We start from the raw sequence: 51,907 nt of genomic DNA, 5'->3' as shown, positions 1-51,907 counted from the left end.
GATTTCTTGGGCATCGATTCATTTCGCTAAGCAATTCTAAGCTTTTCTTTGTTTGAAAAAGTCCTACCCTCGCGATGCCATCGTCCTGATGGCCGCTCGGCTCGGCACTTCCTGTGCCAAATTACGGCCTTTTTCAAAGTCAAAAAGCAATAATTGCTAAAGCTCATGAAAGAGCCAAATAAAATCCTTTCATGGGGCTTTTTCATATTTTAGCTAACAAACATGTTTGTCAACAATCTGAGCCTTACAAAAGGCTGTTTTTATGTTTATGTATATAAGTAAATATTATTATTTGATGTTGAAGTAACAAAAGGGATTAGAATAAGATAAATGCAATGTGTAACAGCCTTTTAAAATAAGTATCTTATAGAAAAATGAGCAAAATAGGTAAAACATCTTGAGATGTGAAAAATGCTTGTTATATGAGTAGATGAAATAGATATACTAACTGTAATTAATATTAGGAAAAATAATTTAAAAAGGGAAATATGATAAAATGTAGAATATATAAATTATGAAAAATACATATAGAAAGGAATTAAAGATGCCACAGTTTATATACAATGGAGAAGTATATGAATATAAGATGATAAAAAAGAAGAAAAAGACAATAACAATTAGAATAACAAGAGAGGGGGAGGTAGTTGTAACCTCCCCTATATATGCAGATGATAGATACATCTTCAATCTTGTACAAGACAAAGCAGAATGGATTGTACAAAAACTGAAGGAAATAGAAAGGATAAAAAATGAGGTAGGGAGTATAGAATATAAAAAAGGAGGTCAGATAGATTATCTTGGAACAAAACTTATCCTATTTATCTCTGAGGATAATGTGGATAAGTTAAAGATTTATAAGGAAGATAATAAACTATATATTAAATTACCAAAGGCAAAAGCGAGTTTTTTCACAGAACAAATGTTAAGAAAAGAGATTATAAAATGGTTAACGGAAGAGGCTAAAGTAGTGCTTAAACAAAGGGTTAAGTTTTTTAGCCAAAAATATAACCTTATTCCTAATAGAGTAGTAATAAAAGAGCAAAAAACTATATGGGGAAGCTGCTCAAGCAAGGGTAATATAAACCTTAACTGGAGGCTTATAATGGTACCACTTGATGTACTTGATTATGTTGTAGTACACGAACTTTGCCACCTTAAGCACCATAACCATTCTAAAAAGTTTTGGGAGTTGGTTAAAGAAATTATGCCTGATTTTGAGGAGAAAAAGAACTGGCTTAAGGAGAATGGGGGTAGGCTTTTTAGTTATTAACCTGAAATCCATTAAAAATACTAAAGTTTAAATAAATCTAAACGGAATTGGATGAGTTATTAATATATAACTATGATATATAAAATGTAAGGTGTAATATTTAATATTTTTTTTCTTATATACAAAAATAAATTTTGTAGCCGTTGCTACAGAATTTATTTTTTATTTATGCTATTTTCAAAATAATAAAAAAATTATAAGGGGGTTTGTTTATGGTTAAACTTATTGGTATTTTAATTATCATCATTGGTTTTATTCTAAAATTAGACACTATTGCTGTAGTTGTCTTTGCAGGAATTATAACTGGACTTGTTGCAGGAATGTCATTTAATGAAATTATGAAGACTTTAGGTAGTGCCTTTGTTACAAATCGTTATATGTCAATATTTATAATTACTCTACCTGTAATAGGTTTATTAGAAAGATATGGATTGAGGGAGAGGGCAGCATATTTGATAAGTAAGATAAAGTCAGCTACAGTAGGAAGATTAACATCACTTTACTTAATTATTAGAACATTATCAGCTATGTTTGGATTAAGAATAGGAGGGCACGTTCAATTTATTAGACCTTTAATACTTCCAATGGCACAGGGTGCAGGTGAAAGTCGTTATGGTGAAATGCAGGACGAAGATAAAGAAACAATAAAAGGTCTTGCTGGAGCTGTTGAAAACTATGGTAATTTCTTTGGACAAAACTTTTTTGTTGCATCTGGTGGTGTACTTTTGGTAGTTGGGGTTATGAAGGAATTAGGTTACAAGATAGAAGCAATTGATGCAGCAAAGGCAGCATTACCTATTGCATTAATAATAATGGTAGTAGGTACTCTTCAATTTTTATATTATGATAAGAAGTTCGATATGAAATATAGTTCAAAAATGAGAATAAAAAATGATATAACTAAAAATGTATAAATTGGGGGGATGAATATGTTAAAAGATACTTTAACTGAATTACTATATGTATTTTGTGGTATCATAGCATTTTATTCAGTTTATGTAACACTGAAGGATAAAAGCCATCCATCAAGAGTTCCAACAGCACTATTTTGGGGTATTTTAGGAGTAATATTTTCATTTAGTAGAATAGGAATGTTGTGGGGAAATAAAAATATTAAGATTGACGATACAGTGGTAGGATATTTGATAGTTTTACTTGCTGTTTTATCAGCTCTAAAATTAGTTAAGTATAATAAATTTAATGAATCAAGTAAAGAATTTAAGGCTGAAATGGCAAATAAAATTGGAAACAAGATTTTTATACCTGCCTTAGCTTTAGCAATAATAGCATTTATAGTTGCTCAATATTGGACAAAACAATTAGGATCATTAGTTGCATTAGGTATTGCAGCATTGGTAGCACTCATAATGGCTATGATTATAACAAAAGGTAGTACTAAAGAAGTGGCAGAGGATTCAAGAAGATTATTAGAACTTGTTGGACCAGTTAGTATGTTACCACAAATATTAGCAGCTCTTGGATCAGTGTTTACAGCAGCTGGAGTTGGAACTGTAATTGCAGATGGTATTAAAGGATTTGTACCACAAGGAAATATTTTAGTTGGAGTTATTGCATATTGTGTAGGAATGGCTTTATTTACAATGATAATGGGAAATGCTTTTGCAGCTTTTGCAGTTATAACTGCTGGTATAGGTGTACCTTTCGTAATTGCTCAAGGTGCAAATCCAGTTATTGCTTCAATGTTAGGACTTACAGCAGGATATTGTGGAACATTAATGACGCCAATGGCAGCAAACTTTAACATTGTTCCAACAGCAATTCTTGAGATTAAAGATAAAAAGTATGGTGTTATTAAGTATCAAGTACCGGTTGCAATTACTATGCTAATAATTCATATTATATTAATGTATGTATGGGCATTTTAATATTAATTTCGATATGAGGTGATTATATGAAAGTTCTTATTACAGGATTTGAACCTTTTGGAGGAGATGTTATTAATCCATCCTATGAAGCAGTTAAGATGTTAGAAGATAACATTGATGGTGCTGAAGTAATAAAAGCAGCTATTCCTGTAGTTTTTAAAAAATCAATTATTGAACTGGAAAAACTTATTGAACTACATCAACCAGATATAGTGATATGTGTTGGGCAGGCAGGAGGAAGATATGATATAAGTATCGAAAGAGTTGCTATAAATGTAGATGATGCAAGGATACCAGATAATGAGGGGAATAAACCTATTGATGAAAAAATATTTGAGGACGGAGAAAATGCTTATTTTTCAAATCTCCCTATAAAAGCAATGGTTGAAGAAATAAGGAGAGCAAATATACCCGCATCTATTTCAAATACAGCTGGAACCTATGTGTGTAACCATATAATGTATGGTCTAATGTATATAATAAATAAAAAATATCCTCATATAAGAGGAGGATTTATACACGTTCCATTTTTGCCAGAACAGGTTATAACAAGAGCTAATACACCTTATATGAATTTAGATATGATTTCTAAGGCATTAATGTTAGCTATAAAGGCTGCCATAAATAATAAAGATGATAAAAAGAATTCTGAGGGGACAATATGTTAACAGAATATGGTCATATAACAAAATTATTTGTATATGGCAGCCTAATGGAGGGCATGTATAATTACAAAAAATATTTAGAAGGAAAAGTGATAAGTAAAAAGAATGCAAAAACAAAGGGTAAGTTATATCATCTTAAAAATAAGGGTTATCCTGCAATGATAGATGGGGATGATTATGTTTATGGTGAACTAATTGAAATAAATGATTTTGATAATGTATTAAAAGAATTAGATTTGTTGGAACAATATTTTGGTGAAGGCAATATAAATAATGAATATATAAGAAAGGTAATAGTTGTTGAAAATTTTGAAGAAAATAAAATAGATTATGCTTTTGCTTATATTTATAACGTAGATAATGATATTGATTTTTTAAAAAATGCCATTTATATCGAATATGGAAGTTGGAAAAATTTTTTAAAAGAGCTTAAATAGCTCTTTTTTTATATATAAATTTTTCTTTTAATTTAATATAATTAAATTAAATAATTTGTTGGGGTGGTGAATATGTATTTTGATTGGTTCGAACAAAAAAGACAAGATAAGATGAGGCAACTCTTTTTGAAATTAAGTAAAGAAGGAATCATAAAGAGTTATAATAAAAACGAAATTATAGATATAGAAAGTGGAGAATATGTAGTTATAGTAGTTGAGGGAATTTTATCGGTTGAAATTATAAGTTCAATGGGAAATGAAAAATTACTATATGTCTTAAGACCAGGAGAAATATATGGGGAAATGTCTTATTTTTGTGGAGGTAGATGCGTTACAATATTAAAAGCTAAAGAGAAGTCTAAAATTGCATTAGTAAAAAGAGATATTTTAGAGACAGTATTAGAAAATGAACCCGAAATTTATAGATATTTTATACATAGCATAACCAGAAAATTTCGTATTGTAATGCTCCAATTAACATCTGCTATTTTTAATGATTCAATTGGAAAAATTGCTGACACATTATTAAGGTTAGCTTCTTGTTCAGAAAAAAATCCCGATGAAGAAGTTTTTATTAGTGTGTCCTATACACATCAAGAGTTAGCAAATAATGTTGGATGTTCAAGAATAACTATTACAAGATGTCTTAATAGATTTATAAGTGAAGGAATAATTGATATTAAAAATAAGAGAATTATAATAAAAGATATTGATAAACTACAAAGTTACGTAGATAAAATAATTTAAAAGAACCCCAGTATGAAATTTATTACTGGGGCTCTTAAAATTTTTATACCCTAAACTTTCCTACAAGTTCATTCATATTTTGGCTCATATTGTTTAGAAGTTGAACAGATTCTGCAAGTGTCTCTGAAGATCTGCTCATTTCTTGAGTTGAAGCTGCAATTTCTTCAGAAGATGCTGAAACTTCTTCGGCAACAGCTGAGGCAGATTCAATCTTATTTATTATGCTGTCCTTACTCTTGTTTAATTCTTCGATTGAATTAGTTGTTGTAACTATTTTAGGTGCTATTTCATCAACAGAAGTTGTAATTGATTTAAATGACTGTAGTGCGGTATATATCTTATCCATTTGATTTTCAAGTTCCTTCTTCATCACATCTGTTGTATTAACCATAGCATTTGTTTCATTATATACATCATAAACAAGGCTTGCAATATTTGAAGAGGAGTTTTTACTCTGTTCGGCAAGCTTTCTTATTTCATCTGCAACAACAGAGAAACCACGACCTGCTTCTCCAGCACGAGCAGCTTCGATTGCAGCATTTAAGGCAAGTAGGTTAGTCTGTTCAGCTATGTTGTTTATTAAAGTTGTAATTTCATTTATCTTTGAAACATTAGCCCCAACTTTCTGTATCTTTTCAGTTAGTTTATTAAAGGATTCATTTACGCCTTCAATAGATTGAATAGCATATTCCATATCGCTGTTACTACTATCTGCCATTTGTTTTACATTGTTTGTGCTAATATATACATCCTTTATTAATTCTACTATTCCTTCAAGTTGAGTACTAAACTCAAAGATTATATTAGTAATATCTGATAAATCTTGAGCTTGGTTTATTGTACCCTGTGCAACATCGTTTGTTGCAGCCTCGATGTTTTGGCTTGAGGCGTGTAGCTCTTCAGAAATTGATGAAAGATAATCTGTTTGGCTACCTATGCTATCTGCACTTTCCTTTATATCTTTTACAATATTAAGAAGTGTATTTCTCATATGTTCAATTGATTTTGCTATTTTACCTATTTCATCGGATCTTTCTAAAAGAACGCTTGGAGTTTCTTCGGTTAAGTTTCCTTGTGAAATTACCTCAAGCTTTTCAACAGCAGTTTCTATTGGTTTAGTAATTGATTTTGCAAGAAGTATAACAAGGAAAGAACCAAGTATTATAAACACAACTGTTGTTACTGCGATTCCTAATTGAAGTGTTGTAAGTTCCTTTAATATTTCCTTTTTTTCAATCATAATACCAACAGACCAATTTGTTGATTTTATTGGGGCGTATCCTACATATTTACGAACACCTTGATATATATACTCTCCAGCCCCTTTTTCTCCAGCTATCATCTTTCTAAATATATCTGCAAGTTCTTTAAGGCTCTTATCTTGTTTTGCTTTTTCAATGGCATTAAATTTATCAAGTACAAGTTGTCTATTATTGTGGGCAATTATATTACCAGTTCTATCAAGAATAAATGCTTGTCCAGACTTTCCAAACTTTATATCATTTGAATAATTACTTATCTCATTTCCATCTCTTGCTGCACTAATACAGCCTATAACTTGTCCCTTATCATTTTTTACAGGAACAGTATATAAAACAAGAATACTTCCATCAACTTTACTAATTATAGGGTCAGATATGTTGCTTATTCCCTTCATTGCCTTTTCAAAACTTTCTTGTCCAGCAATGCTGAAGGAATTACCATCTGTATCGGTTAAATTTCCCTTTGCGTCAACATAACTTACACCAATGTAGTTGTATTGTAGCTTAGCCTTTGCAAGTATATTTAGTTTTTCATTTAGTGGTACCATCTCGTTAGTAAATGTTTTATCACTTGCAATTGTTTCAAGGGATATTAGGTTTGCTTTAATTGCATTTTCCACAGATTCAGCAGCCTGCTGTGCAACCTCAGGAAGAGTCATATTTACTGTTTTAATTAGTGAATTTTTTGATACAAACATTGAAACCAATGAAACACCTATAGATATTGTTACAATAAGTGCTGTGGATGTAAGTAGTAGTTTTTGCTTCAAACTTTTGAAATTTAATTTCTTCAAGTACGTTCCCTCCTTATACAGTATGCAAACGATATTTTAGCATAAATTTTTTAAATAAACTATATTTTTTATTAAATTTGTATTAAGTAAATTTAATAAAATGAATTTTAAAAAACAACATTCAATAGTAGGTGTATTTTTTCATATTATAAAACTGAAGTAATTTTTGAGGTAGAGGTATGAATAATTTTATATGCCCTTTTGTATCTCTTGAGGAATTTGAGAGACATAAAAATCAATTTAGAGTCTTTACAAGAGATGAAGATAAAAAGGTATTTAATGCACAGATAATAGATTTTAAAAAGGGAGATGTTAATGGAGACGGTATAAAGGACAATGTATTTTTAATAGGAAATAAACCCTATGGAGATGAAAGTCCTTTTGTAGATAACATTACTTTAATTATTCAATGTGGAAAAACACAGAGATTTACAAAGGTTAGGTTAGAAAACAATGCAGGATACAACCCAACTCTTTTTCTTGGTAGCTTTACGAAGGATAAGGCAGAAGAGATATTGATTACAATAGATACAGGGGGAAGCGGAGGAACAATATACAGCTATGTTTATTCCTTTTTAAATAGTGATTTAAAAAAGATATTTGATTCAGATAGGTTTAATGCTGAATATGAGTACAGTGTAATGTATAGGGATAATTATAGGGTAGATGTTATTAGCAAAACTTTAGGTTATAAGTACACATTAGATATACAGTATAAGGGGAAAGAATATTTATCTGAAATATATGATAAGAATGGTAAACTTAAGGAGCCGATTGAGGGTTTTGTAAGACCACTTGGAGGACTTTATCCTATTGATTTTGAAAGAGATGGTATTTTAGAGCTTTACGCATTTCAAGGCGTATCAGGAAGGTATGGGGCAGATGGATTGGGCTTTATTGAGACAGTGTTGAAGTGGGATGGAAAAGCATTTAAAGTTGATAGGCAATATGTGGCGATATTTGGGCAAGAATATTGAAGTTAGTTATGTTTTTGTAATTTATGTTGAACTTAAGATATTCCCGAAGTAAAATATATTAATGAAGAAATGACCTTGAGCTTTTCAAGGTCTTATTTACTTTTGAGGTGAAGTTAAATATATAACAAAGGAAAAGGAGATGAAAAAATGAATTTAGTCCAAATTATTTCTTTAACCGTATTTGTAGCAACATTTGCTCTAATAGTTAGTGAAAAAATAAATAGGACAGTTGCTGCGATGTTAGGTGCAATGATATTGCTTGTAATTAAAATAATTACACAGGAAAATGCAGTTGAATTTATTGATTATACAACCGTTGGGGTATTGGTTGGGATGATGATTATTGTATCTATTATTAAAAGAACAGGTTTATTTGAATATCTTGCTATAAAAATGGCAAAACTTTCAAAGGGCGATCCGATGAAGATAATAATTGTGTTTGGCATTATGACTGCAGTATTATCTGCATTTTTAGATAATGTTACGACAATATTATTAATGATTCCTGTAACTCTTGTAATATCAAGGCTTTTAAAAATAAATCCAATTCCATTCATAATGGTTGAAGTATTATCATCGAATATTGGCGGTACAGCAACTTTAATAGGTGACCCACCAAATATTATGATAGGTTCTGAAGCAGGAATTGGCTTTTTAGATTTTATAGTTAATTTAGCTCCTGTGATATTAGTTATATTAATTACGACTGTTTATACTATGAGGTTTATTTATAAAAATGAATTGAAGGTAGAACAAAATTTAAAAAATGGAATTATGAAATTAGATGAGTTTAGTGCCATAACAGATAAATTATTATTGATTAAGAGCTTATTTGTGCTTGGATTAGTTATTTTAGGATTTTTTATGCACGAACAATTAGGATATGAATCTTCAATTGTTGCTTTAACTGGTGCAACATTACTGTTATTAATTAGTGGCGTTGAACTTGATGAAATTTTAGTTGAAATAGAGTGGCCAACTATATTCTTCTTTATAGCTTTATTTACAATAGTAGGAACTTTAGAAGAAGTTGGTGTTATTTCAATTATGGCTAAAGCAATAGTAGGTTTAACGAAAGGTAATTTATTATTAACCGGACTAATTATACTATGGGCATCAGCTATTTTATCAGCCTTCTTGGATAATATTCCTTTTTGTTGCAACTATGATACCTCTTATAAAGGGAATGGGAGCAATATCTGGTATGAATATAATGCCTCTTTGGTGGGCATTATCACTTGGTGCTTGCTTAGGAGGAAATGGAACACTAATTGGGGCTTCCGTAAATGTAGTGACTGTTAGTATAATGGAGAAGGAAGGATATAAAATTACTTTTAAGGATTTCTTAAAGATAGGTTTTCCTATGATGTTATTATCAATAGTTATATCTACAATATATCTTGTCTTATTTAAGTTACAATAGAATGGGGGTTAGGGTATGAAGGAGATTAATGTAAAAGAAACAATGCACGAAATGATATTAAAACAAATGGGAGGAAAGGTTACTTGTTTTTTAGGTAAACAATGTTTTGTAAAATTTGATGTAGAAGGATATGAGATAAGCTATGCATACAATATAAATGCAAAGAATAAGTATTTTCTTCAAAGGGTAAAGCCATATCCAATGATTGCTGGTGTTTTTGATGACATTAAGGACGTTGTAAATATGATTGAAATAGACCTTGAACAATTTAAAAATGTTATTAGTAGTGGTAAATTTGAAAAGTTTTTAGAGTTAAATAAAAAGATTTTAGATACAGCAAGAAATTTAGAAGATTTATTTTTCTATTATATTGTAGACCAAGAAATGTTTGAACAAATGGATAAGATAATTGAGGAAGTAAAGGAAAATATAAAAGATAATGCAAAGGAAGATAGGAGAGTTTACTTTAAAAAAGATCCAGAGACATTATAAAAATGGAGAGCATATGCTCTCCATTTATTTATCTTGAAAATCTTCTATTATTATTCATTCTTTCAGACTTTCTTGCTCTTCTACAATCTGGGCATCTTTGTGGTTCGTTTTCAAATCCCTTTTCTTTGTAGAAATTTTGTTCTCCTTCTGTGAAAATAAAATTCTTTCCACAATCTTTACATACTAAATTCTTATCCATTACCTATTCCTCCTAAGGAAAATATATTTTTAATTCAAAGAGTTCAAGATACTTTCCTTAGAGGAAATTATATTGACTTTTGAATATACATTAACTATAACACACTATTTAATATAACACAAGCATTATTTAATTATTTATAAAATATTTTTAAATTTGTACACCTCAAAAGAACTAAATGTTATAATCTATTGCATAGAATATTTAAAAAAAGGTTTGGGAGATGGAAAGATGGAGTTGAAACTTACATTAAAAAGATTTTTTTTTATAGCATTAGGATGTTTAATATCAGCAGTAGCAATTAATGCCTTTATTATTCCCCACAAACTTTTAAGTGGTGGAGTATCAGGTATAGCAATATTACTACAATATATAACAAAGGTTCCTTCTGGAGTTTTTGTACTTCTTCTTAATATTCCAATTTTTCTTTATGGCAAAAAGGAAGTAGACAAGGAGTTTGCAGTATTAAGTATCTTAGGAGTGGCATTTTTATCTTTATTCTTAACGCTAACAAAAGGAATAAGAGAATATATACACATTAACGATATTTTGTTATCCTGTATTTATGGAGGGGTATTAAATGGACTTGGTGTAGGAATTGCACTAAAAAACAAAGGTTCAATGGGAGGCACAGATATAATTGCTGTTGCCACAAAGAAAAGATTAGGTATAAATATATCAACTCTATCCTTTGGAATAAATATTTTTGTGGTTATGCTTGGAAGTTTATTAAGCTCAATTCAAACTGCCCTCTACACCTTAATATCTATGTATGTTTCATCAAAGATGCTTGATAAAACATTAAAGGGAATAAATAACGAAAAAATGCTTTTGATAGTAACAGACAGAGTAAAAGAGGTTTCAGATTATATAATAAACGATATCCACAGAGGTATAACATATCTTTATGGAGAAGGTGCATATACAAACAACGAAAAAAAGGTTATATACTGTATAGTAACCTTAAATCAGCTTGAAAAGGTAAAGGGAAAAATACTTGAAATAGATAACAGAGCCTTTATAACAATCTTAGATGCAGCAGAAGTTAGGGGCAAAGGCTTTAAAGTGCCACCCATGTGAAACGTGACATTATCCATTTAATGTAATTGACTTATAGGGGAGGAGAGCTATGGACATAAAGGGGAGAAATATGGAGAGTATAAAAATTATAAATAGGGGTGAAATCCTAAAGATTTTATACAATAACGGGCAAATGTCAAGGAAAAGAATTGCAGAACTTATTGGATTAACATCAGCCGCAATTACTGTTAATGTAAAGGAAATGATAGAAGAGGGTTTAATTGTGGAAATTGGTGAGGTTGAGGATACAAAAAGAGCAGGCAGAAAGGAGATAAATATAGATATAAACTATAAATACAAATATGTAATAGGAGTTTGTATTGAGCAACCAGATATAATAATAACATTAGGAAGACTTAATTTGGATATAGTTGATGTATATAGAGTTCCTGTTCAAAAAGGTGTTGGATACAGAAAAGCAATAGAAATTATAAAGGATGGCATAAGTATAATCTTAAATAGAAATTCAATAGAAAGAAAAGATATATTAGGTGTAGGTGTTGGAGTCATTGGAGAAGTTGATTCTACTTTAGGAGTTAGTAAAAATTCCTTTGGAATAATAGAAAAAAACGTACCTATAAAGGAAGAATTAGAAAAGAGCCTTAATATGAAGGTGTATATTGATAATAATGTAAGGACACTTGCTTTGGGTGAAATACTATCTTCAAGGGATAACAGCAATAATGAGAGTCTACTATTTATAAAATATGGATTTGGAGTGGGTTCGGCCATAATAATAGATAATAAGATATATTCTGGTAACAATAACAAAGCTGGAGAAATAGGGCATACAATAGTTTATCCTGATGGTTTAGAGTGTAGATGTGGAAAACAAGGTTGTCTTGAAACAATAGCCTCAATGTGGGTAGTAGTTGATAGACTACAAAAGATATACAGTAAAGATAAGACACCAATATTGTATGAAATAACGTCAGGAAATATATACGATATAAACAAAGATACTGTATTGGTGGCATATGAATTAAAGGATGATTTAGTCGTAGGAGTAGTTGATGAAGCCCTATATTATTTCTGCTTATCCCTTGAAAATTATATAAGTTTATTTGATCCAAGTAGAATAATTCTTTATGGTTCTATGTTTGAAAAGGACATAATAATTGAAAAGATAAAAAATATTTTTGTAGAGAAGATAAAGGATGATGCAGTAATAGAAAAATTGCAGAGAAGTAAAAATAATGGACAATTAGAAAAAATAGGGCCAATATCAATAGTTGTAGATAGATTTATATCTAATGGTGGGTATCTATAAAGTACCTACTTTTTTTATTAATTAAAATTTCAAGAATATTGAGAATATTATTGAAGAGTGTAAAAATATAATTTATAATAGAATTAATTAATTAACACAATTAATCAATTGGAGGGGTTGTTATGAAATACTTTTTAGACAGTGCAAAGATAGAGGAAATAAGATATGCCTATAAAAATTGGGGGATAGACGGTGTTACCACAAATCCAAGGCACATACAGGCAAGTGGAAAACCATTTTTAACAGTTATAAAGGAACTTGCAGAGGAATTTGAAAGCAAGGACTTTCCTATATCGGTTGAAATAAATCCACATATTATAGATTCAAATGAAATGATAGAGGAGGCTAAAAGGATTGCACAATTTAGTAAAAACTTTGTTATAAAAATCCCTTGTACAGAACAAGGTCTTATTGCAGCAAAGCACCTTGAGGAGATAGGAATTAGAACAAACGTTACATTAGTCTTTACTCCATCACAGGCAATTCAAGCTGGAAGAATAGGAGCAAAATTTGTTTCTCCATTTATAGGATGGAAGGAAAGTTCAGGAGAAGATACATCACAGTATATTAAAGACATAGTGGACATTTACAAAAATTATAATTTTAAAACAGGGATTATTGTTGCAGCAGTAAGAAATGGTAAACAGATAGTTGATGCAGCAAAGATGGGAGCAGATATAGTAACCTGTGGTTTTGCAGTCTATAAAGAAAGCTTCTATCACCCATTTACAGACTATGGATTAAACATATTTAAGGATGCTTGGGACAACACAGAAAAGGGGGAATAATTTTGAGTATAGGTTTTATTGGGCTTGGGATAATGGGAGAATCAATGAGTGAAAATCTAATTAAAAAGACTGGACAAACAGTTTATGTATATGATGTTGATAAATCTAAAATTGAAAAGCTTGTAGATAAGGGTGCAAAAGCAGCAGAAAGTATTGAGAATATAGCCAAAAACTGTGATGTAATTTTTTCTATGGTTCCAAAGAGTGAACACGTAAGGATGGTTGCAAAGGAACTTATTCCTCATTTAAGAGAAGGACAGATTTGGGTTGATATGAGTACAATCGAGCCAGAGGTATCAAGGGAGATTGCAAAGGAAGTACAAATGAAGGGAGCAGTTATGCTTGATGCACCGGTTGTAAAGTCAAAGGCAGCTGCAATATCAGGTACTTTAGGTATATATGTAGGCGGAGACAAAGAGGCTTATGAGAGGATAAAGCCTTATCTTAGCTGTATGGGAAGCAATATTATATATCTTGGTAGCAATGGAATGGGGCTTAATATGAAAATAATTCATAATATGTTGGTTGCTCAGATACAAAATAGCGTAAATGAAATGTTTGTTTTTGCAAAGAGTCTTGGAATGAACTTAAATGATGTGGTTGAGGCTATTTCCTATGGGGGAGGACAAAATTTTTATTTAGATACAAAGCATAAAGCAATTATAAATAAGGATTTTACGACAGCCTTTTCAGTTGCTAATATGCATAAAGATGTAAATATTGCCTTTAATATGATGAAGAATTTAGGACTTAACCTAAAAGGATTTAATCTTGTAAAGGATATCTATGATAGGGCAGTAGAAAATTATTCTGATAAGGATTTTTCAGCAACATATCTAATTGTTTCAAATGAAGAGGGGGACGGTGGGGATAATGAAGCATAATGTAAAAATAGGCGTTGTTTGTCTTGCAAGAAAAACATTTGATTATAATGCCGCCTTTGAAATTTATAAAGAAAAGATGGAGGAATTAAATAAAATAGAAAATGTTGAATGGTGTTTTATAGAGGACTTGGTTATAGAAATAGATGATGCAAAAAATGCAGCACAGAGAATATCATCCTTTGGAGTAGACGGACTTGTAATAATAAGTGGAACCTTCCATCTTGGACACTTGGCACTTATTTTATATAAAGAAATAAGAAAACCTATCCTGCTTTGGGCATTCAATGAACTCCCATATAATGGAGGTAAAATAAGGCTAAATTCAGTGTGTGGTGTAAACTTAAATGCATCAAATTTATATAAGTCAGGATGCGACAATTTTATGTGTATAGTATCTGATACAATAGACAGTAAGTGGATAGATGCACTAAGGATGAAGAAATCTCTTGAGAGTGCACATATAGGATTGGTAGGTTATAATGCCCACGGATTTTTCAACTTAGGAACAGAACCTCTTTCGACTTACAAAAATACAGGAGTCTTAGTAGATCATTATGAAATTGCTGATATGTATTCAAATGAGGTAGGCAGAGAAGAGCTTGAAGATGCTATTGAAAACGTAAAAAATATATTTGATTGTTCAGGTGTTACAGAGGAGCAGGTTAAAAAGGTTGCATATCTTGTTGAGTCGGCAAAGAAGTTTATGAGTAACAATAGCTTAGATGCAATTGCTGTGAGGTGCTGGCCAGAGTTTGCAGCAACCTATGGAATTTCACCTTGTGCAGCAATGTCCATACTTCAAGATATGGGATTTATAACAGCCTGTGAGGGAGATGTTGAAGCAGCACTTTCTATGTATGCAATAAAGGCGGCAGGAGGAGACAAACCATTCTTAGCAGATCTTTCGCAGGTAAATTTAGAAGGAGATTATGCACTTATGTGGCACTGTGGGGTGGCACCAGCAGGACTTTGGGATGGAAAGAGTGTAAGAAGCCTTGATACATACTTTGCAGGAGGAAAGGGAGTAACAGCAGATTTTGTAATGAAATCAGGTGAAATAACCATAATGCGTATAGATTCTGCAAGAGGCAAGACAAGGGTATTTATAGAAAGAGGACAGGCTATTCCTATGGAGAAGGAACTTAAGGGAACATATGCAAAGGTTAAATTTGATAAACATATAAAGGATATTTTAAATACAGTTACATCAAAGGGAATAGCACACCACGTTGCAATGGTTTATGGAGATTATGTTGATGTGTTTAAGACATTTGCTAATCTTCAAGGCTTTGAAGTTATAGAGTGAGGGGATAATATGTTATATGAGTTAAAGAAGAAAAACGATTTTAATATATATAGTGTCTATGATAAAGAATTTAAAGACTATGGTAGAGTTTTAGAGGGGTATGATTTTAGCGAGGTTATTAGGTATATGGATGAAAAAACCTGCGTTCCAAATGAAGGGAATATATATGTAGCCTCCTGTGAGGAGATGGAGGTTTTAAATATAAAGGATAAAATACAAGAGGGTGTATATGGTTTTATGGATATACAAATAGGTTACTGCAATGGGAATAACTCAAGGCTAAATGCCCTTGAATACCATAAGGGAAGTGAGGTAAACGTAGCAGTAACTGATTTGGTGCTATTTCTTTCAAGGGTTTTTGATATGGATGGGCTGAATTTAGACACACGCAATGTAAAGGCATTTTATCTACCAAAGGGTGCTGCAGTAGAAATATATTCAACTACAATGCACTTTGCACCCTGCAGAGTTAGTGACGATGGTTTTAAGTGTGTTGTAATTTTGCCAAAAGGAACAAACACACCAATAACAAAATGTGGAGAGGGGGTAGGAGAAGAGAGACTGCTTTTTATGAAAAATAAATGGATAATAGCACACGGGGATAGGCAGGATTTAATAAACAGGGGAGCCCACAGAGGGCTTGTTGGTATGAATTATGAATTAAAAATATAGTATTGTTAATGGAATAGGTTCAAAATTCTGGACAACACTACTTATTGTAACAGTAGTTGCACTAATATTAATTAAGTTGAGTTTAGATAGATGGAATAAGAAATATGTAGGTTATGTAAAGAGTGTAACTGGAGAATCCGTTAAGGCATAATGTGGGGTGAATTTTATGACATTCAAGGTTCAGGAAAATAAAGAAGGATTTTTAATAGAGTATAATGATAGAAATCTACTAACTCATACCTTCTCTAAACCTGCCTTTTATGTAGGATATGGTGAGGCAGAAATAGAGATGTATAGAGGAAATTTCAAAATACAAGATTATAAGATTTCAAGAGTACCCCTAAAACATTTTAATATAAAAAAAGACAGTGAAAAGGTATATATAGATTTATATAGCAATGATGGTTACAGCTTAAGCCTATGTGTAAAAGAGATGGAAGATAGGCTCTACATTGAATTTGAAAGAAGCACAGGCACTATAAATAGATACTGGATTAGAATTGATGCCGATGAGGATGAAAAGGTTTACGGCTGTGGGGAACAGATGTCCTACTTTAATCTTAGGGGGAGAAACTTCCCCCTTTGGACATCAGAACCTGGAGTTGGGCGAGATAAAAGCACATATATTACCTGGATGGCAGATGTAATGGGAAAGGCAGGAGGAGATTACTACAATACAAATTACCCTCAACCAACCTTTGTTTCAATGAGGAAATACTACTGTCATCTTGAAAGCAGTGCATATATGGATTTTAATTTTAAAAATAAATATTATCACGAACTTGAAGTTTGGAGTATACCAAAATACATTATGTTTGAGACGGCAGAAACATTTATAGAATTGGTATCAAAAATAAGTAGTTTCTTTGGAAGACAGCCCCTTTTACCAGAATGGGTTTATAATGGACTAATTTTAGGAGTTCAAGGAGGAACAGATAGAGCCTTAGAAAAAATGAATAAAGCGTTAGAAAAGGGAGTCAAGTTAAGCGGGCTTTGGTGTCAAGACTGGCAGGGAAGAAAAATAACCTCCTTTGGAAAGAGATTATTCTGGAACTGGAAATGGAACCCTCAAATGTATCCTGAATTGGATAAGAAGATATGGGAACTTAAGGACAAGGGCATAAGATTCTTAGGATATATAAATCCATATTTAATAAAAGAAGGAGACCTTTATAAAGAAGCATATGAAAAGGGATATTTGGCAACAAAACTAAACGGCGAGGACTATCTTGTAGATTTTGGTGAGTTTTATTGTGGAATAGTTGATTTTACAAATCCTGAGGCCTTCGAATGGTATAAGGGTGTGATAAAGAAGAATCTCATTGAATTTGGATTAGATGGCTGGATGGCGGATTTTGGTGAATACCTCCCAACTGATTGTAAACTATATAATGGAGTATCGGCAGAGATTATGCATAATGCTTGGCCAACAATATGGGCAAGGTGTAACTACGAAGCACTTGAGGAAACAGGTAAATTAGGTGAAATTCTATTCTTTATGCGAGCTGGATTTACAGGTGTTCAAAGATACTGCACATTACTTTGGGCAGGAGACCAAAGCGTAGATTTTTCCATTCACGATGGACTTGCATCTGTAATACCAGGTGCACTATCGAGTGGAATGATGGGAAATGGCCTACATCATAGTGATATAGGTGGATATACTTCATTATTTGGACTTAAAAGAACAAAGGAACTTTTCTTAAGATGGGCCGAGATGGCAGCCTTTACTCCTGTTATGAGAACCCACGAAGGTAACAGACCAGATGAAAACTTCCAAGTTTATGATGATGACGGTGCATTAGAGCATTTAGCACTTATGACAAGTGTGTATGTAAAACTTTCACCATACCTAAAGGATTTAGTAAAACAAAATACTGAAGAGGGAATACCAGTACAAAGACCTCTATTTATGCATTATGAGGATGATAAAAATACCTATGATATTCAATACCAATATATGTATGGAAGAGACATATTAGTTGCACCAGTATATAAAGAAGGGATGAGCAAATGGAGTGTATACCTGCCACAAGATGAGTGGATACATATGCCAACAGGACAAGAGTATAAGGGTGGATATGTTGAAGTAGATGTTCCTTTTGGAAAACCAGCTGTGTTTTATAGAAAATCTTCAGAGTATAGAGATTTATTTGAAGAAGTAACAAAACTATTTAAAGAGATGGTTAAGGATGATTATGGCAGATAAACTTATACTTTTATTTATAATCATACTAATAAGCAATACAATTCAAGGAATTACAGGGTTTGCAGGTACTATACTTGCAATGCCCTTTTCCATTTTATTAATAGGCATTGATAATTCAAAGCAGATATTAAACCTTTTAGGTATGCTTGCATCGATATGGATAGTTGCAAGGTCCTATAAAGACATATGCTGGGGAGAATTTTTAAAGATAATTATTCTTATGCTAATAGGTCTTTTTATTGGTATGAAAATATATTCAATGTACAGTCCGACTATTCTTTTAAAGATTTTAGGTATATTTATACTATTTGTTTCGCTTAGGGGTGTTTTACAAAAGAACAAAACCCAAATTAAAAGCAAAATAGTATTATCGGCAATACTTTTACTTGCAGGTATAATACACGGAATGTTTGTTGTTGGAGGCCCCCTTGTTGTTATATATGCAACCTACAAGTTGAAAAATAAGGCAACTTTTAGGGCAACGCTATCTTTAGTCTGGATAATATTGAATGGACTAATATTAATAAAAGGAATTACATCAGGACAGTTTAATAGAGAGGTTATGGGATTTTTAATACCAAGTATATTGGCACTTGTATTTGGTATGGCCTTAGGAGAAGTGCTTTATAAAAAAATGGATCAAAATGTATTTATGAGGATAACATATATTCTTCTATTTATATCAGGATTAAGCATATTAATTAAATAAGACATTTAAGCAAAGGCGGTAATTATAATAGGTTACCGTCTTTTTTATCTTATAAGCAAGAGAATGAAAGTTTAGGTTGTTTTACTTTTAAAATCAAAATCTTATATAGGTTTAATTATGTAATTACATTTAAACAGATTAATTTTGTGGCTAATAGAAAACGTTTTAGGAGGGGTATTATGGAAAAAGATTTTAAAAGGAAGCTAATGTATGGTTGTGGGGACATATTTGGTGGCGGAGCATTTTTACTAATAAGTCTTTTATTTTTAAACTATTTAACCGATGTTGAACTTATAAACCCAGCCCTTGCAGGAATTATAATGCTTATTGGTAAGATTTGGGATGCAGTATCTGATCCACTTATGGGTGTTTTATCAGACAGAACAAAATCTAAGTATGGCAGAAGAAGAGTATACTTTTTATTTGGTTCACTTCCTATCTTCATAAGTTTTTCTCTGATGTGGTATTCCTTTGGAATAAATAAAAACTACCTCTTTGCTTATTATCTATTTGTATATCTACTTTTTAATACAGCCTTTACAATGGTTATGATACCATACAACTCAATTCTTCCAGAAATGGTTAAGGACTATCAAGAAAGAACCTCATACACAGGAGTAAGGCTTATTTTTTCAATTACCTCAGCAATACTTGCAGGAGTTGTTCCTAAAATAATAGTAAATAGCTTTGGTACAAGTGTTAAAACAGGTTATATGGTTATGGGTATAGCTTTTGCAGTGCTTTATTCACTTCCTTGGTTTATTGTATTTAAAGGAACTTATGAGGAAAAAGAACATATTATTAGCAATGAAAATCCTTTTAATGAGCTTATTCAGGTTTTTAGAAATAGATCCTTTAGAATCTATTCAGGTATATTTATAAGCTGCCAAACTGCAGTAGATTTTCTAACAACCCTTTTTATATATTATCTAACAAGTTGTATCAAAAGACCAAGTGAGTTTCCGATTGTACTTGGAACTCTCTTAGTAACACAACTAATTGTTATGCCGATAAATATAAAGGTTGCCAAGAAATATACCAAAACTACACCTTTAAAGTTTGGATTTACAATGTGGATAATTGCACTAATAACTTCTATTTTCTTAAATCCATCTTCACCAAAGTTTTTAGTATATTTAGTTGCAGCTTTAAGTGGGTTTGGAACATCCGTATCAGTATTAGTTCCTTGGTCAATTCTTCCTGAAATTGCAGATGTAGATGAAATAATAACAAAAAAGAGAAGAGAAGGCGTTTATGCAGGTATGGCAACCCTATTAAGAAAGCTTGCTAATGGTATAACTATTGCATTTATTGGATTTATGCTTCAAATTGTTGGATATAAGAGACCAACTGTAGTCGGAGAATATGTAGAACAGTCATCATCAACAATAATTGGTATAAAAATACTATTTAGCATCGTTCCAATAATATTTATACTACTAACCTTATACTTTGCAAGCAAATATGCTATGACACAAGAGCGACACAAAATACTTCAGAGCGAAATAGAGAGATTAAAAATGGGTGGAAAGAAGGAGGAGGCAAAAGAGGAGACTAAAAAAATATGCAAAGAATTAACTGGAATAGACTATAACAACCTATGGTGCTAAAAGTGCCACCCAGGTGAAATGTGACATTATCCAAAATATGTAATATCATACCTAAGTAAATATGGTGCACTTAACAAACAAGTACACCATATTTTGCTTAGGTATTTTTTTATAATTTCATATTGACAATCTTGAATATGTTCCTTATAATGAAATTGATAATTGTTCTCAAATAAGATATAATTTCAATAAGGAGGTTCAATATGAACAAGAAAATCAAATTACTTTCAATAACATCAGCACTATTACTATCAGCATCAATATTTGCAGGTTGTGCAAAGACAGCAAAAGAAAAAGCACCAGTACAGCAAAAGGAACAAGTTGTAAATGTATATTCAGACAGACATTATGATACAGACAAAAAACTTTATGAAGAATTTACTAAAAAGACAGGTATAAAGGTTAATGTAGTTGAAGGAAAATCAGACGAACTTATAGAAAGACTTGCAAGAGAAGGACAAGACACGCAGGCAGATATACTAATTACTGCAGATGCAGGAAGACTACATAAGGCAAAGGAACAGGGACTTTTACAATCCTTCAATTCAGATTTGGTAAATAAAAACATCCCACAAAATTTAAGGGATAAGGATAACACTTGGACTGCACTTACAGTTAGAGCAAGAGTTATAGTTTATGCAAAGGATAGAGTAAACCCAAGCGAACTTTCAACGTATGAGGCATTGACTGAAGCAAAGTGGAAGGGAAAGGTTTTAACAAGATCTTCAACAAATATATACAATCAATCACTACTTGCTTCAATGATAGAGATAAATGGTAAAGAAAAGGCTAAAGAGTGGGCTAAGGCACTTGTTCAAAATTTTGCAAGAGAACCTCAAGGAAACGATAGAGACCAAGTTAAGGCAGTTGCAGCAGGAGTAGGTGATGTTGCTATTGTAAACACATACTACATTGGAAAAATGTTAAATTCACAGGATCAAGAGGAAGTTAATGCAGCAAAGAAGGTTGGAGTATTTTTCCCAAATCAAGAGACAACCGGAACGCACATAAACATAAGTGGTGTGGGATTAACAAAGGCTTCAAAGAACAAGGAAAATGCAGTAAAGCTGATTGAGTTTTTAACTTCACAAGAAGCACAAAAACAATTTGCAGAAGCAAATTATGAATATCCAGCAAATCCAAAGGTTGAAGCAGCAGAGCTGTTAAAATCTTGGGGAGATTTTAAGAGACAAAATATTGAAATATCAAAGCTTGGAGAACATAACAAACACGCTGTTGAGATATTCAATGAAGTTGGTTGGAAGTAATATAAAGGCCCTAATTTAGGGCCTTAATAAATAAGGGTGTTGAATATGCAAAAGGTAAAATTAAAAAAACATTTTAACGGATGGTCTTTAATAACTTATATAATGGTAATATTAATTTTATTACCAAGTATAGAAATAATTTTAAACTTAATAAAACCTGTAAATGAAAACTGGGCTCATATTAAACAGTATATGCTGAAGGCATATGTTATAGATAGCATAAAACTTACTATTTCAGTTGTATTACTTACAACTATTATAGGTGTTTTATCTGCCTACTTTGTTACATTTTATGAATTCCCCCTTAGAGGATTTTTTAAATGGGTATTGGTTCTTCCGATGGCTATACCACCCTATATAGGTGCCTACACATATAATGGACTTTTAAGTTATACAGGTATAATACAGTCTACTCTTCGAAATAGATTTGATATAGTGGTTAATCAAAAATATTTTAATATAATGTCTCTTAAAGGGGCGGTATTTATACTTACAATATTTTTATTCCCCTATGTTTATTTAATTACAAAGTCTTTTTTAGAAAAACAATCGGCAACACTTGTTGAGAGTGCAAAACTTCTTGGAAAGGGAAATATAGAAATATTTTTTAAAGTTATAGTACCAATATCAAGAGTTGCTATAGTAAGTGGTGCTACACTTGTTGCACTTGAGGTATTAAGTGACTATGGTGTTGTTTCATATTTTGGTGTGCAGACATTTACAACAGCTATATTTAAAACTTGGTTTTCGCTTGGAGATGTTGAGTCTTCAGTTAGAATTGCTTCAATACTTATGGTTAGTGTTGTATTTTTAATTTTATTTGAAAAGTTTATGAGGGGAAGAAGAAAATATAGCTACACCACAACTAAAATAAGACCTGTTGTAAAAAAAAGACTTAAAGGAATAAAAAAGAATTTAGTTATAGTTTTTTTTACTTTACTATTTTTATTATCATTTCTAATTCCAACTTTGCAGCTTACTTATTTTGCATCTTTAACATATAAAAGGGTTTTTGATGGGTCGTTTATTAAGATGTCATTAAACACATTGGCGTTATCTATTTTAGCTGCAGTTGTTATAACGATAATTTCACTAATTATAGGAAATTATTGCAGAATAAATGAAGGTATCAGCTCTAAAATAATTTCGAAAATAACAATGATAGGGTATTCAATACCAGCAGCAGTTATTGCAATTTCTGTTATACTCTTGTTTGTTAATATAGATAGAAATTTAAAATGGCTTTATTTAATCATAAATCCAAACTCCAAGACACTTGTCTTATCAACAAGTATATTTATGTTATTTTTTGCTTATATCATAAGATTTATAGGAGTTTCGTATCAAGCAATAGAGTCTGGCTATGAAAAGATGGGCAAAAAGTTTTTTGAAGCCTCAAGGCTACTTGGAAAAAATACCTTTAAGACCTTTTTAAAAGTAGATATACCTATGTTAAAACCAGCGATAATTAGTAGTATTGTATTAGTTTTTATTGATATTATTAAGGAACTTCCTTTAACACTTCTTTTAAGATCATTTAATTTTAATACATTAGCCACAAGAACCTTTGACTATGCAGCAGATGAGATGCTTCAAGAGGCAGCAGTTCCAGCAATTATAATTATATTAATTAGTATAGTAGCAATAAGTTTTATAAATAGGGTTGATAAGGAGTAGATTTTATGTATGTTGTTATAAAAAATTTAAGTTTTAAATACAAAAATGCTAAGGATTATCAGATAAAAAATTTTAATTTAGAGATTGAAAAGGGAGATATAGTTGCATTACTTGGGCCAAGTGGAAGTGGTAAAAGCACCATACTTAGACTAATATCTGGTCTTGAAATACCAAATGGTGGAGAAATAATAGTTAATAATAATACATTAAATAAAAAGGATATATTTGTAGAGCCTGAGAAAAGAGGAATAGGTATGGTATTTCAAGACTATGCACTTTTCCCTCATATGACGGTTGAAAAGAATGTTTTGTTTGGAGTTGGGAATGTAAATAAAAACGAAAGGCAACGAATATTAGATGAAGTTTTAGAACTTGTGGATATGAAGGAATATAAAAAAAGATACCCCCACGAGTTAAGTGGAGGTCAACAACAAAGAATAGCAATAGCAAGGGCACTTGCTCCAAAACCATCTCTTTTGTTGTTAGATGAACCCTTTAGCAATTTAGATGCAGACCTTAGAAAAAAGATAAGAAATGAAATTAAAGAAATTCTTAAAAAATCAAATACAACCTCAATATTTGTTACCCACGATATAGAGGATGCAAAGGATGTGGCGGATAGAATAGTTAGTCTATAGTCAGTATCATATGTTTAAATTGTCAAATTATGCATCAAATGATTTTTAAAAATTCATTTGAAGTTATATACTCCATCCCTGTGATAGATGCGTTTAAAATGTAGTATTTTTTATCACAAGGTGGAGTGATTTTTTATATTTATAATACAATATATTGAAAATGTCACATTTCACCTGGGTGGCACTTAAAAAATGGTTGCAATATAATATTGAGCGTGGTATAATTAAGAAAATGAATGTGGTCTTTAAATCAGTCCCGTGAGGCTGGTAAGATGTTGGGAGTACGCAGGAATACTATATATAAGTGCGTTCATAACTTCTTGCCAGCAGGGTAAGAAGTTTTTTTATGTCTAAAAAACTTTTAAATCAGTCCTGAGAGGCTGAAAAAGGAGGAGGTTTTATAATGGCACAAGAAATTTTAGCAAAGGAATTAAGAGCTCAAGAGGTATCAACTTGGGAAAAGGTAAAAAGAGTTATACTTGCAATTCAACACTTAATCGCAATGTTTGGAGCAACTGTGTTGGTTCCAATTCTAACGGGGCTTGACCCATCAGTTTCAATCTTCTCAGCAGGTCTTGGAACAATGATTTTCCACTTCTGCACAAAGAAAAAAGTACCAGTTTTTTTAGGTTCATCCTTCGCATTTATTCCAGGAATACTTGCAGTAAAACAAGCATATAATGGAGACTTAAGATACGCACAAGGTGGAATAGTAGTAGCAGGTTTAATATATGTACTTGTATCCTTCCTTGTTGAAAAGATAGGAGTAGATAGGATAAGAAAGGTACTTCCTGCACAGGTTGTAGGACCAATGATAATGGTAATAGGTTTAAACTTAGTTCCAGTTGCGTATGGCAGTGCAAAAACAAATTATACAGTATCAATAATTACGCTTTTAACTGCAGTATCAGTTACAGTTTTAGGAAAAGGACTTATAAAGCAATTATCAATAATAATAGGGGTAACTGTTGGGTATATTCTGTCAGTAGGTATGGGAATTGTGGATACTGCAGCGGTTAAAACATCACCGCTTTTCGCAGTGCCAAACTTTACTCTTCCAAAGTTTGATATAGCAGCAATAGCAATAATAGCACCAGTTGTACTTGCAGTTTTTATGGAACATATAGGAGATATAACAACAAATGGTGAAGTTGTAGGACAAGATTTTATAAAGGATCCAGGACTTAATAGAACACTACTTGGAGATGGACTTGCGACAATGGTGGCAGGATTAATAGGTGGACCTGCAAATACAACATATGGAGAAAACACAGGTGTACTTGCAATAACTAAAAACTACGATCCATCAATCTTAAGAATGACAGCAGTTTTTGCAATGGTATTAGGGTTTGTAGGTAAGGTTGGAGGTTTTTTAAAGACTATACCTGTACCAGTAATGGGTGGAATAAGCTTTATGCTATACTCAATGATAGCCCTAATAGGTGTTCAAACTATAAATAATAGCAAGGTTGAGTTTAATGTGAAGAACATAATAGTTATGGCAACGGTTTTAGTCTTAGGACTTATGCCAACCTATACAGGAATAAACATAGGAATTCCAGTAACAGAAACAGTTAAGATATCAGGTTTAAGCTTTGCAGCAATAGTAGGTGTTGTTGTAAATGCAGTGTTAAATAGAAGATAATAATGAAATATAGGCAATACTATAACCGTAGGAATAGATTGAGTTCCTACGGTTTTTATTTGCATAATTAATAAATAATAAATTAATGAAATTGTGATTTATATCATAGAGAAAATATATGAGGTTGTGATAATGTAAATAAAAAAGAATAGGGAGGAATTGAATATGGTTGAGAAGGTGTATCAGCTTACACTTGGAAATGAAAAAATAGTTGAGAGGGTTATTATGGATGAAAATGTACATTACATCCATATGATTTTTAATAAGGATGAGGGACTACCAGAGCACTACTCAAATTCAAATGTTTATATGACAGTTTTAAGAGGAACACTATCAATAGGACTAAACGAACAGGAAGTTCACGAATACAAACAGGGAACTGTGCTTAAAATACCTGTTAATACAAAGATGAATGTTGGTAATAAGCACGATGAAGTTTTAGAATTAATTGTTGTAAAGGCTCCAGCACCAACAAAATAATTATATAAAATAGGCCATAGTAATGAATGAAATATTACTATGGCCTATTTTAGTCAGTATCTTATTAATAAAATATGAATATATTTTAATAAAGCACAATTTTTAAAGAAAACAACATAAAAGATTGGGAGGATTCTTATGGAATACAATTTTGATAAAAAGATAGATAGAAGCAAAAATCATTCGGTAAAATGGAGTGAAATGGATAAGCACTATGGCTCAAATGACCTACTTCCTCTTTGGGTGGCAGATATGGATTTTGAAGTTGCACCAGAAATATATGATACAATGAAGGAAAAACTCGAACAAAGGATATTTGGTTATGTTTATAGACCAAACTCCTATTACGAAAGTGCTTGTGAATGGACAAAAAGAAGGTATGGATATGAAATACAACCTAATACCTTAATACATTCCCCAGGAGTAATTCCATCTATATCACTTATAATAAGACTTTTTACAAAGGAAAATGAAAAAATATTAATTCAGCCACCAGTATATGCTCCCTTTAGTAGCGTAGTAAAAAAGAATAAAAGAACTCTTGTAATAAATCCACTAAAGCAGGTTGATGGGAGATACATAATAGATTTTGATGACTTTGAAGAAAAGTGTAAAGACCCCGATTTAAAATGGTTTATATTATGTAATCCCCATAATCCTGTTGGAAGAGTTTGGACAAAAGAGGAGCTTACAAGAATTGCTGAAATATGTTTAAAATACAATGTTAGAGTTATTTCAGATGAAATATGGAGAGATATTGTATATAAAAACTATAAGTTTACCCCCTTTGCCTCCATATCTAAAGAGGTTGAAGATATTACTATAACCTGCTTTTCACCAACAAAGACCTTTAATATTGCAGGTCTACAGGCATCCTTTGTACAGTTCCCAAGAAAAGAAGAGTTAGAACTGTTCCAAGAGGAACTTGCAGTTCTTGATATAAGAAGAAATAATGCCTTTAGTCTTGTGGCAATTGAGGCTGGATATACAAAAGGGGAGAGTTGGCTTAATGCTTTAATAGATTATTTAGAGGAAAATTACAATTTCCTTGAAAAATATATAAAAGAAAACATCCCAAAGATAAAAATAATAAGACCAGAGGGAACCTATCTTGTATGGCTTGATTTTAGGGATTTTAAACTTTCAGATAAAGAAATATCAACAATTCTTCAAGAGAAGGCAAAGGTAGCACTCCAGGAGGGACTAATATTTGGAGAAGAAGGGAGGGGATTTCAAAGAATTAATATCGCTTGTCCAAGATATATGCTTAAGGAGGCATTAATAAGAATAAGTAAAGCATTTAATTAAGTTAATGGAGGTTAAATATGAATGCCTTTTTTGATTCCATTAATAAATTCTTTGAATTCATAGTACCAATCACAGATTTCCTATGGGACTTCCCAACAAACTATAAGTGGTATTCAAACATTCCTGTACTTGGTAAATTTACCTTTGCAATTCTACTTCTAATAGGTTCTGGTATATACTTTACAATTAGAACGGGTTTTGTACAGATTAAGAGGTTTAAAACAGGATTAAAAATACTAACAGAACAAAGAGCAGCCAAAACAGGAATAAGTCCTCTTGCAGCATTCGTTTTAAGTTCTGCTATGCGTATAGGCCCAGGCAACATTATGGGAGTTACAGGTGCGGTATCGGTTGGAGGACCTGGTGCACTATTTTGGATGTGGGTATCAGCCTTCTTTGGTATGTCTCTTGCCTTTGCTGAAGCTGTGCTTGCACAACTCTTTAAAGAGAAGAAGGATAAGGAATTTGTTGGAGGTCTTCCCTTCTACGGTATGAAGATATTTGGAAACAGAAGATGGGTTGGAGTATTTTTATCAGTTATATTTATAATATACGCACTGTTTTGTGTTCCAGGTCAAACCTTCCACCTCTTTACAGCGTTAGGCTCAGCGGTAGATACATTAACTGGAGTTACCCACGGACGCCAATCAACAGTTTACTATGCAATAGGAATAATATTAACAATATCAGTTATAATTATCGTATTTGGTGGGTTAAGACGTGTTACAAAGGTTACAGATTATTTGGTTCCAATAATGGCTGTTATATATTTTGCAATTGTTATAATAATAGTTTTAGTAAATATAAAGCTAATTCCATACTTCTTTAAAGAGGTTTTTGTTGGAGCCTTTAAAGTAGAGGCTGTTTTCGGTGGAGTCTTTGGAATTGCACTATCTCAAGGTGTAAAGAGGGGGCTTATGTCAAATGAGGCAGGTCAAGGTACAATAACAATGGCAGCAGCAGTATCTGAAAACAAGCATCCAGCAGAACAGGGATTTGTTCAAATTATAGGTGTTTTCCTTGATACAATGGTTATATGTACACTAACAGGATTTTTAGTTGTAATAGCACATCTTTGGACAGGTGAAGCAGGAGTTGCTTGGGAATCGATTAGAAATTCAAAAATAACAGTTTATATGGAATCTGTAAAACACCTTATTCCAGGAACATCTTTAGATTCTGCTGTTCAAAGTATACTTTCACTATGCTATGCATTATTTGCCTTTACAACATTAATAGGACTAATACTTTTTGCCGAAATATCTGGCAACTTTATAACAAAGAGCAACAAATTCATAAACTTCATTCGTGCATTAGGAGCCTTGTTCTTTGTTCCATTTGGAGTATTAACTGTTCTTGCAGGTCTTGAACTTGGAAACCTATGGTATATATCTGATTTTGTAAATATAATGGTTGTGTTTGCTAACGTACCAATACTTCTTGTGGCTTCTAAACTTGTGGTAGATACTCTAAAACATTATGAGAAAAATGAAGGTGGAAGGTTTGTTTCAAAGGACATTGGAGTAGAAACAGATGTGTGGAAATAGGCTATTTAAGGTCGCCCATAAATTTGGGCGACCTTTATTGATAAGCATATATAAAATTTTACCTTCTTCTTATTTATTTATATAGTATTTTATGGTAATATTAAATATTATTGTATAAATAAGGAGAGGAGATTTAGATGGAATTTTTACTGCTTAAACTTCTTGGCAAATTTAAATTTATATTCAACTATTTAAAGGTGGATTTTGAAACGCTTTATAGAATATTAGATATTAAATTTAAAAATGATAGGCGTGCAAGAACTTCTCTATATAAAGACTACAAGGTGGAGGGTGAAAGCAAAAAATCTCAAATAATATCCTTTATACTTGGGGTTATTTTATTTGGTTTAGCCCCATCGATAGCCTTTACATTACATAGTATTGAATTAGTTTCTAACCTTTCAATTGCAGTTATAATGATTCTTATATTTTTAAGTCTTGTACACGATTTTAGTACAGTAATACTAAGTACATCCGATAAAAACATATTAGGTGCAATGCCTATAGATATGAATACTTTATCTTCGATTAGAGGTACATATGTAACTATATATTTAATCTCAATTTTGATTATGACTATAATACTACCAACTTCAATTGGAACTTATATCTTTGGGTATAAATATATAATTGGTATGCTTATAGTAACCCCTTTAATTCTTATGTTTTCACTTTCACTAACTATATTGATATACTCATTGATACTTAAACACTATGACGGTGAAAAACTAAAGGATATAGTAAATTATTTTCAAATAGCCTTCTTATTAGGAAGTATTCTTTTTTATCAATTTGGTGCAGATATAATACAACGTTCTTCCAATGTTCTACAAAATTCAAAGGCAATATTTATTCTACCATCCACCTGGTATTCAGGAATATTTAATCTGCTATTAGGAGAATTTAGTATAAAAAGTTTAATTGCTTTTATATTAGGTAGCTTAGCAACTATTTTGTTTTTTATAATAACACAGAAATATCTATTAGTTGAACTTGAAAAAAATCTATATAAATTTGATATGGGAAATAAGAGCCAGTCTGTAATCAAAAAGGGAAAGTTTGTAGATTTAATAATAAAAGACCCTGTAGAAAAGAGTTCCTACATATTTTCAAAGGCTATGTTTAAAAGAGATAGAATGTTAAAACAGAAGATGATTACAGGACTTTCAACTGCTTTTATATTTATAGCACCATTAATAAGGGATGTTTTAAGTGAAAAAAATGTAGATCCAGTTTCGTGGTTTTTTGCAGTATATGGTATTATAGTATTTTTATCTACACAACCTCAATTTATTGCATACACAAGTAGCTTTAAGGCATCATACATATACGAAGTTTTACCAATAGAAGATGCAGAACCTATTGTAAAGGGAGCTATAAAGGCGATGTTTATAAACTTTATAATGCCTATATTTACATTAGCATTATTGATATTTTCAATCATATTTAAGGATATAGGTATTTTAGAATACATTGTTGTTATAATAATGATGATATTTATGTGTTTAATCTATGTTAACGATATGGAGATTAAAATGCCCTTTACTGTTGATGTTAATACTGTTGAAAGTTCAGGAAATGGATGTTTATCAGCTATAAAATATGTAATGATAGCAATCGTTTTTGGTGTGGCTCACGGATTTATATACAGCCAGTGTAGAGATGTATCAAATATAGATTTAGTTAAGATTTATACATATATTTACTTTGTTTTTATCTTTGCATTAATTGGCACAACAGTCTTTTACTACTTCAAGGCCTTTAAATTTAAAAGAAGTAAGATTTACAAGGGTAAGGTATCAACTCAACATAAAGTATGAAATATTTTAATTAGAATTTTATTCCTAACTGAGATTGTTTAAAAAACATTTATTAGCTAAAGTATGAGAAAGCCCCATGAAAGGATGCCTAAAAAATCCTTCATGGGGCTAATCAATATATAACTTCTTCAACAGCCTTACTTAACATTTTATCCCTAAGTGTTTATTTTTATCTATTTTGTATCTTTTGATAAACATAAAAAGGAATTCCAATAAGCATTAGTATAAATCCATACATTACAACCTCTGCACCTGTTCCGTAGATTGCATATATTGAATATGCAAAGGCAAGTATTGATATAAATGAACTCTTTATGAAGTTTAATAGGTTAAAGTTTTCATCCTTATTTCTAAGAAGAAGTATCTCTGCCGCTGCTGTAAATGAGTATGCAGGAAGGAATGAAAGTGTTGCAAGAAGCAGCATAAAGTTAAAGGCTGAAGTTAAGCTTGATACATAGTTCATAACAAGCAGAATATTTGCAGCAATACCACTTATTATAAGTGATGCAGAAGGAGTATTATACTTTGGATGAACCTTTGCAAACACCTTTGGGAACAACTTGTCCTCTGCCGCTGCAAAGGAACTTCTTGCAGTAATTAAAATCCAACCTGAAGTTGCACCTAAAGTTGAAATAACAGCACCTAGGGCAATAAGTGTTCCACCCCACTTTTGTTCTGTTGCATAGTTTATGATATCAGCAAGTGGTGCGTTTGAATTTGCAAGCATATCTTGAGGCATAGCCCCTATTGCAAGTATTGATATAGCAAGATATATTGCAACAGTAATTAATGTTCCATATATTGTGCTTAATTTAATATTCCTTTCAGGATCCTTTATTTCTCCTGCTGGAATTGTTGCACTTTCAAGTCCAACAAAGGACCATAGAGTTATTGCAATTGCAGCAGGAAGTGTTGAAAGACCAGAAACTTCCTTTGAAGAAACAGTGTTGAAGTATGATATATTAAAGTGAGTTAGTGCAATTATTGCAAATACTATTAGAGGCAAAATCTTAAGCACTGTTGTAATCATACTTACTATTCCTGCTTCTTTAACTCCCCTATAGTTTATATAGGTTAAAGCCCAAAGTATTAGTGATGAAGTTAAAAACGCTAATGGTTTACTTTGGCTAAATACGGGGAAGAAATAGGATAGATAATTCATAAATGCAGTAATAATTGCTGCATTTCCAACCCAAGAACCTATCCAGTAGGTCCAAGCAATAAGGAAGGCAGGGAATTCTCCAAATGCCTCTCTTGTATAAACTATAGGTCCACCTGTCTTTGGAATTTTAACCCCAAGGTTTGCAAAGCTTAATGCAAGAAGCATAGAACCAAGTGCAGTTATAATCCAAGCTATTATTGTTGTTTTTGGATTAGACGCTGCTGCAAGCCCCTGAGGTGCCATAAAAATACCTGAACCTATCATATTTCCAACAACTATAGCAGTTGCAGGAAGTAGTCCTAATTCTCTTTTTAGTTCCTTTTCCACTAACTTCACCTCTTTATCTATATTTTTGCTTTAAAAAGCACAAATAAAACTATACGAATAATTCAGATAAAAGTCAATAAAAAAATTTATAATTATGCAATGAAATATATAGAAATTATAGAAAATAATTTAAGAATATAACATAAAAAGTATAATTATAGATAAAAATATCTATTGTAATGAAATTTGCCTAATTAAATTCATACAATATTTAGTTGTATTTAAATATTTTAATATATACAAATATGGTATAATAATTTAAGAAATTAATGTTTGAGGAGGTAAACTATGGAGAAGTCAAAGGTTTATTTTACAGATTTAAGAACAAGACCAGGATTTAATATGCTTGATAAACTTGAAAAGCTTGTAAAAGCTGCTGGAATAGAAAATATAGATTTTAAGGAAAAATATGTTGCTATAAAGATACACTTTGGGGAACCAGGAAACCTTGCATACATAAGACCAAATTATGCAGCAAAAATAGTTAAGATAATAAAGGGGCTTGGTGGAAAGCCATTTTTAACAGATGCAAATACCCTATATACAGGAAGAAGACACAATGCTCTTGACCATTTAGATGCGGCTTACGAAAATGGGTTTAATCCCTTAACAGTTGGTTGTCAAGTTATAATTGCAGATGGACTTAAGGGAACAGAGTATAGAGAAGTTGAAGTTAACTTAAAGCATACAAAGGCTGCAAAAATTGGTTCAGCCATTGCAGATGCAGATGTTATAATCTCAATGAATCACTTTAAAGGTCACGAAATGACAGGCTTTGGTGGTGCACTTAAGAATTTAGGTATGGGTTCAGGTTCAAGAGGCGGCAAGCTATTTATGCACTCATCATCAAAACCTAAAATAGCAGAGAAAAACTGCGTAGGATGTAGAATGTGTATAAAGAGCTGTGCCCACGATGCAATCTTCTTGAATGAAAACAAGGTAGCAGTTATAGATTATGATAAGTGTGTTGGATGTGGACAATGTATTGCAGTTTGTCAATTTAATGCTGCACAGGTTAACTGGGATGAGGCAGCATCTATTGCCAGTGAAAAGATAGCAGAATACACAATGGCAGTTATAAAGGATAAACCACATTTTCATATAAACTTCATTATGGATGTTTCACCAAACTGTGACTGCTGGTCTAATAACGATATGCCAATTGTTCCAAACATAGGTATAGCAGCATCCTTTGACCCTGTTGCACTTGATAAGGCTTGTGTTGATATGGTAAATAGTGCACCAGCAATTGCAGGATGTGCAATTCACGACCATAACGATTGCGACTGCCATATTGAAGATAAGTTTACAGCAATTCACGGAAAAACAGATTGGAAGGTATGCCTTGAGCACGCACAAAATATAGGAATAGGTAATATGGAGTATGAATTAATTAAAGTGTGATTTTTAGGGGGAACTGTTATGGCAAAGACTACTGACATAACTTTAAGAAATAAGATTATTTATTCTGTATATGTAAGAAATCACGGTAAAAATGGAACTTTTAAGGATGTGGAAGAGGATTTAGAAAGGATAAAATCCTTAGGAACAGATATAATTTGGTTTATGCCTATTCATCCAATTGGGGTAAAAAACAAAAAGGGAAGTTTAGGCTGTCCCTATGCGATTAAGGATTATAGGGCTATAAACCCTGAATATGGAACGCTTGAGGACTTTAAAAGATTAGTAGACAAGATACACAGCTTAGGTATGAAGGTTATGATAGATGTTGTTTACAATCACACATCACCGGATTCATACCTTGTAGAAAACCATCCTGAGTTTTTCTATAGAAAAAGGGATGGAAGAATGGGAAATAAGGTAGGAGACTGGACAGATATTGTTGATTTAGACTATAACAATAGAGAACTTTGGGACTATCAAATAGAAACATTAAAATACTGGGCAAGTTTAGGTGTAGATGGATTTAGATGTGACGTTGCACCACTTATCCCACTTGAGTTTTGGCTAAAGGCAAGGGAAGAGGTAGCAAAGGTTAAAGAGGATGTAATATGGCTTGCAGAGAGTGTTCATTTAAGTTTTATTTTGGCAATGAGGGAGAATGGATTTGTTGGGCTTTCAGATAGTGAAGTTTATCAAGCCTTTGATATATGCTACGACTACGATGTAAATGATGTATATTTAGGATATTTTAAGGGTGAAAACACCCTAAGGGATTACATAAATAGGGTAAAGCTTCAGGAGGCTATATACCCAAACAACTATGTAAAGCTTAGATTTTTAGATAACCACGACCAGCCAAGGGCAAAGAAGTTAATACCAGATGAGACAAAGCTTAAGATATGGACAGCATTTTTATACTTCCAAAAGGGTGCAACCTTAATCTATGCAGGACAAGAAGCACAGGATGATAACACCCCAAGCCTATTTGATATAGATAAGGTAAACTGGAGTGGTATGAAGGAAGAATTTGTTGAGTATATGAAGGCTCTTGCAAATATAAAAAAGAAGGAGATTATGGCAAATGGATTTTACCAAATAGATTGTGATGATAACAATGTTATAGTTGCATCATATAAAATGGGAGATGAAAAATTAGTTGGTATATTTAACGTTGAGCTAAATAAGGGATTTGTAAAGGTTGATTTAGAAGATGGTGTATATAAGAATCTTATTGATGGAGAAGATGTTGTTGTTAAGGACGGTAAAGTGGAACTAAAGGATAAGGCAATATTCATATGAGTGCCACCCAGGTGAATTGTGGCATTTTCAAATAATTTATAGTTTATTTTCATAACTAAAGTGTATCAAGCAAGTGATATAAAAGTTTTACTAATATCACTTGCTTTTTATTTAGATAAAATTTAAATTTTATTTTAAATATAAAGATAGAGCAAAACGATGTAGAAATCAAAAGAATTATGTATAAAATATAGAATTTTTGAAATTTATTTTCCTAACATATTGTCAAAAATTATGAATTTTGATATAATCAATGACGTCAATACAAATTTTCAGTATATTGAATATTGTTATTCAATTACAAGTAAACGTGAACAAAATTATTTAAGAAAGTAAGGGGGGTACACAATGTCAAATCAAAAGAAAAATGGATTTTTTCAAAAATTTCTTAACTGGGTTGAAAAAGTAGGAAATAAGCTACCTCATCCAGTTACAATCTTTGTTATTTTTAGTTTATTAGTAATCATAATTTCTCATCTTGCAGCAAAGGCTGGAGTTGCTGTTGAATTTCAAATGATTAATACTAAAACAAAGGAATTAACTACAGCAAAGGTAGCGGCAGTTAGCCTACTTGATCCAGATGGAATTAGATTTATGTTCTCAAAGGCTGTTTCAAACTTCACAGGCTTTGCACCACTTGGAACAGTTTTAGTTGCAATGCTTGGTGTTGGTGTTGCAGAGGGAACAGGACTTATTCAAGCACTTCTTAGAAAAATAGTTTTAAGTACACCAAAGAAACTTATAACATCAGTTGTTGTTTTCTTAGGTATTATGTCAAATATAGCATCAGATGCAGGATACGTTGTACTTGTGCCGCTTGGTGCTATCATCTTCCTAAGTTTCAATAGACATCCACTTGCAGGTCTTGCGGCAGCCTTTGCGGGTGTATCTGGTGGATTTAGTGCTAACCTATTAATTGGTACACTTGACCCACTACTTGGTGGAATAAGTACAGAAGCTGCAAAGTTTATTAATCCTTCTTATGTAGTTACTCCAACTGCAAACTACTACTTTATGTTTGTTTCAACATTCGTAATAACTGCACTTGGTACATTCATAACTGATAGAATAATAGAACCAAGATTAGGCGAATATAAAGGCAAGAAGGTAGTTGAAGTTACCTATTTAACAGAAGAAGAGAAGAAAGGATTAAGATATGCATTAATTTCATTTATACTATTTATAATAGTTATATTACTATTAGTTGTTCCTGAAAATGGAATACTTAGAGATCCAGAAACAAAAAAGATATTAGGACATACTCCATTTATGGATGGTATAGTTCCAATTATAGCACTATTTTTCCTAATTCCAGGAGTTGCTTATGGATTTGGAGCAAAGACAATAAAGAATGACAAGGATATTGCATCAGCTATGTCAAAGGCTATGAGCACAATGGGAGGATATTTAGTACTTGCCTTTGTTGCTGCACAGTTTGTTGCATACTTCTCATATTCAAAGCTTGGAACAATACTTGCAGTAAAGGGTGCAAACTTCTTAAAGTCAACAGGAATGACAGGATTTGGTTTAATCATAGGATTTATATTGATAAGTGCCTTCATAAACCTATTTATAGGTTCAGCTTCAGCAAAGTGGGCAATTATGGCACCAATATTTATACCTATGTTAATGCAACTTGGTTTCACACCAGAATTTACACAATGTGCATATAGAATAGGTGATTCATCAACAAATATAATTACACCACTTATGTCATACTTTGCAGTTATAGTTGCATTTGCCGAAAAGTATGATGAGGATATAGGTCTTGGTACGCTTATTTCTATGATGTTACCATATTCAATCATATTCCTAATAGGTTGGACATTACTATTCTTAGTATGGTATGTATTTAATTTACCATTAGGACCTGGTGTATACATTTTCTTAAAATAATAAAAGGCACCCACGGGGTGCCTTTATAATTGGAGGGATATTATGATAAACCAAGAAAGATTAGTTGAAGGTTTTATTGAAATGGTTAAAGTATCAAGTGAAACAAGAAAAGAAGGGGAATTTGCAGAAAAATTAAAATCAATTCTTGAGGAACTTGGACTTGAAGTATACGTAGATAATGCAGGTGAGGTTGTTGGTTCAAACACAGGAAATATAATTGCTAAATTAGAAGGCAATGTTGAAAAGGAATCTGTTCTCTTCTGTTGCCATATGGATACAGTAAGTCCAGGAGTAAATATAAAGCCAGTTATAAAGGATGGTGCTATCTATAGTGATGGGACAACTGTACTTGGTGCAGATAATAAGGCTGGTATTGCATGCATAATTGAAGCAATAAGACACATTAAAGAGGAAAACATACCCCACGGCCCAATAGAACTTGCCTTTACAATAGCAGAAGAGGGAGGCCTGTTTGGGGCTAAGAACCTTGATTATACAAAGATAAATTCAAAGAGAGCCTATGTTTTAGATAGTGGTGGGGACCCAGGACAAGTTGTAATAAAGGGACCTGCACAGGATAAGATTATTGCAAAGATTATAGGAAAGCCTGCCCACGCAGGAGTTGCACCAGAGGAAGGAATAAGTGCTATAGTTGTGGCGGCCCACGCAATTTCTAATATGAATCTACTTAGAATAGACGAAGAAACAACAGCAAATGTTGGTGTAATAAATGGTGGTCAAGTTACAAATATAGTGTGTCCTGAAGTTGAAATTAAGGCTGAGGCAAGAAGTTTAAGTATTGAAAAGCTTGATGCACAGACAAACCATATGGTTAAATGCATTGAGGAGGCCTGTGAAAAGTTTGGTGCAAAGGCTAAAATAGATGTTGAGAGAATGTATGGACCATTTAATGTTAAAGAGGATGATGAAGTTGTAAATAGAGTTAAAGAGGCTTGTGAGGCTTTAGGAATTAAGTTTTATACTTCATCAACAGGTGGAGGAAGCGATACAAATGTATTAAATCAATTTGGTATTAAGGCAGTAAACCTTGGAATTGGTGAAAGAAAACCACATACATTAGAGGAGCATATTCATATAAAGGATATGGTAGATGTAGCAAAGCTTGTTGTTGAGCTAATGAAATAGTGACATATAGATTAAACTTAAAATAATAAAATAACTCCATCAATTATATTTTTGTAATTGATGGAGTTTATATGCTTTTAGTTAATATTAAACTAAGTACCATTTAAGCCAGTGCATTAACATTACTACCTATATTTACATATTCAGTAATATAGGCTGTAACACCAACAAACTGTATTCCCTGAGGTTGAAGATAAAATATGCTTCCAACCTGCTTTAATTCGGGTGAATTTGATTTAATTATGTTTGCCATCATACAGCTACTCGCGTTAAAGGTGTTTGATATATTTTGTATCATAATATCACCACTACAAATAGTTTTAATTTAAGTATAGCAAAAAAGTATTATAAAGAAAAGAAGTTTTATAGTTCCGCATAGGTGAATGATGACATTTTTAAAATATTGTAAAAAGGCTGTGGCGAATCACAGCCTTTAGTTTATAAAAATTAAATCCAAAATATCAATAATTAAACAATTTATTACACTATCTTAGTTGTCCAAGTTTCACAGTTCCAAACATCAGTCACAATATCTCGATAAAACTCTGGTTCGTGGCATATTAAAAGTATACTTCCCTTATATTCCTTAAGTGCACGTTTAAGTTCTTCTTTAGCATCAACGTCTAAGTGGTTTGTTGGCTCGTCTAAAACTAAGAAGTTTGTTTCTTTATTTATTAGCTTACACAGCCTTACCTTAGCCTGTTCCCCTCCACTTAGAACACAGACCTTGCTTTCAATCTGTTTTGTTGTAAGCCCACATTTAGCAAGGGCAGCTCTTATTTCGTATTGAGTAAATGAAGGAAACTCATTCCATACCTCATCTATACAAGTATTATAGTTGTTTTCCTTTATCTCCTGTTCAAAATATCCAATATATAGATAATCTCCAAGTTCGACTTCACCAGATAAAGGCCTAATTTCACCTAATATACTCTTTAAAAGAGTTGTTTTACCAAGTCCGTTTGCTCCAACTAATGCAATCTTCTGTCCTCTTTCCATTCTAAGGTTAAGTGGCTTTGAAAGAGGAGTATCGTATCCTATTACTAAATCCCTTGTTTCAAATAGGACCTTTCCAGAAGCCCTTGCCTCTTTAAAATTAAATTCAGGTTTTGGTTTTTCTTTAGCAAGTTCTATTATCTCCATCTTTTCAAGCTTCTTTTGTCTTGACATAGCCATATTTCTTGTGGCGACTCTTGCCTTGTTTCTTGCTATGAAGTCTTTAAGTTCTGCTATTTCCTGCTGCTGTTTTTTATATGCAGCTTCAAGCTGCTGCTTCTTTGCCTCATATACTCTAACAAAATCATCATAGTTTCCAACATATCTATTTAGTTGCCTGTTTTCCATATGATATATAAGATTAACAACACTATTTAAAAATGGTACATCGTGGCTTATTAGTATAAATGCATTTTCATATTCCTGAAGGTATTTTTTTAGCCACTCTATATGCTGTTCATCAAGATAGTTTGTAGGCTCATCCAGCAGAAGTATGTCAGGTTTTTCAAGAAGAAGTTTTGCAAGTAAAACCTTTGTTCTTTGCCCACCGCTCAAATCATTAACGTCTCTATCAAGCCCAATATCAGTAAGTCCAAGTCCCCTTGCAATTTCCTCAACTTTTGCGTCAATTATATAAAAGTCGTTATGAGTTAAGATATCTTGAATAGTTCCCATATCCTCAAGAAGACTTTCCATTTCATCAGGACTAACTTCTGCAAGTTTTTCACATATTTCATTATATTCCCTTTCAAGTTCAAATAGATAATTAAAGGCAGATTTTAATACATCACGAATAGTTTGTCCTTTTTGAAGAACTGTATGCTGGTCAAGATATCCAACACGGGCTCTTTTAGCCCATTCAATAGTTCCTTCATCTGGCTCTAATCTTCCTGTAATGATATTCATAAATGTAGATTTTCCTTCACCGTTTGCACCGATAAGTCCAATGTGTTCACCATTTAATAGTCTAAATGAAACATCTTCAAATATTGCCCTGTCTCCAAAACCGTGGCTTAAGTTTTTAACAGTTAAGATACTCATCTTTGGCTTCCTTTCCTTTTAAATTTCACACATAACAAGCAATATTATAATATAGATTTGTTAATAAAAAAAGAAGAGTTTTAAGGAAATAAAAATTCCTTAAAACTCTAATAGATTTACACCTTCAATTAATATTAAGTTTTTATTGTCTTTTGCGTACTGAATAACTTTATCAGTAAAACCACTCTTAGAGCATAGTAAATAGTATTTTTTTTCAAAATTAAACATAGCTGTTTTTTCTATAAGGCTATTTAAAAGATTAATATCCACCTTTTCATTTTTCCATTTGCATTCACCAAATATAATATTGTCTTTATTTAGTGCAACTATATCTATTTCTTCTTCTTTTTTCTTTGATGGGTTATTACCCCACCACTTTCCTATATTTTCAAATATAAATGGAAGTTTCTTTTGCTTATTCAATGTCTTTAAATGATTTAAGCAAATTTCTTTATATATTGGGCCTAAATATTCATTTAAATAAGGTTTGATTTTTTCTTCAATAACGATGTCAAGCATATCTTGTTCTATTAAAGTTTTGTTATCAAATACAAATTTAAACCAAAATTTAAAGAAATTATCTTTTATCCTATATATACTTTTTCTGCTTCTACCATTTATTTCGATTGGAGATAGTTTTTCTATTATTCTCAAATCTATTAAAGTTGAAAGATATTTAGAGCATTTGTCGGACTCAACTCCAATTTTAGTAGATATTTCATTTAATTTACTTGAACCATTGGCAATTGCTTCGATAATAGAGTTATAAAGTGCAGGTTCTCTAACTTCTTGTTTTAATAGCATTTTAGGTTCTTCATATAGATAGGAGGTTTTATTTAAAATTTTTCTTTTTACATTTTCAAGAACAGGTATGGTGTCTTTAAAATTAGATAGATAATGAGGTATACCATCTAATATACCGTATGTTAAAACTTGTTCTTCAAAGTTATAATTAGGGAAAAATTTTATGCTATCAAAAAAATCAAATGGTTCCACAATTATTTGTGCAGTTCTTCTTCCATACAAAGGACTTTTATGGCTTAAAACTTCCTTTTCTATAAAACTCATGGATGAACCACAAATAATTATGAACAATTTAGTGTCTTTTAAGTGGTGATCTATTAAATTTTGAAGAAGGGAAGGTATACTTTTATTTGAATTAACTATATAAGGGAATTCATCAATAACTAAAACCAGCCTTTTATCTTTAGCTTGTTTAGCTAAGAATAAAAATGCTTTTTCCCAAGAGTCAAATTTTGATATAACTTCATTTAAACCAAAATATGTTAGTATTTTTTCGGAAAATGATTCAAGAGCAATTTTATCATTATATTCTTCTGCAACAAAAAATATAGATGGTTTATTTTTGCAAAATTCAGTTAAGAGAGTAGTCTTGCCAACTCTACGTCTTCCATACATTACAACAAAATGAAAAGTATCTTCATTGTATAGATTATCTAATGTAGATAATTCAAATTCACGACCTATGAACATAGATACCACCTACTAACTCATAAGTTACTAACTCATAAGTTACTAACTTTAGAGTTAGTAACTTATGAGTTAGTAATATTTTATAACATAAATAAAGAAAAATCAATATATATAAGGTAAAAGGCAGAGTATTTATCCTCTGCCTTAAAAATTATCTGCTAAAACCTCAAAGTAACCTTGTGGATGTGCACAGGCAGGACAAGCATCTGGTGCTTCTTCTCCTTCGTGTATATATCCACAGTTTAGGCATTTCCACTTAACAGGTTGAGACTTCTTAAATACTTCTCCGTTTTCTAAATTGGAAAGTAGCTTTCTATATCTTTCTTCGTGGTGCTTTTCAACTTCTGCTATCTTTCTAAAAACAGTTGCAATTTCTGGGAAGCCTTCTTCGTCAGCAACTCTTGCAAACTCAGGATAAAGTTCTGACCATTCTTCATTTTCACCATTTGCAGCATACTTTAAATTTGCCTTTGTATCAGAAAGTCCAACAGGATAGCCTGCATTTATTTCGACAGCTTCTCCCTCAAGGCTTGTATTTAAGAATTTAAAAAATCTTTTAGCGTGTTCTTTTTCATTTTCTGCTGTTTCCATAAATATGTTTGATATTTGAACATATCCTTCCTTTTTAGCAACAGAAGCATAGTATGTATATCTGTTTCTTGCTTGTGATTCTCCAGCAAATGCCTTCATAAGATTTTCTGCGGTTTTTGTTCCTTTAAGAGATTTCATAAACCCCACCTCCATTAGTTTTAAAACATTTTATCATAATTTTCAAATAAATTCAATGTGGAATATAATTGTTTATTGAAAATAAATAGCTGAATAAAAAATTTAAAAATTTATAATTTAATATTGAAAAGGAGAATTGACTATATTATAATTTAATTAAATAATCATATAATCATATAGAATAAGGATGTGATTAAATGTGGACATATAGTTTATATGGAATTACTATTGTTCTGCTACTTATTTCGTATAAAAATGACAAGAAAAAAACAAAGATGGCATTGAAAAAGGCTTGGAAGGCATTTGAAAATATCTTGCCTGAGTTTTTAGGGGTAATAATGTTAGTTGGAATACTACTCTCAGTATTAAATCATGAGGTTATATCAAGGGTAATAGGAAAAGAATCAGGGCTGTTTGGTGTAATAGTTTCTGCAATTGTTGGTTCAATAACTTTGATACCTGGATTTGTTGCATTTCCAACAGCAGCACTTTTATTAAAATCAGGTGCAGGCTACACTCAAATAGCGGCATTTATTTCAACACTTATGATGGTTGGTATTGTTACTATGCCGGTTGAAATAAAATATTTTGGTAGAAAAATAACGATATTAAGAAACGTATTGGCTTTTTTATTTTCATTTTTAGTAGCCTTTATCATTGGAAAGGTTGTGATGTGATATGAGTAAATTTATAAAAAGATATAGATTTTTTATTATTACTGTTGTTGCACTTTTAATACTTATGGGTGTTAATTTTAAATTAGGTGTAAAGGCTTTAGGAATTGTAGGGTATAGTTTTAAAGAGATGTTATTAGTTATACCACCAATATTTGTTTTATTAGGACTACTTGATATATGGGTTCCAAGGGAAACAATGATAGGGCTTATGGGTGAAGGTTCTGGAATTAAAGGAATCCTTCTTGCTATATTTTTAGGTTCGGCAGCAGCGGGCCCTCTTTATGGAGCATTCCCTATAGCAGCTGTGTTTATGAAGAAGGGAGTTAAGTTTACAAATATATTGATTTTTATTGGTGCTTGGTCAACAACCAAAATACCAATGTTTTTGTTTGAACTATCATCACTTGGAACAAAGTTTGCTCTAACAAGGTTACTTGTTGATATACCAGGAATTATAATAATAGCCCTTATTTTATCTAAACTTGTAAATAAAAGTGAGGTTGAATATATATATAAAAATGCTGAAAAGCTTTAATGGGGAGGGGTTTAATGCAAAGTATTTATAGGGATTATGTAATTTTAGGTGGAGGACCAGCTTTTGATATTTATTAGGGGTAATTACTCCTTCCTAAATTTATGCTAATAAAAAATATAAATATATTTTTATTAGCAATTGACGACAATATATTTTTATTTTATTATTAAATTATAAAATGCTAATATACAAAAAGGGAGGTAACAATATGTTTACTTGGGTGCAAAAATTTGCAGATTGGTTTGTATATGATCTGCTTAAGATAGCTAAGGAGTCTAAATTTGGTGATGCATTAAACTTCTTTGTGTTTGACACGATAAAAATATTTATATTGCTTCTTATTATAATATATGCAATAACATTTATCAGAAGCTTTTTTCCACCAGAGAAGACAAGAAAGATACTTGCAGAAAAGAAGGGTAGCACATTCATAGGACATATTCTTGCTGCATTACTTGGAATTGTTACTCCGTTTTGTTCCTGTTCTGCAGTACCATTATTTATAGGTTTTGTTGAAGCAGGAGTACCATTAGGAGTTACATTCTCTTATTTAATTGCAGCACCAATGGTAAATGAAGTTGCACTTGGACTTTTATATGGTCTTTTTGGTTTAAGAGTAGCACTTATTTATATAATTTCAGGTGAGATTATAGCTATAGTAAGTGGTATTATAATAGGAAAGCTTGGACTTGAAAAATATGTTGAAGACTATGTATATGAAATAAAAATAAATGCAGATGATGTTGAAATACCAAACCCAACATTAAATGAAAGATTAAGAGATTCTTGGCAATTTACTAGGGATTTAATAAAGAAGATTTACCCATATGTATTAATAGGTATAGCAATAGGTGGTTTTATGCATGGATGGATACCTACAGGTGCATTAGCAAAATATGCAGGTAAAGATAATCCATTTGCAGTATTTGTAGGAGTTGTGTTTGGTATTCCACTATATTCAAATGCAGCAGGGGTTATTCCACTAGTTAGCGAATTAACTCGTGCAGGAGTTGCAATGGGAACAGCTCTTTCATTTATGATGGCAGTAACAGCACTATCTGTTCCAGAAATGATTCTTTTAAGAAGAGTTTTAAAACCAAAATTACTTGCTATATTTATAACTATAGTTGGTATAGGAATTGTATTTACAGGATATTTATTTAATATGATATTATAAAATAAGGTTGTGGTTATGCCACAACCTTATTTCTTCCTGTATTTTTTGCAGTATAAAGGTTTTTATCAGCCTTTTCAATTATATCTATGTAGTTATTTTCTCCTGAAACTTCATATACCCCAAAACTTGAGGTTATCTTTATATTAAAGTCATTATATTCAATAACAGCCTCTTCTACTTTTTTTCTTATTCTTTCAGCAATTTCAACAGCTTTATCTTTATCGGCACCATTTAATACTACTAAAAATTCCTCTCCCCCATATCTTGCAACCCAATCATTTTTTCTTATACTTTGTTGGAGAATAGAAGCAAATTGCTTTAAAACTTCATCTCCTGCTAAATGACCGTATGTGTCATTTACCTTTTTAAAGAAATCAATATCGCACATAATGATTGACATAGGAAGATTGTCGGAGGTTGATTTTAAGATATCAACAGGGAGCCTGTCCTCTATAAATCTCCTATTGTAAACATTAGTTAGAGCATCTTTAACTATAAGCTCATTGAGACTGTTTATTTTTGAATAGATTTCTGTACTGTTTAAGCTATCTATATCCTCAATGATACTTGTATCTGTTGCATCCTTTAAAAACTCCACAACAACTTTTCCAGTATCTGTAACAATGGCGGTGGCAGTTATTATATAAATTTTTTCTCCATTATACTCAATTTTAATAAATGTTTCATCTTTACTATATGCCCGCATAGATACACAGTTAGAGCACATTTTATTTTGGTTCCAAAAATCGTAGCAGGAACCTTCTTCCTCAAAGGATTCCCTATCTTTAGAAAAAAAGTAGTAAACCTTCTTTTTAATAGGCTCAACTATTCTTATTGCATCATATATGTTAGTAAAAAAATCAATTTTTTCTATAAGATCTTCTAAATTTAAAGTTTTACCCATTCCATACCCTCCAATAAAGTTGATTACAAATATTATACATCAAAAATTGGAATATTTAAATTATTTAATAGAAAAAATGTATAAATTGTTGTAGAATATATGTAAGCATATAGCATCAAGGGGGAATATTTTTTTGAACATAAAGAGATGTTTTGTATTTATTATATTAATATTGCTATTAATCTATCCAGTTAACAAAGCAATAAAATATAAAAGGAGCTTCCATTACAGAAATATGAAACAGGAAAGCTTATTTTTGGAGTGGCAAACCCCAATAAGGTGGAGTTTAATTCCCTTGCTGATTACTTCATAAAGGGAGATGTAATAGAGATTAGAATACCTTGGCAATTATTAAATGTTATGGATCCATCAACTAAAATGGTAATGGATGATTTATATCTAAACAAAGGAATAAAACCTATAAAAACAGAAGGATTTTATGTAGGTATTATTTTAAGAAAAAATGGTGAAGACATCTATACACCAATGAAACAATATACTTGGCAGACTTGGGATATGCCAAAGTATCACGAAAGACTAAAAAAGTCCTACTTTATATTAAAGGAGGCCTTTAAAACTATAGGAGGTGAGTGATATGGCACACATTGATTTAGTAATTAGAGATATATTAAACACAATAAATGATTTACTTGAAGTAAAAAATAAGGATAAGGCATATATGAATATTGTTAAGGGGGTATTGAAAAGGCTATATACAATATCAAAGGAAAACAATATAGAGGATGTTGCTTTTGAATTACAGGATATGGAAGGTAGTTTTGAAGATGTTAATGAGGATGGAAGGGAAAAATATATTGAAAAGCTAATAAAAGTTAAAAATATTATTGAACAAAGGATTATTGAAAAAAATAGGATTTTAATATTTCCAGATAGTGATGAAGTATTAAATGGGTTAATAAATAAATTAAAACAAAATAATATAGAAGTAATTCTTTCTAAGGGAGATGCAGTAGATGCAATCTTTGCGTATAATCCCAATGCTGTTATAATCCAAAACAACAAAAATATAAATGCAGTAACTATATTAAAAAGCATAAGGGAAGAGAAGATTTTAGAACAGATACCTATCATTGTAATATCAGATGAGGATTATAATACTAAAATTGAATGTCTAAAATTAGGCGTTATTGATTACATTAATTACAACTTTGATGTAGAGGAAGTTTATTTAAAGCTTTTAAACATAGTAAATATGAGTTCAAAATGCCTAAGCCTAAAGAATACAGTTTATGACATTGCAACAGGCCTATACACCAGAAAACAAGGGGAAATTCTTGCATCTTCACTTTTGATTAAGGCCCAGAGGGAAGAAAAGGACGGAACACTTCTTCTAATAGACTTTGATTTTATGGAAGATATAAATAAAAAATTAGGTTTATCCTTTGGTAACAGGATTATAAATAAAGTTGTATCCGAATTTAAAAAATACACAACAAAGGTGGATATAGCATACAGAATGTCGGGAGACGAATTTGCCTTTATATTCTACGATAGAGACATAAAGTGGGTTAAAAATGTTGCAGAACAGGTTTTGAGCTTTGCAAAGCAGTATGGGGATGAACTTCAACAAAATATTAGCTTTTCAGCAGGAATCTCCTCAATAACAGAGGATAATGCAGAGTATAAGGATATTTTAGTAAGGGCAAGGGGAGCACTTGCGGTTGCTAAAATGGAAGGTAGAGGAAGGGTTGTTGTTGATGTAGATTCTGTTAAACAAAATAATATGATAAACATTTTATTTGTTGATGATGATAGAATTATTTTATCTATTTTAAAATCAAGATATAAAAACAAAGGCTATAACGTATTTACAGCATCGGATGGACTTGAAGCATTAGAAATACTAAAAGAAAACGATATAGATTTAGTAGTAACCGATTACTATTTAAAGCTTATGAATGGAGATGAATTGATAAAGAAAATAAGAGAAAACAATAGTGATATTCCAATAATTGTTTTATCATCCCAAAAGAATGAAGACTATATAAAAAGAACACTTGATTTGGGTGCAGATGATTATGTTGTTAAACCATTTTCACCTGTTGAGCTTGATAGCCGAATTAAAAAGTTATTAGATTAGTGGTGATTTGTATGGAACTTATCGTTTTGTATTCTATCCTTATTTTTTCAGTTATTATAATTCTTCTTTATGCCTATCTTATTACAGAAAAACTATATGAGGATTATATAAACAGAAAAAAAGAAGGGTTCATAAGGATGTTTCGGGATACCTTGATGATATAGCCTCAAGACTTGATGAGTATGAAGTTACCAGTGTACAGCTTAAGGTTTTAAAAGGATTTATGAAGGATAGAATAAAGAGGGAAATAATAGAAGAGAGATTTTTGTTCTATTTTGAAAACTTAAGGGGAAGTATTTCAAATAAGCTTACAAAGCTTGCAGAAGACATAGGGCTTGTGGATTATGAATTAGAAAAGCTAAAGAGTAAAGATATGCATAAGGTTGCCCTTGCCTGCAAAAACTTAGGTGAAATAAGAAGTAAAAAGGCATTAGGTAGCCTATTAGATTTAATAGACATTGAAGTAGTAGAGGTTAAATATAATGTTTTGATGGCCCTTGCAAAAATAGGTGATGAGGAAGCCTTTATTGAGGCCTTTAAAAAGCTATCAAAAACTATTCCCTTAAGTGAGAGAAGCTTAGTTGAGATAGCAGATAGCTTTGAAGGAGATAAAATATATGTATATAGAAACCTTTTTTATTTAGAGGATGAGTTTATATCATCAATATTTATAAAATCAGCTGGAAACTATAAAAATACGCTTTTAGCAGACGAAATAGCCATCTTTTTAGCAGATGAAAATAAAGAAAAAAAGATTGCGGCATTAAAGGCCTTAGGAAATATGGGAGATAATAGATATGTAATTCAGATAATAGAGCTTTTAAATGATGAATCTTGGGAAGTTAGAGCAATTGCAGTAAAGGTTTTAGGACAACTTCAGGATAATAGAGCACTTATACCTCTTGTTAAGGCATTATCTGACAAAGAATGGTATGTTAGATATAATGCAGCAAACTCTCTTATTTCAATTGAAGGCGGAATTGAGCTTGTATATGACGTTTTAGAGGGAGAAGATAGATTTGCAAAGGATATAGTTGTTTCAGTTCTTGAGACAAGCTATGGATGGGATAAGGTACTTGAATATGATATGTACAGTAGCAGAACACCAAAGCTAAGTGAAGCTATTAAAAAATATATAAAAGAAAAAGATAGGTGAGACTTATGGATACACCACTATTAAAATCAATAGTAATTAACTTCAATTACTTTATTATCTATTATGTACTGGTAATAAATTTCATATATTTTATACAGCTTATTCTTGCAGCTTTTAATTTAAGTGATTATGTAAGAAAGATAAGGTATTCAGACTATAAAAAATATATAACTTCAGATAATATGATCCCAATTTCTATTTTAGTTCCTGCCTATAACGAGGAAGAAACTATAGTTGAAAATATAAAGTCCCTTATTTCATTAAACTATCCTAAGTTTGAAGTAATAGTTATAAATGATGGCTCAAAGGATAATACATTAAATAGGGTTATAGAGGAATTTGATTTAAAAGAGGTAAATCAACCGGTAAGGCATAGGCTTAAAACCAATAAAATAAAGGGTATTTATAAAAACATTGACATACCAAACCTTATATTAGTAGATAAAGAAAATGGTGGAAAGGCAGATGCGTTAAATGCAGGTATAAATGTATCAAATTATCCTATAATAACATCAATAGATGCAGACTCCATACTTGAAAGTGACTCATTAGTTAGGGTAGTTATGCCCTTTATTGAAAATAAAAAGACGGTTGCTGTAGGTGGAATTGTTAGAATAGCAAATGGTTCTATTATTAAAAGAGGAAGAGTGGTTGAGATAGGACTTCCCAAAAGCAGGGTTGCTATGTTTCAAATAGTAGAATATCTAAGGGCCTTTTTAACAGGAAGAGTAGGTTGGGATGCCTTAAATTCTTTACTTATAGTATCTGGTGCCTTTGGAGCCTTTAAAAAGGAGGCTGCAATAGAAGTTGGCGGATATGCTAAAAATACAATTGGTGAGGATATGGAGCTTATAGTTAAGATGCACGAATATTTCCTGAGAAATAAAATCCCCTACAGGATAAAGTTTGTACCAGACCCTGTTTGCTGGACTCAAGCCCCAGAAACATTAAAGGATTTAAGGTCCCAGAGAAGAAGATGGCAAATAGGGCTTATGGACAGCCTGTTTAAACACAAAAGGATGTTCTTTAATCCAAGATACAAACAAATTGGGCTTATTGCCGTACCTTATTTTTGGATATTTGAGATGATAGGGCCAATAATTGAGATAATAGGATATGTTATGATACCTCTTGCCTATATATTTGGGCTTTTAAATTTGAAGTATTTCCTTCTATTTTTTGCAGCATCCATTCTTTATGGAATACTTCTATCACTTGGTGCAATACTACTTGAGGAGTATACCTTCAACAAATATCCAACCTTGAAACAGTTAATTAAACTTAGCCTATATGGTATTCTTGAAAACTTCGGTTACAGGCAGCTTACAACTCTCTACAGAATTGAAGGTATAATAAAATTTAGGAAGATGAAGCACAGTTGGGGTAAGATAAAAAGGAGGAGCTTCCAGAAACAAGGATAAGGTTACAGAATATCTTAGGAAGCCTCAAGATTGTTGACAAACGTACTTGTTAGCTAATTTTTGAAAAAAGCCCCATGAAAGGATTTCAGAAGGCTCTTTCATGAGCTTTAGCAATTCTTGCTTTTCGACTTTGGAAAAGTCCGTAATTCGGCACAGGATGTGCCGAGCCGAGCGGCCATCAGGATGATGGCATCGCGAGGGTAGGACTTTTTCAAACAAAGAAAAGCTTAGAATTGCTTGGCGAAATGAACCGATGCCCAAGAAATCCTTAATGGGGCTAATCAAACATAACTTTTTCAACAATCTAAGGCTACAGAAGTTATTCTGTAGCCTTAGATTGTTAGAAAGAAAATCCCAACTACAATACACAATATCCCCAATAGCTTATATTTTCCTATTCTTTCTCCTAAAAGAAAATATGCAAGAAGGAATGTCCAAATATAGGTTATAGAATTAAGAGGAAGAACAAGGCTATATGGGATATATTTTAAAAGAGCTATGTTAAGTATTGCCCCAAGGCAGTAGAAAAGACCTCCTATGTATATATATTTATTAAAGATTAGAGTTTTTATAGAATTTAAATTAGATGATGCTCTTTTTAAAAAATACCCTCCCAGAGAACCACATAGTGTCATAGAGATTAATATAAAAAATGTCTTTAAACTCATACCTTATTTTCCTTTCCAAGTAGAGTAACGCCTAAAATAATAATTAAAATTCCTATTAGATTGTATATGGAAACAGTCTCACCTAAAAAAATATATCCATTAATTAGAGCAAAAATATATGAAATACACATAAGAGGATAAAGAACAGAAAGTTCACCATTTCTAAAGGCAAAAATCATAAAAAGAGCACCAAATCCATATAGTAAAAATCCAATTGCAATATTTATAAATTTGTTGTTAGTTTGTGAGAACTTCCAAAAAAGCTGTCCGTTTGCAGTTAAAAAGGCAGATATAATCATAAGTAGTATTCCTTTGTTAAAAGTCTTTTTCATCATTTCCACCTCAAATTTTTAAATCCCTCAAGCCTTTTATTATTATTTATCAAAAATCTATTTTTCACAAGATTAAAAAGTGGCATATCTGAAAGGGAGTCGGAGTAGCAGAGGCTATTTTCTCTATCTATTTCAATATTTTCTTCCACTAATAATTTTTTTAGCCTTAAAACTTTCTCCTCACCCTTGCAGTTCTCTCCATCTATTATATTTGTATATCCTTCTCTATTTTTTCTTAAAATCGTTCCAAGAACATAATCAACATCGAAATATTTTTTAAAAGGCTCTTTGTCAATTGTTGGGGCGGGTATTCGATTAGAATGCCTGTCCTTTCTTGTTTGAGAGTGATTTTAGAAAGATAAGTTAGATTGGGGAGAGT

47 protein-coding genes and 1 pseudogene are annotated in these 51,907 nt (G+C 31.7%); 37 read left to right on the top strand and 11 right to left on the bottom strand.

Features of this window, described 5'->3' with window-relative positions:
- The first annotated feature begins 514 nt into the window (after positions 1 to 514).
- From JG776_RS06895 to JG776_RS06870, 6 genes are all read left to right on the top strand, one after another.
- Positions 515 to 1,270: a SprT family zinc-dependent metalloprotease gene (locus JG776_RS06895; protein ID WP_291965971.1), complete on the top strand. Its 756-nt coding sequence runs from the start codon at positions 515 to 517 to the stop codon at positions 1,268 to 1,270.
- A 212-nt stretch (positions 1,271 to 1,482) separates the two neighbouring features.
- Positions 1,483 to 2,184: a DUF969 domain-containing protein gene (locus tag JG776_RS06890; RefSeq protein ID WP_291965969.1), complete on the top strand. Its 702-nt coding sequence runs from the start codon at positions 1,483 to 1,485 to the stop codon at positions 2,182 to 2,184.
- Between the two features lie 15 nt (positions 2,185 to 2,199).
- Positions 2,200 to 3,156: a DUF979 domain-containing protein gene (locus JG776_RS06885; protein WP_073248710.1), complete on the top strand. Its 957-nt coding sequence runs from the start codon at positions 2,200 to 2,202 to the stop codon at positions 3,154 to 3,156.
- Positions 3,157 to 3,182: 26 nt separating this feature from the next.
- The gene (pcp, locus tag JG776_RS06880) at positions 3,183 to 3,824 is read left to right on the top strand and encodes a pyroglutamyl-peptidase I (RefSeq protein WP_027309187.1); all 642 of its coding nucleotides are present in this window, start codon (positions 3,183 to 3,185) and stop codon (positions 3,822 to 3,824) included.
- On the top strand, positions 3,818 to 4,258 hold the full coding sequence (locus JG776_RS06875; RefSeq protein ID WP_291965966.1) for a gamma-glutamylcyclotransferase: 441 nt from the start codon (positions 3,818 to 3,820) through the stop codon (positions 4,256 to 4,258). Before pcp ends, JG776_RS06875 begins: the two co-directional genes overlap by 7 nt.
- Before the next feature lie 72 nt (positions 4,259 to 4,330).
- Entirely contained in the window at positions 4,331 to 5,005 is a 675-nt protein-coding gene (locus tag JG776_RS06870; RefSeq protein WP_291965964.1) for a Crp/Fnr family transcriptional regulator, read from the top strand.
- 43 nt (positions 5,006 to 5,048) lie between these two features.
- On the opposite strand, the gene JG776_RS06865 is transcribed toward JG776_RS06870, so the two are convergent.
- Entirely contained in the window at positions 5,049 to 7,061 is a 2,013-nt protein-coding gene (locus JG776_RS06865; protein ID WP_291965951.1) for a methyl-accepting chemotaxis protein, read from the bottom strand.
- A 179-nt stretch (positions 7,062 to 7,240) separates the two neighbouring features.
- Between JG776_RS06865 and JG776_RS06860 the strand changes: the two genes are divergently transcribed.
- The 3 genes and pseudogenes from JG776_RS06860 (at position 7,241) to JG776_RS06850 (ending at position 9,953) form a co-directional block, all read left to right on the top strand.
- Positions 7,241 to 8,038 carry a VCBS repeat-containing protein gene (locus JG776_RS06860; RefSeq protein ID WP_291965949.1) on the top strand — a complete coding sequence of 266 codons (798 nt, stop codon included), beginning with the start codon at positions 7,241 to 7,243 and terminating at the stop codon, positions 8,036 to 8,038.
- Between the two features lie 147 nt (positions 8,039 to 8,185).
- Positions 8,186 to 9,461, top strand: a pseudogene (locus JG776_RS06855) (ArsB/NhaD family transporter).
- A gap of 15 nt (positions 9,462 to 9,476) precedes the next feature.
- The gene (locus JG776_RS06850; protein ID WP_291965948.1) at positions 9,477 to 9,953 is read left to right on the top strand and encodes a hypothetical protein; all 477 of its coding nucleotides are present in this window, start codon (positions 9,477 to 9,479) and stop codon (positions 9,951 to 9,953) included.
- A 28-nt stretch (positions 9,954 to 9,981) separates the two neighbouring features.
- Here JG776_RS06850 and JG776_RS06845 read toward each other — a convergent pair whose 3' ends face one another.
- On the bottom strand, positions 9,982 to 10,152 hold the full coding sequence (locus JG776_RS06845; protein ID WP_027309191.1) for a zinc-ribbon domain-containing protein: 171 nt from the start codon (positions 10,150 to 10,152) through the stop codon (positions 9,982 to 9,984).
- Positions 10,153 to 10,383: 231 nt separating this feature from the next.
- Here JG776_RS06845 and JG776_RS06840 point away from each other — a divergent pair, with 231 nt between their 5' ends.
- From JG776_RS06840 to JG776_RS06760, 17 genes are all read left to right on the top strand, one after another.
- Positions 10,384 to 11,232 (top strand): YitT family protein, encoded by an 849-nt coding sequence (locus JG776_RS06840; protein ID WP_291965945.1) that lies wholly within the window; start codon positions 10,384 to 10,386, stop codon positions 11,230 to 11,232.
- Between the two features lie 49 nt (positions 11,233 to 11,281).
- On the top strand, positions 11,282 to 12,502 hold the full coding sequence (locus JG776_RS06835) for an ROK family transcriptional regulator (RefSeq protein ID WP_291965943.1): 1,221 nt from the start codon (positions 11,282 to 11,284) through the stop codon (positions 12,500 to 12,502).
- Positions 12,503 to 12,624: 122 nt separating this feature from the next.
- Positions 12,625 to 13,290 carry a transaldolase family protein gene (locus JG776_RS06830; RefSeq protein ID WP_291965941.1) on the top strand — a complete coding sequence of 222 codons (666 nt, stop codon included), beginning with the start codon at positions 12,625 to 12,627 and terminating at the stop codon, positions 13,288 to 13,290.
- 2 nt (positions 13,291 to 13,292) lie between these two features.
- Positions 13,293 to 14,174 carry an NAD(P)-dependent oxidoreductase gene (locus JG776_RS06825; RefSeq protein ID WP_291965939.1) on the top strand — a complete coding sequence of 294 codons (882 nt, stop codon included), beginning with the start codon at positions 13,293 to 13,295 and terminating at the stop codon, positions 14,172 to 14,174.
- Positions 14,164 to 15,480, top strand: a complete 1,317-nt coding sequence (locus tag JG776_RS06820) for a fucose isomerase (protein WP_291965937.1) — start codon at positions 14,164 to 14,166, stop codon at positions 15,478 to 15,480. The genes JG776_RS06825 and JG776_RS06820 overlap by 11 nt, the downstream gene beginning before the upstream one ends.
- Positions 15,481 to 15,489: 9 nt before the next feature.
- Entirely contained in the window at positions 15,490 to 16,152 is a 663-nt protein-coding gene (locus JG776_RS06815; RefSeq protein ID WP_291965935.1) for a DUF4867 family protein, read from the top strand.
- 166 nt (positions 16,153 to 16,318) lie between these two features.
- Positions 16,319 to 18,361: an alpha-glucosidase gene (locus tag JG776_RS06810; RefSeq protein ID WP_291965933.1), complete on the top strand. Its 2,043-nt coding sequence runs from the start codon at positions 16,319 to 16,321 to the stop codon at positions 18,359 to 18,361.
- Positions 18,351 to 19,070 carry a sulfite exporter TauE/SafE family protein gene (locus tag JG776_RS06805; protein ID WP_291965931.1) on the top strand — a complete coding sequence of 240 codons (720 nt, stop codon included), beginning with the start codon at positions 18,351 to 18,353 and terminating at the stop codon, positions 19,068 to 19,070. Before JG776_RS06810 ends, JG776_RS06805 begins: the two co-directional genes overlap by 11 nt.
- 179 nt (positions 19,071 to 19,249) lie before the next feature.
- Positions 19,250 to 20,680: an MFS transporter gene (locus JG776_RS06800; RefSeq protein WP_291965929.1), complete on the top strand. Its 1,431-nt coding sequence runs from the start codon at positions 19,250 to 19,252 to the stop codon at positions 20,678 to 20,680.
- Positions 20,681 to 20,883: 203 nt separating this feature from the next.
- Positions 20,884 to 21,948: a Fe(3+) ABC transporter substrate-binding protein gene (locus tag JG776_RS06795; RefSeq protein WP_291965927.1), complete on the top strand. Its 1,065-nt coding sequence runs from the start codon at positions 20,884 to 20,886 to the stop codon at positions 21,946 to 21,948.
- A 45-nt stretch (positions 21,949 to 21,993) separates the two neighbouring features.
- Positions 21,994 to 23,625: an iron ABC transporter permease gene (locus tag JG776_RS06790; protein WP_291965925.1), complete on the top strand. Its 1,632-nt coding sequence runs from the start codon at positions 21,994 to 21,996 to the stop codon at positions 23,623 to 23,625.
- A 5-nt stretch (positions 23,626 to 23,630) separates the two neighbouring features.
- Positions 23,631 to 24,263, top strand: a complete 633-nt coding sequence (locus JG776_RS06785; protein WP_291965923.1) for an ABC transporter ATP-binding protein — start codon at positions 23,631 to 23,633, stop codon at positions 24,261 to 24,263.
- 403 nt (positions 24,264 to 24,666) lie between these two features.
- The gene (locus JG776_RS06780; RefSeq protein ID WP_291965920.1) at positions 24,667 to 25,908 is read left to right on the top strand and encodes a uracil-xanthine permease family protein; all 1,242 of its coding nucleotides are present in this window, start codon (positions 24,667 to 24,669) and stop codon (positions 25,906 to 25,908) included.
- A gap of 165 nt (positions 25,909 to 26,073) precedes the next feature.
- Positions 26,074 to 26,388 (top strand): cupin domain-containing protein, encoded by a 315-nt coding sequence (locus JG776_RS06775; RefSeq protein WP_291965919.1) that lies wholly within the window; start codon positions 26,074 to 26,076, stop codon positions 26,386 to 26,388.
- Positions 26,389 to 26,526: 138 nt separating this feature from the next.
- Positions 26,527 to 27,696: a MalY/PatB family protein gene (locus JG776_RS06770; protein ID WP_291965918.1), complete on the top strand. Its 1,170-nt coding sequence runs from the start codon at positions 26,527 to 26,529 to the stop codon at positions 27,694 to 27,696.
- 17 nt (positions 27,697 to 27,713) lie between these two features.
- Entirely contained in the window at positions 27,714 to 29,243 is a 1,530-nt protein-coding gene (locus tag JG776_RS06765; protein WP_291965916.1) for a sodium:alanine symporter family protein, read from the top strand.
- 137 nt (positions 29,244 to 29,380) lie between these two features.
- A complete protein-coding gene (locus tag JG776_RS06760) occupies positions 29,381 to 31,063 on the top strand; it encodes a hypothetical protein (RefSeq protein WP_291965915.1) in 1,683 nt (560 codons plus the stop codon).
- A gap of 169 nt (positions 31,064 to 31,232) precedes the next feature.
- Here the strand turns inward: JG776_RS06760 and JG776_RS06755 are convergent, their stop codons facing one another.
- On the bottom strand, positions 31,233 to 32,552 hold the full coding sequence (locus JG776_RS06755; RefSeq protein WP_291965913.1) for an amino acid permease: 1,320 nt from the start codon (positions 32,550 to 32,552) through the stop codon (positions 31,233 to 31,235).
- Between the two features lie 288 nt (positions 32,553 to 32,840).
- Between JG776_RS06755 and JG776_RS06750 the strand changes: the two genes are divergently transcribed.
- The 4 genes from JG776_RS06750 (at position 32,841) to JG776_RS06735 (ending at position 38,297) form a co-directional block, all read left to right on the top strand.
- Entirely contained in the window at positions 32,841 to 33,956 is a 1,116-nt protein-coding gene (locus tag JG776_RS06750; protein WP_291965912.1) for a DUF362 domain-containing protein, read from the top strand.
- Positions 33,957 to 33,974: 18 nt separating this feature from the next.
- Positions 33,975 to 35,255 (top strand): alpha-amylase family glycosyl hydrolase, encoded by a 1,281-nt coding sequence (locus JG776_RS06745; protein WP_291965910.1) that lies wholly within the window; start codon positions 33,975 to 33,977, stop codon positions 35,253 to 35,255.
- A gap of 348 nt (positions 35,256 to 35,603) precedes the next feature.
- A complete protein-coding gene (locus JG776_RS06740; RefSeq protein ID WP_291965908.1) occupies positions 35,604 to 37,151 on the top strand; it encodes an AbgT family transporter in 1,548 nt (515 codons plus the stop codon).
- Between the two features lie 42 nt (positions 37,152 to 37,193).
- On the top strand, positions 37,194 to 38,297 hold the full coding sequence (locus tag JG776_RS06735) for a M20/M25/M40 family metallo-hydrolase (protein WP_291965906.1): 1,104 nt from the start codon (positions 37,194 to 37,196) through the stop codon (positions 38,295 to 38,297).
- A gap of 103 nt (positions 38,298 to 38,400) precedes the next feature.
- On the opposite strand, the gene JG776_RS06730 is transcribed toward JG776_RS06735, so the two are convergent.
- The 4 genes from JG776_RS06730 to rbr all read right to left on the bottom strand — a co-directional run bounded on the left by JG776_RS06730 (position 38,401) and on the right by rbr (position 42,557).
- Positions 38,401 to 38,595 (bottom strand): hypothetical protein, encoded by a 195-nt coding sequence (locus tag JG776_RS06730; RefSeq protein ID WP_027309210.1) that lies wholly within the window; start codon positions 38,593 to 38,595, stop codon positions 38,401 to 38,403.
- 182 nt (positions 38,596 to 38,777) lie between these two features.
- Positions 38,778 to 40,334, bottom strand: coding sequence for an ABC-F family ATP-binding cassette domain-containing protein (locus tag JG776_RS06725; protein WP_291965902.1), 1,557 nt, complete (start codon positions 40,332 to 40,334; stop codon positions 38,778 to 38,780).
- A gap of 99 nt (positions 40,335 to 40,433) precedes the next feature.
- Positions 40,434 to 41,828, bottom strand: coding sequence for an ATP-binding protein (locus JG776_RS06720; protein WP_291965900.1), 1,395 nt, complete (start codon positions 41,826 to 41,828; stop codon positions 40,434 to 40,436).
- A gap of 144 nt (positions 41,829 to 41,972) precedes the next feature.
- The gene (gene rbr, locus JG776_RS06715) at positions 41,973 to 42,557 is read right to left on the bottom strand and encodes a rubrerythrin (protein WP_291965898.1); all 585 of its coding nucleotides are present in this window, start codon (positions 42,555 to 42,557) and stop codon (positions 41,973 to 41,975) included.
- 197 nt (positions 42,558 to 42,754) lie between these two features.
- Between rbr and JG776_RS06710 the strand changes: the two genes are divergently transcribed.
- From JG776_RS06710 to JG776_RS06700, 3 genes are all read left to right on the top strand, one after another.
- Positions 42,755 to 43,234: a permease gene (locus JG776_RS06710; RefSeq protein ID WP_291965896.1), complete on the top strand. Its 480-nt coding sequence runs from the start codon at positions 42,755 to 42,757 to the stop codon at positions 43,232 to 43,234.
- A gap of 1 nt (position 43,235) precedes the next feature.
- Positions 43,236 to 43,769: a permease gene (locus tag JG776_RS06705; protein WP_291965894.1), complete on the top strand. Its 534-nt coding sequence runs from the start codon at positions 43,236 to 43,238 to the stop codon at positions 43,767 to 43,769.
- Between the two features lie 208 nt (positions 43,770 to 43,977).
- Entirely contained in the window at positions 43,978 to 44,946 is a 969-nt protein-coding gene (locus tag JG776_RS06700; RefSeq protein ID WP_291965892.1) for a permease, read from the top strand.
- 13 nt (positions 44,947 to 44,959) lie between these two features.
- Here the strand turns inward: JG776_RS06700 and JG776_RS06695 are convergent, their stop codons facing one another.
- Complete coding sequence (locus JG776_RS06695; RefSeq protein ID WP_291965890.1) at positions 44,960 to 45,850, bottom strand: GGDEF domain-containing protein; 891 nt, start codon at positions 45,848 to 45,850, stop codon at positions 44,960 to 44,962.
- A gap of 279 nt (positions 45,851 to 46,129) precedes the next feature.
- Between JG776_RS06695 and JG776_RS06690 the strand changes: the two genes are divergently transcribed.
- The 4 genes from JG776_RS06690 (at position 46,130) to JG776_RS06675 (ending at position 50,528) form a co-directional block, all read left to right on the top strand.
- On the top strand, positions 46,130 to 46,444 hold the full coding sequence (locus tag JG776_RS06690) for a hypothetical protein (protein ID WP_291965888.1): 315 nt from the start codon (positions 46,130 to 46,132) through the stop codon (positions 46,442 to 46,444).
- A gap of 1 nt (position 46,445) precedes the next feature.
- Positions 46,446 to 47,951 (top strand): response regulator, encoded by a 1,506-nt coding sequence (locus JG776_RS06685; RefSeq protein ID WP_291965886.1) that lies wholly within the window; start codon positions 46,446 to 46,448, stop codon positions 47,949 to 47,951.
- Positions 47,952 to 48,174: 223 nt separating this feature from the next.
- Entirely contained in the window at positions 48,175 to 49,107 is a 933-nt protein-coding gene (locus JG776_RS06680) for a HEAT repeat domain-containing protein (protein WP_291965884.1), read from the top strand.
- A 5-nt stretch (positions 49,108 to 49,112) separates the two neighbouring features.
- Entirely contained in the window at positions 49,113 to 50,528 is a 1,416-nt protein-coding gene (locus JG776_RS06675; RefSeq protein ID WP_291965882.1) for a glycosyltransferase, read from the top strand.
- Between the two features lie 332 nt (positions 50,529 to 50,860).
- Here the strand turns inward: JG776_RS06675 and JG776_RS06670 are convergent, their stop codons facing one another.
- From JG776_RS06670 to JG776_RS06660, 3 genes are read right to left on the bottom strand one after another with little or no spacing between them, the layout of a single operon-like run.
- Positions 50,861 to 51,196 (bottom strand): EamA family transporter, encoded by a 336-nt coding sequence (locus JG776_RS06670; RefSeq protein WP_291965880.1) that lies wholly within the window; start codon positions 51,194 to 51,196, stop codon positions 50,861 to 50,863.
- A complete protein-coding gene (locus tag JG776_RS06665; protein ID WP_291965878.1) occupies positions 51,193 to 51,528 on the bottom strand; it encodes an EamA family transporter in 336 nt (111 codons plus the stop codon). The genes JG776_RS06670 and JG776_RS06665 overlap by 4 nt, the downstream gene beginning before the upstream one ends.
- Complete coding sequence (locus JG776_RS06660) at positions 51,528 to 51,824, bottom strand: haloacid dehalogenase-like hydrolase (protein WP_291965973.1); 297 nt, start codon at positions 51,822 to 51,824, stop codon at positions 51,528 to 51,530. Before JG776_RS06660 ends, JG776_RS06665 begins: the two co-directional genes overlap by 1 nt.
- Positions 51,825 to 51,907: the final 83 nt, after the last annotated feature.

This window comes from Caloramator sp., from assembly GCF_020054765.1.
GTDB lineage: Bacteria > Bacillota > Clostridia > Clostridiales > Caloramatoraceae > Thermobrachium > Thermobrachium proteoclasticum.
The sequence above is the reverse complement of the archived record's forward strand: the minus strand, read 5'-3'. Positions and strand labels throughout refer to the sequence as shown.

Bases quoted from the DNA above. Each gene is read 5' to 3' on its own strand.
- rbr (WP_291965898.1), bottom strand. From the start codon at position 42,557: ATGAAATCTCTTAAAGGAACAAAAACCGCAGAAAATCTTATGAAGGCA.
- JG776_RS06890 (WP_291965969.1), top strand. From the start codon at position 1,483: ATGGTTAAACTTATTGGTATTTTAATTATCATCATTGGTTTTATTCTA.
- JG776_RS06720 (WP_291965900.1), bottom strand. From the start codon at position 41,828: ATGTTCATAGGTCGTGAATTTGAATTATCTACATTAGATAATCTATAC.
- JG776_RS06740 (WP_291965908.1), top strand. From the start codon at position 35,604: ATGTCAAATCAAAAGAAAAATGGATTTTTTCAAAAATTTCTTAACTGG.
- JG776_RS06765 (WP_291965916.1), top strand. From the start codon at position 27,714: ATGAATGCCTTTTTTGATTCCATTAATAAATTCTTTGAATTCATAGTA.
- JG776_RS06680 (WP_291965884.1), top strand. From the start codon at position 48,175: ATGAAGGATAGAATAAAGAGGGAAATAATAGAAGAGAGATTTTTGTTC.
- JG776_RS06705 (WP_291965894.1), top strand. From the start codon at position 43,236: ATGAGTAAATTTATAAAAAGATATAGATTTTTTATTATTACTGTTGTT.
- JG776_RS06685 (WP_291965886.1), top strand. From the start codon at position 46,446: ATGGCACACATTGATTTAGTAATTAGAGATATATTAAACACAATAAAT.
- JG776_RS06830 (WP_291965941.1), top strand. From the start codon at position 12,625: ATGAAATACTTTTTAGACAGTGCAAAGATAGAGGAAATAAGATATGCC.
- JG776_RS06725 (WP_291965902.1), bottom strand. From the start codon at position 40,334: ATGAGTATCTTAACTGTTAAAAACTTAAGCCACGGTTTTGGAGACAGG.
- JG776_RS06735 (WP_291965906.1), top strand. From the start codon at position 37,194: ATGATAAACCAAGAAAGATTAGTTGAAGGTTTTATTGAAATGGTTAAA.
- JG776_RS06790 (WP_291965925.1), top strand. From the start codon at position 21,994: ATGCAAAAGGTAAAATTAAAAAAACATTTTAACGGATGGTCTTTAATA.
- JG776_RS06885 (WP_073248710.1), top strand. From the start codon at position 2,200: ATGTTAAAAGATACTTTAACTGAATTACTATATGTATTTTGTGGTATC.
- JG776_RS06730 (WP_027309210.1), bottom strand. From the start codon at position 38,595: ATGATACAAAATATATCAAACACCTTTAACGCGAGTAGCTGTATGATG.
- JG776_RS06780 (WP_291965920.1), top strand. From the start codon at position 24,667: ATGGCACAAGAAATTTTAGCAAAGGAATTAAGAGCTCAAGAGGTATCA.
- JG776_RS06675 (WP_291965882.1), top strand. From the start codon at position 49,113: ATGGATACACCACTATTAAAATCAATAGTAATTAACTTCAATTACTTT.
- JG776_RS06745 (WP_291965910.1), top strand. From the start codon at position 33,975: ATGGCAAAGACTACTGACATAACTTTAAGAAATAAGATTATTTATTCT.
- JG776_RS06805 (WP_291965931.1), top strand. From the start codon at position 18,351: ATGGCAGATAAACTTATACTTTTATTTATAATCATACTAATAAGCAAT.
- JG776_RS06700 (WP_291965892.1), top strand. From the start codon at position 43,978: ATGTTTACTTGGGTGCAAAAATTTGCAGATTGGTTTGTATATGATCTG.
- pcp (WP_027309187.1), top strand. From the start codon at position 3,183: ATGAAAGTTCTTATTACAGGATTTGAACCTTTTGGAGGAGATGTTATT.
- JG776_RS06840 (WP_291965945.1), top strand. From the start codon at position 10,384: ATGGAGTTGAAACTTACATTAAAAAGATTTTTTTTTATAGCATTAGGA.
- JG776_RS06810 (WP_291965933.1), top strand. From the start codon at position 16,319: ATGACATTCAAGGTTCAGGAAAATAAAGAAGGATTTTTAATAGAGTAT.
- JG776_RS06895 (WP_291965971.1), top strand. From the start codon at position 515: ATGAAAAATACATATAGAAAGGAATTAAAGATGCCACAGTTTATATAC.
- JG776_RS06875 (WP_291965966.1), top strand. From the start codon at position 3,818: ATGTTAACAGAATATGGTCATATAACAAAATTATTTGTATATGGCAGC.
- JG776_RS06845 (WP_027309191.1), bottom strand. From the start codon at position 10,152: ATGGATAAGAATTTAGTATGTAAAGATTGTGGAAAGAATTTTATTTTC.
- JG776_RS06695 (WP_291965890.1), bottom strand. From the start codon at position 45,850: ATGGGTAAAACTTTAAATTTAGAAGATCTTATAGAAAAAATTGATTTT.
- JG776_RS06870 (WP_291965964.1), top strand. From the start codon at position 4,331: ATGTATTTTGATTGGTTCGAACAAAAAAGACAAGATAAGATGAGGCAA.
- JG776_RS06795 (WP_291965927.1), top strand. From the start codon at position 20,884: ATGAACAAGAAAATCAAATTACTTTCAATAACATCAGCACTATTACTA.
- JG776_RS06800 (WP_291965929.1), top strand. From the start codon at position 19,250: ATGGAAAAAGATTTTAAAAGGAAGCTAATGTATGGTTGTGGGGACATA.
- JG776_RS06815 (WP_291965935.1), top strand. From the start codon at position 15,490: ATGTTATATGAGTTAAAGAAGAAAAACGATTTTAATATATATAGTGTC.
- JG776_RS06770 (WP_291965918.1), top strand. From the start codon at position 26,527: ATGGAATACAATTTTGATAAAAAGATAGATAGAAGCAAAAATCATTCG.
- JG776_RS06710 (WP_291965896.1), top strand. From the start codon at position 42,755: ATGTGGACATATAGTTTATATGGAATTACTATTGTTCTGCTACTTATT.
- JG776_RS06665 (WP_291965878.1), bottom strand. From the start codon at position 51,528: ATGAAAAAGACTTTTAACAAAGGAATACTACTTATGATTATATCTGCC.
- JG776_RS06750 (WP_291965912.1), top strand. From the start codon at position 32,841: ATGGAGAAGTCAAAGGTTTATTTTACAGATTTAAGAACAAGACCAGGA.
- JG776_RS06760 (WP_291965915.1), top strand. From the start codon at position 29,381: ATGGAATTTTTACTGCTTAAACTTCTTGGCAAATTTAAATTTATATTC.
- JG776_RS06670 (WP_291965880.1), bottom strand. From the start codon at position 51,196: ATGAGTTTAAAGACATTTTTTATATTAATCTCTATGACACTATGTGGT.
- JG776_RS06860 (WP_291965949.1), top strand. From the start codon at position 7,241: ATGAATAATTTTATATGCCCTTTTGTATCTCTTGAGGAATTTGAGAGA.
- JG776_RS06775 (WP_291965919.1), top strand. From the start codon at position 26,074: ATGGTTGAGAAGGTGTATCAGCTTACACTTGGAAATGAAAAAATAGTT.
- JG776_RS06820 (WP_291965937.1), top strand. From the start codon at position 14,164: ATGAAGCATAATGTAAAAATAGGCGTTGTTTGTCTTGCAAGAAAAACA.
- JG776_RS06850 (WP_291965948.1), top strand. From the start codon at position 9,477: ATGAAGGAGATTAATGTAAAAGAAACAATGCACGAAATGATATTAAAA.
- JG776_RS06835 (WP_291965943.1), top strand. From the start codon at position 11,282: ATGGACATAAAGGGGAGAAATATGGAGAGTATAAAAATTATAAATAGG.
- JG776_RS06785 (WP_291965923.1), top strand. From the start codon at position 23,631: ATGTATGTTGTTATAAAAAATTTAAGTTTTAAATACAAAAATGCTAAG.